Genomic DNA, 54,033 nt, shown 5'->3' with positions numbered 1-54,033 from the left:
CTGGTTGGGGCGCAGCTTTACCCGGGGCGCCGCCTCCAGCTGGCGCTCGATCGTCGTGGCGGACGGCGTCGTCGCCTGGGCGAAAGCCAGGGTCGGCATGGCAAAAGCCGCGATCAGCGCAACGGCAAGTGTACGTCGGGTCAGCATGTCCTGTTCTCCTTCGGCCAGTCGGATGGCCGCATTGGTCGTGTCACCAACATGGCAAAGACAGTCTGAAGCGCCGATGAACGGAGGGTTCAGTTTGGGGGAGAAATCAAGGCCTCATGACGCTGGCCGAGCGCTCCAGGAAAGGCAGCGGGTGCACGACCTCCTTCTTTTGCGCCACCGGCGCAAAGCCGAGTTTCTGGTAGAGCGGCAGGGCAGCCGGGTGATCCAGCGTGCAGGTCTGCACCGTCACCCGCTTCGGCCCATACGACCACGCGGCGGCAATCGCCGCACCCAGGAACCAGCGGCCGATGCCTTGCCCGGTCGCGTGCTCCATCATGCCGAAATAGGCGAGTTCCACTTCCTCCGGCAGATGCGGCTTGAGGTCGAAGAAGCCGGCCGGCGCGCCATCGAGGTAAAGCACCCTGATGTCGCGGTCCTCGCGGTGGATGCCGGCCGAAAGCTCCTCGTCGCTCAGCCTCAACACGTTCACCCAATGCCATTTTCGGCCCACCCGATCCATCAGGTAGCGGTAGAAATGCAGCGGAATGTCCTTGCTCTTCAGCAACGCGATCTGACGGTTGTACGGCACTGTCGGCGAATAGGCCGGCGGCGCATGCATTTCGAGAAACGTCACCGTCACCTCGATGTCTTCCAGCACTCCGTTTTCCATCACCGTCATTCCTTGCCCGTCACGATCGGCGTATCGTCAAGCCCGCCCCATTCCGTCCAAGAGCCGTCGTAAAGCCTGTTGTCGGTGTGGCCAAGAGTCTCCAGCGCCAGCGTGATCGCAGCCGCCGTGATCCCCGATCCGCAAGAGGTAACGATCGGCTTCGACAGGTCGATGCCGGCGCCTTCGATCACCTCGCGCAGACGCTCTTTTGACAAAAGCTCACCATTTTCCGAAAGCACCGGCGTCGGCACATTGCGCGCACCCGGCATGTGACCGGAGCGGATGCCCGCGCGCGGCTCCGGCTCCGAGCCAGCGAAACGACCTGGCGAACGCGCGTCGGCGATCTGGCTCTGCCTGGTCTCGACGATCTGGCGCATCTCGGCCAGGCCGACAACCCGGCTGGCGTCAAAGTCGACGTGAAACACGCAAGGCGCGATCTTGGTCGGTTCCGCCGTCACCGGCCGGCCGGCCGCCTTCCAGCGGTCGAAGCCGCCGCCCAGTATGTAGACCTGGAACATGCCCATGACGCGGAACATCCACCACCCGCGCGGCGCCGAGAAGTAGCCTGGACCGTCATAGACGACGATGGTGTCGTCGGCCGAAATGCCCATCGCGCCAACATATTGCGCGAAATGCTGCGGCGACCGCAGCGTATGCGGCAGTTTGGAATCCGGATCGGAGACTGCATCCTGATCGAGGAACAGCGCGCCCGGAATGTGCGCCGCTTCATACTCAGCACGCGCGTCGCGCTTTTGCGCCGGCAGATACCACGACGCATCGACGATGGTCAGGCCCGGCTCGCCAAGACGTTTCTGCAGCCAGTCCGCGTCGACGGTGAAAGGGCTGTCTTCGGCCATTCTTTTTCTCCTGCTCCGTCTTGGCGAAGCGTTATGGTTCAGGCCGCCGGCATCGGTCCGAAGCGTATGCGAAAGCGCCGGTTCTCGCGGCCCTTCTTCTCAATCTTGCCGATATGGATCTCGCCGACTTCGCCAGTGCTCTTCACATGGGTGCCGCCGCAAGGCTGGCTGTCGATTGCGGCATGCTCGCCAATGCAGACCAGGCGGATCTTGCCCGTGCCGACAGGCGGCCGCACATTCTTGGATTTCACCAGGCCGGGATTGGCCGCCAGTTCCTCGTCGGTGATCAACCTGACAAAGATCGGATGATCGGCCCGCACCAGTTCCATCATCCTGGCGGTAACGTCCTCCTTGGTAAAACCTGCATCCGGAGCGTCGAAATCGACACGGCTGTCGTCCTCGGAAACCGCGGCGCCGGTGATCGGGAACGGACAGACGACGGTGAGCAAATGGCAGGCTGCGTGCATGCGCATCAAGAGGTGCCGCCGCTCCCAGTCGATGGCGAGTTTCACTCGCTCACCAACGACCGGAACCGCCTGCTCCGGCGCCGGCACGTGGATGATCTCGTCCTTGGTCTCGCCGGTGATGGTGGCGGCAATGGCGATGCGGCTGCCGTCGGCGCGCTCAATGGCACCCGTGTCGCCCGGCTGCCCGCCTGACGTGGCGTAAAAGATCGTCCGGTCGAGGATGATGCCGCCGCGATCGTTGATGGCGACAACCAAGGCGTCAGCCGTCTTCAGATAGGCGTCGTCGCGAAACAGCGCTTCCGTCTTGTGCGCCATCAGGCGACCTTCTCGAACGGCACCGAAATTGTGCTGCGCTGTTCCATCCAGCCCGGCACCGGCAGTTTCTTCTCGCGCAAAAATTCCGGGTTGAACAGCTTCGACTGGTAGCGCGTTCCGTAATCGCAGAGAATGGTCACGATGGTGTGGCCGGGACCCAATTCCCTGGCCAGCCGGATCGCGCCGGCAATGTTGATGCCGGTCGAGCCGCCGACGCAAAGGCCCTCCTCCTGGATCAGGTCGAAAACGATCGGCAGCGCATCCTCATCCGGAATCTGGAAGGAAAAATCCGGCGTGAAGCCTTCGAGATTGGCGGTGATGCGCCCCTGCCCGATGCCTTCGGTGATCGAGCTGCCCTCGGATTTCAGATCACCGCTGGTGTAGAAGGAGTAGAGCGCGGCCCCCAGCGGATCGGCCAAGGCGACCTTCACATCCTTGCTTTTGGCTTTCAACCCGAATGCGACTCCGGCCAGCGTGCCGCCTGAGCCGACCGCCGACACGAAACCGTCGACCTTGCCGCCGGTCTGGTTCCAGATCTCTTGCGCCGTGGTGCGGATGTGGCCGTCGCGATTGGCGACGTTGTCGAACTGGTTGGCCCAGATCGCGCCGTTCGGCTCGGACCGCGCCATCTGCTCGGCCAGGCGCCCCGACAGCTTCACATAGTTGTTGGGGTTCTTGTAAGGCACCGCCGGCACCTCGATCAGCTCGGCGCCGAGCAGTTTGATCGTGTCCTTCTTTTCCTGGCTCTGCGTGTCGGGAATGACGATGACGGTGCGGTAGCCCAGTGCCTTGGCAACCAGCGTCAGGCCGATGCCGGTGTTGCCGGCTGTCCCTTCGACGATGACGCCACCCGGCTTCAGCAGCCCACGCTGTTCGGCATCGCGGATGATGAACAGGCCGGCCCGGTCCTTGACCGACTGGCCAGGATTCATGAATTCGGCCTTGCCCAGGATCTCGCAGCCGGTTTCTTCCGAGGCCTTGTTGAGGCGGATCAGGGGCGTGTTGCCGATCGCTTCGATCACAGAACGGGGCATGAAGATTCCTTGTGTAGCGTGCGGCGAGACCCTAGAAACCCGAAGCTTCGGTTTCAAGGCAAGAATCGACTGGCACAGTCGCATTTCGAGCACTGCAATTTTCTGAAACAGATGCTGCGTCCCGGAATCCATTTCAACCATGTGCCGAAAAGCGCTCTTTTCATTCGATTTCTTCACCGCTAGAGCACTAGCAACAAGTTTGCGGGACACAGCATGACACTCTACCGGGCCAACCCGAAGCACGGCGTCGCCTGGATCACGGGCGGCAGCAGCGGCATCGGCCGTTCGTTGGCCAAGGACCTTGCGTCGCAGGGCTTTGCCGTCGCGGTGACGGCGCTCGACGATGATCCGATCGATACGCTCATTGTCGAGACGGCGCAGATGCCGGGCCATGTCACGGCCTTTCCTTGCGACGTGACCGACGAGAAGCGCATGGCAAAGACAGTCGCCGCGATCGAGAAGGAACTCGGGCCAATCGTTCTGGCCGTGTTCAATGCCGGGAACTATATCGCCACCCCCGGTGAGGACCTCAAAATCCGCGACTTCCGCCAGTCTTTCGAAGTCAATTATTTCGGCATCATCAACGGCCTGGTGCCGGTCGTCGAACGCATGCGCATCCGCGCCCGCGGCCATGTCGTCCTCGTCGGCTCGGTCACTGCCTATTTCGGCTGGCCGACCACGGCCGCCTATGGCGGCACCAAGGCAGCGATCAACATCTTGGCCGAGTCGCTGAAATACGATTTCGACAAGATGAATGTCCGCATCCAGGTGATGAATCCCGGCTTCATCGACACGCCGCTGACCGAGAAGAATATGCTGCCGATGCCAGGCTTGATGCCGGTCAACCGCGCCTCGCGCCGCATGGCACGGGGCATCAAATCGGGCGGCTTCGAAGTCACCTTCCCGCGCCGGCTGAGCTGGGGCCTGAAGCTGCTCAGCCTGCTGCCGAGATCGTTCTGTCATTGGTTCATCAGCACCGCGACCCGCTGGCAGGGACGCCCGCTGAATTTCGATCGCAAGCCGCCGAGCGAATAGACTGTCCACAGGACGCCGTTGCCTGGTTGCGGTCGCGGCCATAGGTTGAGAATTGTTGCGTGGAGTCTGCGATGGGGCGACGGATCGTGCTTGCGCTGCTGGGTCTCGTCGTCATTCTCGCCCTCGCCTTCATGCTTGGCCCACGTGTCCCCGTCGATACCACGATCCGTTTCGATGCCTCGGTGATCGGCGACGACCCGCAGGCCTATGTGGCACGCGAAGAAGCTGCCCTGCCTGGTATCCGCGACGGGCTGGAGAAGGAGATCATCTGGGCCAATCCGATGGTTCACGCCAGAACGCCACTGTCGATCGTCTACATCCACGGCTTCTCGGCATCGAAGGGCGAGGTTCGGCCGCTGCCCGACGACGTAGCCGACCAGCTCGACGCCAATCTTTTCTACACTCGCCTCACCGGCCATGGGCAGGATGGCGCCGCGATGACGCAAGGCAGCGTCAACGCCTGGGTCAACGACTACGAGGAAGCGCTCGCCATCGGCCGGGCGATCGGCGACAAGGTGATCGTCATCTGCACCTCGACCGGCGGCTCGCTGGCGGTGTGGGCCGCGACGCAACCGGACGCTTCGGACGGCGTCGCCGCGATCGCGTTCATCTCGCCGAATTTTGGCGTCAAGGCTTCCGGCGCCGAAATCCTGACCATGCCATGGGGCCGACAGATCGCCAGGTTGGTCGCCGGCAAGGAACACAGCTTCGTGCCGCGCAACGCGCTGCATGAAAAATTCTGGACCTACCGCTACCCGATCGAAGCGACCCTGCCGATGCAGGCGCTGACCGAGCTTGCCTATGGCGCGCCGGTGGAGAAGGCGACCATCCCGGCTTTGTTCATCTTCTCGGATTCGGACAAGGTGGTGCGGCCCGACCGCACGCGTGAAATCGCCGGGCGCTGGGGTGGCGCACACGAACTGGTGCCGGTCGACGACACCGGCGATCAGGACAACCACGTCATCGCCGGCGACGCGCTGTCGCCATCGACGACGGCTTTCCTGGCGCAGCGAATTGTCGTCTGGGTCAAGGCAATCACGCAGTAGCGCTTCCGACACGTCGAACGCCCGCGAAACGAAAAGGGCGACCGAAGCATCGCTTCGGTCGCCCTCATTCAGTTGGTCTAACGCCGAGATCAGACGCTCGGCCGCAACTCGGTCTGCTTACGCAGCCCGCGCAGCCGGCCGCTTGCCGCCGAAACGGCGCTTGTTGTTGCCCTTGAATGGCTTGGCGCCTTCCGGCTTGCGCTCGCCGGCAAAGACAGGCTTGTCGCCGAAGCGCTTCTTGCCGTTGTTCTGGCCGCCGGGCCGCCTGCCGTCGCGACGGCCATTGCGATCGTTGCGGTCGTTGGCCGGCTCGAAGCGTTCGTTCTTTTCGGCGGGATTACGCTGCGGATCGGGGCTGCCGAGATGGTCGGCAACAACAGGCAGCTTGGTGCGGATGATGCGTTCGACCTGGCGCAGCTTGCTGCTCTCGGAGGGATCGCAAAGTGTGATGGCGATGCCGTCCATGCCGTTACGGCCGGTGCGGCCGATGCGGTGGACATAGCTTTCCGCCTCGTCCGGCAGGTCGAAATTCACCACATGGCTGATGCCGGGAACGTCGATGCCGCGCGCCGCGATGTCGGTCGCCACAAGAATGCGCACCGAGCCTTCGCGGAAATCGTTGAGCGCCTTCTGGCGGGCGTTCTGCGACTTGTTGCCATGGATGACGGCGGCCTTGAAGCCGTCGCGCTCCAGGTCCTTGGTCACCCTGTCGGCGCCATGCTTGGTGCGCGAAAAGATGATGACGGACTTCATCGCCTCGTCGGCAAGCATCGTCGACAGCACCTGGCGCTTCTGCTTGGTGCGGGCAAACACGACGCCCTGCACGATCTCGGCCGCCGCAGTGCTGTGCGGGGCCACTTCGACGCGGATCGGGTTCTTCAGCAGGCCTTTCGCCAGTTCGGCGATTTCGGCCGGCATGGTAGCCGAGAACAGCACCGTCTGACGGTCCGGCGCGGTCGCCCTGGCGATGCGCTTGACGTCGTTGATGAAGCCCATGTCGAGCATGCGGTCGCCTTCGTCGAGCACCAGCCATTTGGTGTCGGCAAGGACGAGGTCGCCCTCACGCACCAGGTCGGTCAGCCGGCCGGGCGTGGCGATCAGGATATCGACGCCGGGCGCAACCTTCTTCACCTGGCTGAAGCGCGAGACGCCGCCAAGCACGAGCGCGGTCGAGACATGCGCGCCCTTGGCGAGCAGCTTGATCATGTCTTCGATCTGCACGGCGAGTTCGCGCGTCGGCGCCAGGATCAGCGCACGGGCCGTCTTCGGCCGGCGCTTGGTGCCGAGTGCGATGATCTTCGACAGGATCGGCAGCGCGAACGCCGCGGTCTTGCCGGAGCCGGTCTGGGCGATGCCGAAAATGTCGCGGCCTTCGAGCTGCGGCGGGATCGCCTGGGTCTGGATCGGCTTCGGATCGGTGAAGCCGGCGGCGTGGGTGGCCTTAAGCAGCGCGCCCGTAATTCCAAGTGCTGCGAAACCGTTGAGTTCCGCTGTGTTTTCGTTGGTCAAAATAGTCTTCTTTCACGCGGCCGCTGGCCGCAAACATCGATGGCGGCAGGGCGCAACCTGCCGTCGAAAAAAATTGATATGAAACGACAAGGCGGGCGGACGTAAACGTCCACTCGGCTGCGCTGTCGTGCCCGCAGGCATCATGCCACGGGGCTTTTTCGCCACTTTGTGATGTACCGGAAAGAGGGCCGATATACCGGAAAGAGGGAAAACAGACGCAACCAGTCTCATTCGTCGAGAAGGCCGGATATTGCCCGGCCCAAGCGCCTATGTCGCCGCATATGGCCCAGTTCGCCCCGAAATGCAAGGGGCTTCATGTTGCAGTGCAGCAAAAAGCTGGCGAAAGCGGCGCTTGCGCTCCCTTGCGGGCATCATTACCACAAAACGCAAGCTTCCGTTTTGGGGACCGAGCGATGAAGGACGTGCTGAAGGAACTCGAGCGCCGCCGCGAGATCGCCCGCATGGGCGGCGGCAAGGCCCGCATCGACGCTCAGCACAAGAAGGGCAAGCTCACCGCGCGCGAACGCATTGACGTCTTCCTCGACGAGGGTTCGTTCGAGGAGTTCGACATGTATGTCGAGCACCGCTCGACCGACTTCGGCATGGAGAAGACCAAGTTCGCCGGCGACGGCGTCGTCACCGGCTGGGGCACCGTCAACGGCCGCCCGGTCTATGTCTTCGCCAAGGACTTTACCGTGTTTGGCGGCTCGCTGTCCGAGGCCCACGCGGAGAAGGTCATCAAGGTGCAGGAGATGGCGCTGCGCAACCGCGCGCCGATCATCTGGTCTCTACGATGCCGGTGGCGCCCGCATCCAGGAGGGCGTGGCGGCACTCGGCGGCTATGCCGAGATTTTTCAGCGCAACGTTCTGGCCTCCGGCGTCATCCCGCAGATCTCTGTCATCATGGGTCCGTGCGCCGGTGGCGACGTCTACTCCCCGGCAATGACCGACTTCATCTTCATGGTCCGCGACACGTCCTACATGTTCGTCACCGGACCGGATGTGGTGAAGACCGTCACCAACGAGACGGTCACTGCCGAGAGCCTCGGCGGCGCGTCCGTCCACACGACCAAATCCTCCATCGCCGACGGCGCCTACGACAATGACGTCGAGGCGCTGCTGCAGATGCGCCGCTTGGTCGATCTGCTGCCTGCCTCCAACACGGCTGATATCCCCGAGATCGAATGCTACCAGTCGGTCACCGATCACGATCTGTCGCTCGACGGACTGATCCCCGACAATGCCAACAAGCCCTATGACATCAAGGAGCTGATTCTGAAGACCGCCGACGAAGGCGACTTCTTCGAGATCCAGCAGAACTTCGCCAAGAACATCGTCACCGGCTTCGGCCGCGTCGAGGGTCGCACGGTCGGTTTCGTCGCCAACCAGCCGATGGTGCTCGCCGGCGTCCTCGATTCCGATGCCAGCCGCAAGGCAGCGCGTTTCGTGCGCTTCTGCGACTGTTTCTCGATTCCCCTCGTCACCTTTGTCGACGTCCCCGGCTTCCTGCCTGGCACCGCACAGGAATATGGCGGGCTGATTAAGCACGGCGCCAAGCTCCTGTTTGCCTATGCCGAAGCGACAGTACCGAAGATCACCGTCATCACCAGAAAGGCCTATGGCGGCGCCTATGACGTGATGGCGTCAAAACATCTGCGCGGCGACATGAACTACGCCTGGCCGACGGCCCAGATCGCGGTGATGGGCGCCAGGGGCGCGGTCGAGATCATCTACCGCAAGGACATTGGCGATGCGGAGAAGATCGCAGCGCATACAAAGGCTTACGAGGATCGCTTCCTGTCACCGTTCGTCGCCGCCGAGCGCGGCTATGTCGACGAGGTGATCATGCCGCATTCGACCCGCCGCCGCATTGCGCGGGCGCTCCGCATGCTGCGCAACAAGGACATGCAGAACCCCTGGAAGAAGCACGACAACATCCCGTTGTGAGGCGCTGATGTCGCGCCTAGTCCTCTATGCGGGAACGCGCTTCGGCAGGTTGGCCATCCTGCTTTTTGCTCTACCGCTTTTCTGCCCGGTGCTCGTCTGGCTGTTGCTCCTTGACCGAAATCCGCTCGCGGTCATCGCGGCGGGCATTGTTGCCATACCGGCCGCAATGCTGGCTTTTGTTCCGCTGATCGGAGCATTGTTCGCCGGTTTTCAGCCCAGCAAGGTGGAAGGCATCTCCCGAAGCGCGGCTCCGAAGTTGTGGGCTGTGTGGGAAAGCGTTGCTGGCAAACACCGCGCCAGCCGGACCACGATCGTGCTGAGCGACAACCTCAACGTCAGTATAGGGGAACAACGTCCGTTTCTCGGTTTGCTGGGCCGTCGGGCGATCTTGACGGTCGGTATTCCCTTGCTCGCAGTGACCGACGATAAGGCGTTTGCAGCGATCCTAGCTCACGAAGACGCGCATTTAAGAAACAAGGATACAAACGGCGGGCTCAATCTTGCCGAACTCGACAAAAGCTTTGACTTGATCTTCGACTACGCCCCTCCAGGAAGGACCGTTTCCGGCAGCCTTTTCTACTGGTTGCTGAGTCCGCTCTCTCACTCCCTGGAGCGCGAAGAGATTCGACTGTCGCGACGAGCGGAAATCGATGCCGACCGTCATGCGGCAATGTCAGGCGATTCTCAGGAAGCAGCGCGCGCCCTGCTCCTCATTGCCGCGGCCGATGCGTTCTTCAATGACCGGGTTTATACTCCGCTCAAGCGTGAGTTGCTTGGCACGATGGTCCCGCCTCGTCCGCCGCTCGACCGAGCTCTGATGGCGGCCAACGAACTATCGAGCCACCCCATCCTGCAAGAGTATGCTCAAAAGGCCTGGGATGCCCCCGATGACGAGAAGGCAGACCATCCGCCATGGTCGGAACGTCTGGCCGCGCTTGGATATAGCTCTGTTCCCACGATAGAGCCGGTCTTGCTTACTGCCCTGTCGAGCCTGCTGAGCAATGAAATTGTGGCAGAACGCGTCCATCATTTCGATGGCGAATGGACATCGAAAATCGCCGACCATCTAGATCGTTAGGTAGCTGTCCGGATTGTTGTGGGGGCGACGGATCACTCCTCTTCCGCCGCACCGAACCCTGCCCCCATGGTGGCGCGGGCAGCGCTTGCCCATGGCGTCGCATGGTTGTCTATGCGCATCTGGAAGATAAAATAGGTCGGCGAGCAGAAGCCGATCCCTTTCACTTTTGAAATACCGGGCGTGTCGGACGGCAGCGACTGGCACATATAATCCTCGCGGCAGAAATGATCAGCCGAGCAGGCCGGACGGTTGCCGCGATTGACCGCGCCGCCGAGGCACTGGTCGAAATTGTTGGTCGCCACGCAGGTATCGAACTTCTTGCCGCCGACCAGCCCACAGATCTCGTTCGGCATCGGCTTGCCGGCCTTGAAAGCTGAAAAGGCGCGGTCCTTGTCATCGCAGCCGCGATAGGCGATGCCGGCCGGCACGCCGATCTTCGGTGGCCGGCAGGTATAGGCGGTGCGCGAAATCCCCGTCGCGAAGGCCGCGAACTGGCCGGAGATCGTGTAACGGTCGTTGAAGGGCTGCGTCTCATTGCTGGCAATCGAGCCAGTCAGGCACGGATGGCCGGAGAACATCTCCTTGCTGTCCTTGGGCAGCAGGCATTGCGCCAGCTTGGTCCGCACACCCGAGGCCGTCGCCAGCGGTGTACAGACGGTGCCGCCGCCGCATTGCCAGCCCGCGCCAAAGTGCTTTGCGTCCTCCGGCATCAGGCATGGCATTGCCATCTCCGCCGGCGCGTAGTCGACCTCGCCCGCATCCTTCCATGCGGCCGGCGGGGCGAAGGACAGCGGACGAAAACGGTTCGGCTCCTTGCCTTCAATCGTCGCACGCAGCCAGGCTTCGCGCCGCGGAATATCGGCATGGAGATGCGGCGAGATGCCGACCTCGATACGGTTGAGCGGTGAGGTCGTCTTGTCGTCGCGGCCGATGAAATGAAAGCCCGCGGTAGAGCCTGCCTGATGGCAACCCTGGCAGGCGCCATTGTCCAGACGCTCGACCAGTGCCTCCGGCGTACGCACCAACTTCAATGTGGAATAGTCGAGCCCGGCGAAATCCGCCGGCTGGAACAACGGCGTGAATGGATGGTTGGCCTGCCTTGCGCTGCCGAAGGTCGACCAGGAGATAACCTTCTTCGCCAGGAATTCGTCCGGGATTTCGTAGACGCCGAGATCGACCGCCGCGACATTGGCGCTGATATAGGAGGCGAGCTTTGCCTTCAGCGCCGCGTCTTCGGCAAGCCGCGCCACATCGGGCGTGTTTTCCAGCGGCTTCTCTGTGATATCAGCGCCGTAGATGTCGAGAATCCGCATGAGATAGGCGGCCTGCCCGCCGAACTCGGTCTCCTGGCCGGAGGGAAAGCGCACCACCTGTGCATTGAGCTCGAGCTGCTTGAAATTGAGCGCGGCTTTTTCCAGTGGCCCGCCAGTCAGCCAGCCGGCATCGACGCTCTCGTCAAGCTGCGGCGTCCAGCGTCCGGCAACGCCGACGCAGCCGCCATCGGCATCGGGTGCCGCGCTGTAGACGGCATTGAAATTGAACGGCAGCCGCGAGGCCAGAACCTTGCCGTTCTTCTTGAAACTGTAGGCAAGGCGATAGATGAAACGCACCTCGCCACAACTCTTGTCGCCCCGCACCTCAGCGAAATCGCGTCGGTCGAGCCGGTTGACGACGCCGACCAGGCGAAAGCGCGCGGCATCGGTCTTCAGCCAGCGCATGTCCATGATGCGGCCGACATTGCCGTCGGTCACCTCATAGAGCGTCCGCCCACCGGCTTTCATCTGCGCCCGCAGCGCGGCAACGTCGGCTGCCACCGTGTCGACGATCGCATGATAGGCGGGCGCCTCGTTATAGAGGGCTTTCAGGTCGTCCTCGCCATCGACACCGAAAACGCCGGCGAAGCCAAAACCCTTGGCGTCGAGTGAGGCAAGCACAGCAGGATCGTCGACGATGGTCACCGGACCCTCAGCGCGGGCGGCGGGCACCATGACGACGGCAGCGAAGAGTGCGACAAGCAGCGCAAGCCAACGCATCATTTGGCAGGCCCGCTACGATTGTCGGCAAGTTCGCGCAGCACCGGCACCAGCGCCAGCGGCAGGTCCTCGGCGATCAGTCCAGGACCGAACCGGCTGCCGGCCTCTCCATGAGTCCACACAGCGGCGCAGGCAGCCTCGAAAGGCGGCATGCCTTGCGCCAGAAACCCGGCAACGATTCCCGACAGCACATCGCCCGAACCGGCGGTCGCAAGCCATGGCGCGCCGTTGCTGTTGATCGCTGCGAAACCATTCGGCGCCGCGATCACCGTATCGGCGCCCTTGTAAACGACGGTGGCGTTGGCACGCGCCGCCGCCGCGCGCGCCTTGGCCAGCTTGGACAGGCTTTTGTCTCCGGCGATGTCCGGGAACAAGCGGCCAAACTCGCCCTCATGCGGCGTCAGCACCAATGCCGGCGCCGACGGCCGGCGCGCCGCTTCGAACAACGCCTGGGGCTGATGCGCCAATGAAGTGATGGCATCGGCATCCAGAACGATCACGCTGTCCGTCATGGTCGCAATCAACTGCAGCGCGAAATCGCCCACCTTGGGTTTTGGTCCGAGCCCCGGCCCGAACACCAGCGCTTCGGGATGCCGCGCCGCGAGGAATTCCTGCACCTTCTCGAGCGAGCCGGCCTCGCGCAGCATGATCGAGGTCAGATGCGCGGCATTTTCCTGCAAGGCATTTGCTTGCGACAGAACCGTGACCGCCCCTGCCCCGCTTCGCGCCGCGGCCATCGCAGACAACCGCGCCGCACCGGTGGCGCCCGGCCCACCGGAAAAAACGCCGACATGGCCACGCTTGTATTTGTGTGCGTCGACGGCCGGTCTCGGGAAATGGCGCAGCCAAAGATCTGGCGTGTTTTCGAATGTCGCGATCGCGAGCTGGTCGACGATTGCATCGGGAATACCGATGTCGGTGAGCACGATCTCGCCGCATCGGTCACGACCCGGCAACAGCAGATGTCCAGGTTTTTTGCGCGCAAACGTCACCGTGGTCCGGGCGCGGAATGCATGGCCGAGAACACTCCCGCCGTCGCCGGAGATGCCTGAGGGCAAATCGACCGCGACGACGGGAAGGCTCAACTCGGTCGCAATATCGACCGCTCTGGCAGCATCGCCGGACAACGGCTTGGACAGCCCTGCCCCGTACAGCGCGTCGACCACGATCGAGCCCGTCTCGGCGGCAAACGCCGACAATGGCCGAACTTCAACCGGGCAGTCCAATGCAGCGAGCGCCGCATCGCTACCGGCCTTCGGCGACCCGGATGCCCACAACGACACATCGACACCACTGTCATCGAGGATGCGAGCCACTACATAGCCGTCGCCGCCATTGTTGCCGGGACCGCACAGCACGTGGACGCGGCTCGCCCGGGGGTAGCGGGCCAGGACCACGGCAGCGACCGCTTCGCCGGCGCGCCGCATCAGCCCGATGCCGTCGAGTGGTCCGGCGGCAATTGCCAGCCGGTCAGCCTCGGCCATTTCGGCCGGAGACAGAAGTTCGTTGCTCATGGATTGCCGATCCGCATTTTCGGCCAGGCTCGACCTTCTATTCCGGTCGAGCATTGTCCAGTTTTCGGTTCGAAGCAAACGCTGAAGCGATGGTATAGCTTGCGACAGATACTTCGGGACAATGGCGTCGCCGGTGCGCGACTGCCCGCAAAATACGCTATCTGCCCAATTATTGTGCGGACGGAAGGACCGGCGATGTGTAGGCTCTGAGTACCCGTGCCGCATCCGAAGCAGCGAATGACGCGAATGTGCACCCCGACGCGGCATGGCGTTGAAATCGCGTGATAGCGCCTTGTTTCAGCTGAAATTGGCACAGTTCGTGCTTGATGGAGGCGCAAGCGGGGCGCACAACCCGTCTTTTTGGCAGTGGAGGCCACTTTTTACATGAAAAAGATCGAAGCGATCATCAAGCCGTTCAAGCTAGACGAAGTGAAGGAAGCGCTTCAGGAGGCCGGCCTGCAAGGCATCACCGTGACCGAGGCCAAGGGCTTTGGCCGCCAGAAGGGCCACACCGAACTCTATCGCGGCGCTGAGTATGTCGTCGACTTTCTGCCCAAGGTGAAGATCGAAGTCGTGCTCGGCGACGACGCGGTCGAAGGTGCGATCGAGGCCATCCGCAAGGCGGCCCAGACCGGCCGTATCGGCGACGGCAAGATCTTCGTCTCCAACATCGAGGAAGTCGTGCGTATCCGCACTGGCGAAACGGGGATGGACGCCGTCTGAGGTTTCTGATTTCAGATATCTCGGTTTCTGATTTCAGATAACTCCTCGAACGTCATCAGACAGGGAAGAAATGACATGACGACAGCCAAAGACATCATGAAGCAGATCAAGGACAACGACGTGAAGTTCGTCGACCTGCGCTTCACCGATCCGAAGGGCAAGCTGCAGCACGTGACGATGGATGTCATCGAGGTCGAGGAAGACATGTTCGCCGACGGCGTCATGTTCGACGGTTCCTCGATCGCCGGCTGGAAGGCGATCAACGAGTCCGACATGGTGCTGATGCCCGATCCCGACACGGTGCATATGGACCCCTTCTTCGCCCAATCGACCATGGTCATCCTGTGCGACATCCTCGATCCGGTTTCGGGCGAATCCTACAACCGCGACCCGCGCGGCACCGCCAAGAAGGCCGAGGCCTACATGAAGGCGGAAGGCATCGGCGACACCATCTATGTCGGCCCGGAAGCCGAGTTCTTCGTGTTCGACGACGTCAAGTACAAGGCCGATCCCTACAACACCGGCTTCAAGCTCGACTCCACCGAACTGCCGTCCAACGACGACACCGACTATGAAACCGGCAACCTCGGCCACCGTCCGCGCATCAAGGGCGGCTATTTCCCGGTGCCGCCGATCGATTCGGCGCAGGACATGCGCTCGGAGATGCTGACCGTGCTCGCCGAAATGGGCGTGCGCGTCGAGAAGCATCACCACGAAGTCGCCGCTGCCCAGCACGAGCTCGGCATCAAGTTCGACACGCTAGTCCGCAACGCTGACAAGATGCTGATCTACAAATATGTCGTGCACCAGGTCGCCAATGCCTACGGAAAGACGGCCACCTTCATGCCGAAGCCGATCTTCGGCGACAACGGCTCGGGCATGCACGTCCACCAGTCGATCTGGAAGAACGGCAAGCCGACCTTCGCCGGCAACGAATATGCCGGCCTGTCGGAGAGCTGCCTGTTCTACATCGGCGGCATCATCAAGCACGCCAAGGCGATCAACGCCTTCACCAACCCGCTGACCAACTCCTACAAGCGCCTGGTGCCTGGCTATGAAGCGCCGGTTCTGCTCGCCTATTCGGCGCGCAACCGCTCCGCCTCCTGCCGCATCCCGTTCGGATCGTCGCCGAAGGCCAAGCGCGTCGAGGTCCGCTTCCCCGATCCGGGCGCGAACCCCTACCTCGCCTTCGCCGCCATGCTGATGGCCGGTCTCGACGGCATCAAGAACAAGATCCACCCGGGACAGCCGATGGACAAGGATCTCTACGACCTGCCGCCGAAAGAGCTGAAAAAGATCCCGACCGTTTGCGGCTCGCTGCGCGAAGCGCTGCAGAGCCTCGACAAGGACCGCGGCTTCCTGAAGGCCGGCGGCGTCTTCGACGACGACCAGATCGACAGCTACATCGAGCTCAAGATGGCCGAAGTGATGCGCTTCGAAATGACCCCGCACCCGGTAGAATACGACATGTACTATTCGGTCTGATCGGACCGTCTAGGCGACAAACAAAAACCCCGGCGGAAACGCCGGGGTTTTTGTTTGCTTGGATATTTGTCGTCCGGATGGCTTTTGCGCCGACTTCGCAGCGCAGACCCGGGAGGCCTGCGCCGCGAGATGAGACCTCAGGCTGCAGCCGAAACCTGGGCGCTCGCCGGCACGGAGGCGATCGTCTTCAGGATCTGCGAAGCGATCTGGTAGGGGTCGCCCTGCGAGTTCGGGCGGCGGTCTTCCAGATAGCCCTTGTAGTCGTTCTTGACGAAGGAATGCGGCACGCGGATCGAGGCGCCGCGATCGGCGATGCCGTAGCTGAACTTGTTCCACGGCGCGGTCTCATGCTTGCCGGTCAAGCGCTTGTCGTTGTCCGGCCCGTAGACGGCGATGTGATCCATCAGGTTCTTGTCGAAGGCCGCCATCAGCGCTTCGAAATAGGCCTTGCCACCGACTTCGCGCATATAGGCGGTCGAGAAGTTGGCGTGCATGCCCGAACCGTTCCAGTCGGTGTCGCCAAGCGGCTTGCAGTGGTACTCGATGTCGATGCCGTACTTCTCGGTCAGGCGCTGCATCAGGTAGCGGGCCATCCACATCTGGTCGGCGGCCTTCTTGGAGCCCTTGCCGAAAATCTGGAATTCCCACTGGCCCTTGGCCACTTCGGCGTTGATGCCTTCATGGTTGATGCCGGCGGCCAGGCACTGGTCGAGATGCTCTTCGACGATCTGGCGGGCGACGGAGCCGACATTCGAGTAGCCGACGCCGGTGTAGTACGGACCCTGCGGAGCGGGATAACCGCTCTCGGGGAAACCGAGCGGGCGGCCGTCCTTGTAGAAGAAATATTCCTGTTCGAAGCCGAACCATGCGCCCTCGTCGTCGAGGATGGTGGCGCGCTTGTTGGAGGCATGCGGGGTGACGCCATCCGGCATCATGACTTCGCACATGACCAGCACGCCATTGGTGCGGGCCGGATCCGGGTACACCGCAACCGGCTTCAGCACGCAGTCGGAGCTGTGGCCTTCGGCCTGCTGCGTCGAGGAACCGTCGAAGCCCCACAGCGGAAGCTGCTCAAGCGTCGGGAATTCGGCGAATTCCTTGATCTGCGTCTTTCCGCGAAGATTGGGGACCGGGGTGTATCCATCGAGCCAAATGTACTCGAGCTTGTATTTCGTCATTCTAGCCTCTCGTTGCTTGATCACCGAACTCCGGATGGCGTCGACAAAACGCCGACCCAACCAGCAGCCGACCTGCCGCTTGGTTAAAATGCAAATCGTGTGCCACTCTCGCTTCAAAGGGTGCGGCAAAAATGCCGTCGTACCCCGGCAAAAATGCCCAGCCGCCCAAGCAATGCGCTTGCAACGATCAGAAGCAAGTTACGCACAAATAATAGGCAAATACTGATCTTTTCGTAGGCATATTGCCTAACTCGATTGCAGGACCTATCTTGTCGGAAAGCTGAATCGACAAGCTTCGGCACAAGAAAGGAGCCCGACAATGGAAATCGTTTCTACCCGTCCGTCGGCCAAAATTCTGATGTTCCCGGTGGCAGCGCGCGCCGCTGCCTCAAATTTGAGCGGAAAGGCTAAGTTCGCGGCAGAGCTTGCCTCTTTGCGCAATGTCAGCACGGATTTCGGCAGCGGCTGGTATCACGAGGCAGCGATCGAGGAAGAAGCGGACCAGGCTCGTAAAAGCTGAGCCTTTCTTTGCTTCTGATGAATTGAAAAGCCCGGCGCGATCGCTCGCGCCGGGCTTTTTCTTGAGTGCTTGAACCGTCGCTACTGTTTGTCGTGCAGGTTGGTTCCCAGCGTATCCTTGACGAAGAGCATACCAATGATCAGCGACATCGCCGCGATCACCACGGGGTACCACAGACCATAGTAGATATCCCCCTTGTAGGCACTGAGCGCGAACACTGTTGCCGGCAGCAAGCCGCCGAACCAGCCATTGCCGATATGATAGGGCAATGACATGCCGGTGTAGCGGATGCGGGTCGGGAACATCTCGACCAGGATCGCGGCGATCGGGCCGTAGACCATGGTGACAAAGATCACCAGGATGAACAGGATGCCGATCGTCATCGGCCAGTTGACCGCCGCCGGGTCGGCGAACATGGCGAACGCGCCGCCGCCCGGTATGCTGTAGACGGTGACCTCGGGTGCCCCTGCCGCTTCGTCGGCGGTCAGCAGCTTGTCCTTGATCGCCTGCTCGGTCGGGACCGTTGTCTTCTCGCCAGCGCGGATGGTTGCCGCGTCAAGCTTCAGCTCGGGGTTGGCAGCGACAAAGGCATCGAGCTTCTGGTCCGTCACCTTGGCGGCAGCACGCTTCAGCGGATAGCCACCGTCCTGCAGAGACATGTTTACGGCCTTGATGAAGGCGGTTTCCTTGGCCTTGGCCTGATCGCCGGCGGCGATCGCATCGTAGGAGTCCACCGTCTCGTTGCCGATCTTGACCGACGCGGCGGTTCCCGGCGCTGCCGTTGACACCACGTCATAAGGCACCGAGTTCTTGGTCAGGAACGAGGTGGCGATATCGCAGGACGTGGTGAACTTCGCCGTACCGACGGGGTTGAACTGGAACCTGCAGTCGCCCGGTGCCGCGGTCACCGTGGCGCGGGTGTTCTGCTGCGCCGTGGCAAGCGCCGGGTTGGCTGCCCAAGTCAGCGCCTTGAACAGGGGGAAGGTGCAGACGATAGCCAGAGCCAGACCAGCCATGATGATTGGCTTGCGGCCGATCTTGTCGGAGAGCCAGCCGAACACCACGAAGAAGATCGAACCCACTGCCAGCGCGATGGCGATCATGATGTTGACCGACTGCGCATCGACCTTGAGCACATTGGTCAGGAAGAACAGCGCGTAGAACTGACCGTTGTACCAGACCACGGCCTGACCAGCGGTGAGGCCGAGCAGTGCCAGAATGGCGATCTTGGCATTCTTCCACTGACCGAAGGCTTCCGTGAGCGGCGCCTTGGAGCCCTTGCCCTCGTCCTTCATGCGCTGGAAGGCCGGTGATTCAGACAATGAAAGCCGGATCCAGATCGAGATGCCAAGCAGCACGAAAGATACGATGAACGGAATACGCCAGCCCCAGGCAGCATAGTTTTCCTTGGTCAGCGAAGCCTGCACGATCAGAATCACGACCAGCGACAGGAACAGGCCGAGCGTCGCCGTCGTCTGTATCCACGACGTGTAGTAGCCGCGACGATTGTCCGGCGCGTGCTCGGCGACATAGGTCGCCGCACCACCATATTCGCCGCCCAGCGCCAGGCCCTGCAGCATGCGCAGGATGATCAGGATCACGGGAGCCGCGATGCCCAAAGTCGCATAGCCAGGCAGCAAGCCGACCAGGAAGGTCGACAGGCCCATGATCGTCATGGTGACGAGGAAAGTATATTTGCGGCCGACGAGATCGCCGATACGGCCGAACAGCAGTGCGCCGAACGGGCGCACGAGGAAACCTGCGGCAAAGGCCAACAGCGCGAAGATATTGCGCGTCGCTTCCGGAATGGTTGGGCTGAAGAAAGTCGAACCGATGAACACGGCCAGTGAGCCGTACAGATAAAAATCATACCATTCGAAAACCGTGCCGAGCGAGGAAGCGAAGATGACTTTCTTCTCCTCCCGCGTCATGCCGCGGCTTGCTGTGCCGGCGGTCGATGCCATTGCCATTGATATGTCCTCCCGTGAGATCCGTCCCTCGATGCTGCGCGTCATCGTCCACGTTCTCCTCCGAACACGGACTCAGTGCAGCCATCGGCGCAAGAAATGACAGAAAGCGCCGCCCAGCGGCAGACCGACCTTGGGATTATGACTTTGGTCTAATGTGCGGTCCGAATTGGATGGGGAATTGCTGTCAGCCTTTGAGTGCTTCAAGAAGGCCGACGGCGGCCATCATGTCGCGCTTGCGGGCCGTGCGGCGCGCGACAGCCTCGGCATCCTGGCCCCACTGCTCGGCCTGCCAGTCCTCATCGACATGACCGGCAGCCCAGGCCGCGTCGCCATCGAGTTCGCCGAAATCCACGGCCAAAGCCAGCAGTGCCGAACCTGTCAGTGACGTCATGACATGGATGGCGGCCAGCCGCAGCGGATCGTTGCGCTGGCTGAGATGGACGCCGAGCACGGCGATGGTCTCGCGCGGCTGCTCGACATGGATGATGCCTTCGGCAAGGTTGAAGCGCGCGCCCAGCGCGCCGCGTGCCCAGTCGATAACCGGGTCCCAATGCTGGTTCTGCCGGTCGACCAGCCCTTGTGGCGCGTCAGCCCGGTAGCAGGTGAGATCGGATGACGCGAAGCGCAATATGTCCTCCAGCACCGCCTGCGGGTCGCTGGCGACGCCGTCGATGGCCGTGTTGACCAGACGCATGACCGGCATCGTCACCGGGTCGATGGTTTCGCCTTGCGCGGCAAACTCGTCGGCGACCAGGGCGGCCGCCCTTTCGGTCGGCAGCACCAGCAGCGCCTTGCCCGGCGTGCGGACCGGCTTGCCGTCGAGATGAACGGCAAAACCGCCTTCCACCGCTGCGACCGAGACCGCTTTGTAGAAGCGTTTCGGCAGATGCGTCTTCATCTGGATCTGGGCACGGCGCACCGGATCCGGGTCGGAAAGCTGCTTTCCCGCTTCGAGGTCATTGAGGATATCGCGCATGTCAGAGCCTGCTATGGACTGATGGAGGCTGCTTCCGCACCGGCCGATTGACGATGATCAGCCCTGCAGCGATGAAGCCAAGCGCCAGGAAAATACGAACAGTCAGCGGCTCGTTCAAGAGCACGGCGCCGCACAGCACACCGAACACCGGTGACAGGAAGGTGAAACTCGACAGGCCCGATGCCGGATAGCGCCGCAGCAACCAGAACCACAGCACATAGGTGAAGGCGACGACGTAGACGGCCTGGAAAAGCAGCGCCAATGTCGGCACGGCGGTAAAGTTGCGGATGGAGGGTCCGGCGAAAGGCAGCACCAGGACGCCGACGACGACAGCACCGGCCAATTGATAAAGCAGCAACTTCTCGGCGCTCGTCTCCGCCAATGTCGACCGCTTGATGACAATGCTGGTCATGGCCCACAGAATGCCGGCGCCAAGACTGAGCAGGTCACCGGTCAATGTCGCGCCATCCCCGGCGCTCATCTTGTCGGAGAACACGGCGACCAGTCCGGCAAAAGCCAAGAGAAGACCGACGAGCTTGCGCGTCGTTATGCGCTCTTCCAGCAGGAAATGCCCGCCAACCAGCACCCAGAATGGCATCGTGTTGACCAGAAGCGTGTTGCGGGCGACGGTCGTGTGTTCGAGCCCGACATAGAGACACAGGAACTCGACGCCAAACAGCGCGCCCACCACAACGCCTGCTGCAAGGGTTTTGTCTGGCTTGAACAGCGCAATGCCGCGCCACCAGCACCAGCCAACAACGCACAGGCCGCCGATGATCGATCGTGCGATCGACAGGAAAACGGGATCGTAGCCGGCATAGGAGATCTTGGCGGCGACGTAGTTCAGCCCCCAGGAAAACGTCAGCCCGACCATGATGGCAGCTGCCGCCATATCGACAGCGTCGCGGCGGTCGACCGTGTCGGCGGCGCCGCTCAACACTAGTCCTCCGCGCTGGCGTCGTCGAAACCGATCAGGTTCCAGCTCTGGCGCATGTGAGGCGGCATGGGCGCGGTGACATCGATGAAGCCCTTGTCTGGATGCGGGATGACGATGCGGCGCGCATGCAGGTGCAGGCGGTTCTGCATGCCGCCCGGAAAGTCCCAGTTGGTGTCGGCTTCGAAATATTTGGGATCGCCGATGATCGGGCAGCCGATATAAGCGGCATGGACACGAAGCTGGTGAGTGCGGCCGGTATAGGGTTCCATCTCCAGCCAGGTCATCGTCTGTGCAGCCTGCTCGACGACCCGGTAGTAGGAAACGGCGTGGTCGGCGCCCTTTTCGCCATGCTTGGCGACACGCACGCGGTCACCGTCGGGCGTCGGCTCCTTGATCAGCCAGGTCGAGATCTTGTCCTCGCGCTTCGGCGGCACGCCCTTGACCAGCGCCCAGTAGGTTTTCTTGGTCTCACGCGCCCGAAACGCTTCGGCGAGTTTCATGGCGGCAAGCCTGGTGCGGGCGACGACCAGCACGCCTGAGGTATCGCGGTCGAGCCGATGCACCAGGCGCGGTTTCTCGCCCTTCTGGTTGCGCCAGGCTTCCAGCATGTCGTCGACATTGCGGGTGACGCCGGAGCCGCCTTGCACGGCGAGACCCGCCGGCTTGTTGAACACGAAGACCTTGGGATCCTCATGGATCAGCATCTTTGCCAGGACGTCGGCGTCGCCCTGGTTGCGGATCGAATGGCCGGTGAGCGCGCTTTCGCCTTTCTTGTCCACCTCGAGCGGCGGCACGCGAACCATCTGGCCCGGTTCGACCCGGGTGTCGGCCTTTACCCGCCCGCCATCGACACGGATCTGGCCCGAACGCAGCAGCTTTTGCAGGTGGCCGAAACCGAGACCTGGAAAATGGGTCTTGAACCAGCGATCGAGCCGCATGCCCGCCTCGCCGGCCTCCACCGTGATCTGTTCAACGCCTGCCATGATTTTCGCTATCCGTTTCTAGCGCATGACCCCGAAAATCGGTTTCGATTTTCGGAAAGGATCATGCGCAAGATGAAAATTTCTACAGCGTCCTATCCGTGTCCAAAAGGACGCGCGGCGCGCTGTAGCCGCGGCAATAGCATTATGAAACGGTTCTTGCGAGCCAAAGCCCCAGAAACAGCGCGATAATTGCCCCAACAACGCTAGCCAGGGCGTATCCGAACGCCGGCAGCGCAGCACCACGCTCCCACAGCGTCGCGAAATCGAGCGAAAAGGCGGAGAAAGTGGTGAAGCCGCCAAGGATGCCGGTGGCCACGAACAGACGCAACTCGTTCGACCCGCCGCGCCGCATCAGGATGGCGATGAACAGCCCCATGGCAAAGGAGCCGACGATGTTGATCGCCATCGTCCCCCAGGGGAAATTCGGACCGACAAGACGCAGCGCGCCTATGTTTGTGAGGTGACGGATACCGGCACCGATCGCGCCACCCACTGTAACGAGGAGAAGATTGAGCATCCCGTTTACTGCCCTCAACAGGGCAGCTCGGTCAATCCGGCCGGACGGCACAAAGTGTTGAACGCGTCAGGAATCGCCTCTCACGCCCGTTGTCGAGAGAGAACATGCCACCCCTGCCCGGAACGACGTCGATGATGAGATCCGTGTGCTTCCACACCTCATATTGCGAGCCGCTGATATAGACCGGCGTCTCACCGATCTCGCCTAGCATGACGTCATTGTCGCCGAGGATGAAGTCGCCTCGCGGATAGCACATGGGCGAGGAGCCGTCGCAACAGCCGCCGGACTGGTGAAACAGCACCGGACCGTGGTCGGCGATGATTTCGGCCAGAAACGCTACGGCTTCGGGCGTCGCGGAAACCTTTCCCATGGACACCTTGTCGAGCATCAAAAATCCTCCCAGGGGGCCGGTACGGCGGCGCGGCCTGTTCGGCCGCACCGCCTGATAGTGCGCCTTTGGGCGATCAGAAGAAGCCAAGCTTCTTCGGGCTGTAGCTGACCAGCATGTTCTTGGTCTGCTGATAGTGGTCGAGCATCATCTTGTGGTTCTCGCGGCCGATGCCGGACTGCTTGTAACCGCCGAACGCCGCATGCGCGGGATAGGCGTGGTAGCAGTTGGTCCACACGCGGCCCGCCTGGATGGCGCGACCAAAGCGGTAGCAGCGGTTCGCGTCGCGGCTCCAGATGCCGGCCCCGAGGCCATAGAGCGTGTCATTGGCGATCGACAGCGCCTCGTCATCATCCTTGAAAGTGGTGACCGAAACCACCGGCCCAAAGATCTCCTCCTGGAAGACGCGCATCTTGTTGTGGCCCTTGAACACCGTCGGCTTGACGTAGTAGCCGCCTGCGAGGTCGCCCGGCAGATGGTTTTGCTCGCCACCGATCAGCACTTCGGCGCCTTCCTGACGGCCGATGTCGAAGTAGGACAGGATCTTCTCCAATTGCTCACTAGACGCCTGCGCCCCGATCATCGTTGCCGGATCCAGAGGATCGCCCTGCACGATCGCCTCGACCCGCTTCAGTGCCTTTTCCATGAACTTGTCGTAGATCTTCTCATGCACCAGCGCCCGGCTGGGGCAGGTGCAGACCTCGCCCTGGTTGAGCGCGAACATGACAAAGCCTTCGATCGCCTTGTCGAAGAAATCATCGTCCTCCGCGGTCACGTCCTGGAAAAAGATGTTGGGCGACTTGCCGCCGAGTTCGAGCGTGACCGGGATGAGGTTCTGGCTGGCATATTGCGAGATCAGGCGCCCGGTCGTGGTCTCGCCGGTGAAAGCGATCTTGGCGATGCGATTCGACGAGGCGAGCGGCTTGCCGGCTTCCAGGCCAAAACCGTTGACGATGTTGAGTACGCCATCCGGCAGGAGGTCACCGATCAGGTCCGCCCACAGCATGATGGTGGCAGGCGTCTGTTCGGCTGGCTTCAAGACGACGCAGTTGCCGGCCGCGAGCGCCGGAGCAAGTTTCCACACGGCCATCAGCAGCGGGAAATTCCAGGGGATGATCAGGCCTACGACGCCGAGCGGCTCATGGAAATGATAAGCTACAGTGTCGTGGTCGATCTCGGAAATGCCACCCTCCTGGGCGCGCACGGCCCCGGCGAAATAGCGGAAATGATCGATGGCGAGCGGCAGGTCGGCCGCGGTGGTCTCGCGGATCGGCTTGCCGTTGTCCCATGTTTCGGCGAGGGCCAGCAGGTCTAGATTGTCCTCCATGCGATCGGCGATCCGGTTGAGGATCAGCGCGCGGGCGGCGGCACTCGTCTTGCCCCAGGCATCCTTGGCCTTGTGCGCGGCGTCGAGCGCAGCCTCGATATCGCTGGCGTCGGAGCGAGCAATCTCGCCGAGCGGACGGCCGTTCACCGGCGAGATGTTCTCGAAATATTTTCCGGATTTCGGCGCCACCCAGTTGCCGCCGATGTAGTTGTCGTAGCGCTTGGCAAAGGGGACCTTGGCCGTGCGAGAAAATTCAACCTTGTTCATTGTCTTCCTCCCAGGAAACGACCGCGGGATGCGGTTCGTGATGAGGAAGAGTTGCGGGATGGCGCCGGACTTGTCAGCCCCGGCCAGACAGTCGCTAGCGCCGACTGTCGCAGTTCTGCGACAGCTTCGGGTCAGAAAACTCAATGCGTGCGGCGGATGCCTAGTCGCACGAGTTTTCGATGCAGCGTGGCGCGGGAAATACCGAGATTGTGCGCTGCGGCCGAGACGTTGCCTTCGGCGCGGGCGAGCGCGCGTTGGACCACGCCACGCTCTGCCTCGCCAAGCTCTTCGGCGGCTTTTGCGGAGTGGCCCAGGACATCAGCTGCCGGCAATCCCTTGGTCAGCGTCTGTTGCGTGATGCCGAGAGCCAGTCGCGCCGAGCGTGTCGCACCGACCACGAGATCATCGGCATCGACAGCTATCAGCGCGCCGGCGCTGCGCTCGCCCACCGGGGCCAGCGAAATGCGGGCGCCCGAAAAAGCCAGGCGAAAATTCTCCGCCTCGATGCGTCGTGCGGCATCGCCGACCGCCATGGCGATCAGGTTGACGAAGTCTTCGGTCAAATCCGACCTGCAGGACGACACATCGAGCGCAGCCGCCAGATTGCCCTCGTGATCGTAGATCGGCGCCGTCGTGCAACTGAGCAGCGTGTTGCGCGAGAAGAAGTGCTGGTCGCGGTGAATGGTAAGGGAGCGCTGGTCGGCAAGGCAGGTACCGATCCCGTTGGTGCCTTCGCTGTCCTCGCTCCACACCGTGCCTGTCCACAAGCCCCATTCGTCGAACGTATCGTCATCGGCGGAAGCACCCCGGCGCTCGACCGGAATCCCTTCGCGATCGGCAAGCATCACGCAGCAGCCGATGCCGCCTACTGCCAGATAGAGCCGATCGAGGCTCGCATCCGCGGCACGAAGCAGTGGCTCCATTCGTTGCCGAGCCTGCCTGAGCTCGCTCTCAGTCAGACGTCTCGGCGCCTTTCGCTCGGCCGGGTCCAGCCCGTGCAATGTAAGCGAACGCCTCCAGGAGGCGATCAACGCCGAGCGGGCGGCATCGCTGGTGGCGATTGCTGCCTGTACAATATCCGCATGATGGGCCGGCTGTGCGCTCACTCGTCCTCCCGGAGCACGATGCCGCCCCAACCTCCCAGCGACGCACTCCCATCACGTTCTACGGGATCGGGGGCCGATGTCGATATAAGACGATGGTGCAAGGGCAACCGAGATGCTGCCGTAGGGGCTATTTGCCTCTCACGGGCTGTCGCCTGTCGAAGGCTCAGACCGCCGCGACCTTTTTCGACTTGCTCGAACCGATCATCTTCCAGTTTTTATAGAACATGGCGTTGATCCGCTCGACGCTGACCGAAACGATGGCGAGAAGCGCTGAGATCAGACCGGGGAATGGCGACGGTCTGATGATGTCCACGAACACGCAGTAGCGGCGCCCGTCATACTCGTTGACCGAACGGTGCAGCAGCGTGTCGTCGAAAATGTACAGCGGATTGTCGTGCCAGTAGTTCTTGGCGTTGCCGCATTCGACGAACACCTCCGCCTTTACCGGGATGAGATTGTAGAGGATGCGCAGGCTGAGGCGCAGGGGTCCGAAATGCCAGGAGGTCGATTCCCGCCCGCTGAAAATCGATACGGCGATCGTCTTGATGTATTTGAAATCCTTGTTGAATTCAGCGACGTTGTCGATTTTGTGCTTGCCGTACCACTGATAGACATACATGCCGCGCCGGCCGGCACCGAAATTGGCGTCGATATCGGCAATGATTTCATCCTTGCGTGCCTTGAAGACCGACAGCACCTCGCTGACCTCGCGCTGATAGTCCTCTGGAAACTGGTCCAGCTTCCAGACACCCGGGTTTTTGTAGGACAGCAGATCGACCAGCAGATTGAAGGGCGAAAGCAGCCAGGTGAACAACCCGTTGCCGAGGAAGTAGCGGCGGAACAGCCCCCAATCCTTGTTGTCGTTGCGCAGCACGTCGATCAGGCCGAGCACGATGAACACCGCAGTTTCGATCGGAATGAAGTAGAAGCCAAGCGTGAGAAACGGCACCGCTATCACAAACTGGCGAAGCGATTTACGAAGAGTCTTTGTCATGTTTCGACGCGCAGAGCGCGGCCCTGTTCGAAAGTGGTTCGCCAATCCTGGCAGCGCCCCCCGGCCCAGTGACACGCTGTGGTAAGATTTTTGCCTTGCAGCGCCCAATCAAACTGGTGTGAGCGCCACGTGAGCGAGCAGCGACGCTTTGGGCAGGCCGCTAACCTCGATACGCAGTGCCTGGAAGGTGTCAGTGCACCGCCGGCAGGCCGAGTTCGTCCCATTTCGCCTGGGGCACGGGATCGCCGACAAGGAACGCGAAGCCGATGACGGTCTCGCCATCCTGCGCCAGCTCGCATTTGAATTTCAGGCCGTACCAGTTCTTGGCGCTGCGGAAGGCCGCGCCATCGGCGATGATCGTCGCGCCGGTGATCTTCTCCTCAGCCGTTGCATAAGGCACCACCTGCTCCGGCTGGAAATCCGGTCGCCATTGGTGAATCTGGTCCAACGCCTCGAGATTGCAGAGCTGCACCATGCGCTCATCGGAGGCAAACGTCGCCAGATCGGCGCGCGCCTGTCTGCTGCGCGGATCGGCCAGCGTCTTGGCCGACAGCATTTCTGTTGGATGGATCATGGCTGGAGGCGCCGCAGAAGCCGGTGCAGGTTCTCGAGCAAAAGCGGTGTTGGCGGGAGGCGCAGCCGTTGCAGCCGGCGCCTTGAGCACCTCCGGTGCGGCTTGCGGATTGGTTGCCGCTTCAAACTGCCTTGGTGTCAGGATGTCGACGGAAACGCGCTCTTCCCCTGGTCGTTTCGGACGCTTTGGCGCCGGCATCAAGGCCAGCATGGCGGCGAGTAGCATGTGCAGGATGACTGAGGTGGAAATGCCCCATGTCAATGTCTCGTCCCGAACGGCAAGGACCACTGGGGCGCGCAAGCCTACTTTTCCCGATCGGCGCGCAGCTTCGCCCAATAATCTAGCCGCTTCCTGATATCACGCTCGAAGCCGCGCTCGGGCGGATCGTAGAATGTCTGGCGGCCCATCTTTTCCGGAAAATAGTCCTGGCCGGAAAAGGCGTCGGGCTCGTCGTGGTCGTACCGATAGCCGGCACCGTAATCTTCCTCTTTCATCAGCTTGGTGGGCGCATTGAGGATGTGTTTCGGCGGCAGCAGCGAACCGAATTCCTTCGCTGCCCGTGTTGCTGACTTGAAGGCGGTGTAGACGGCGTTGGATTTGGGCGCTGTGGCCAGATAGACGGTGGCCTCGGCGAAGGCGAGTTCGCCCTCGGGCGAGCCCAGATAGTCGTAAGCGTCCTTGGCGGCGTTGGCGATGACCAGCGCTTGCGGATCGGCCAGGCCGATATCTTCCATCGCCATGCGCACCAGCCTACGGCCGAGATAGAGCGGATCCTCACCGGCGTCGAACATGCGGGCGAGATAATAGAGTGCGGCGTCGGGGTCGGAACCGCGCACCGATTTGTGCAGCGCCGAGATCAGATTGTAGTGGCCGTCCTGGCCCTTGTCATAGATCGGCGCGCGGCGCTGGACGATGCGCTGCAGGCCATCGGCGTCGAAGACCTCGCCGGGCTTGGCGGCGCGCCAGACTTCCTCTGCCAGCGTGAGCGATGCACGGCCGTCGCCGTCGCTCATGCGGACGAGCATCGCCCTCGCCTCGTCGTCGAGCGGTAGCGCCCTGCCCTCGGTCTCCTCTGCCCGCCCCAGCAGCTTGGCGATGCTCCCCTCGCCAAGCGAATGGAAGACCAGCACGCGGGCGCGGGACAAAAGTGCGGCGTTCAGCTCGAAGGACGGGTTCTCGGTCGTGGCGCCAACCAGCACGACGGTGCCATCTTCCATGACAGGGAGAAAGGAATCCTGCTGGGCGCGGTTGAAACGATGGATCTCATCGACGAACAGCAGCGTCTGGCGGCCATTGGAGCGCCGGAGCTTCGCTGCCTCGAACACCTTTTTCAGGTCGGCGACGCCGGAAAACACCGCGGAAATCTGTTCGAAAGCGAGACTGGTTTCGCCGGCAAGCAGCCGCGCGACGGTGGTTTTTCCAGTGCCTGGCGGTCCCCAGAAGATCATCGAGCCGAGCGAACCGGAGCCGATCAGCCGTGTCAGCGCGCCGTCGGGCCCTGTCAGATGCTCTTGACCGACCACCTCGCCGAGATTCTTCGGCCGCAGCCGGTCGGCCAGCGGCCGGCCGGGCGGCGCCTTTTCCGGTTCATCGACGCTGAACAGATCGGCCATGCACTTCTTTTGGTTGGAGCACGATCTCTTTCGCGAGGATCGAACTCAGTAACGCAACACCTGGCGCAGTATCTGCCCGCCACGCTCGACCGTAAAGCGCCACCAGCGCGTATCCTGCTTGACCGCCTGTTCCAGGATCGCGGCGGTGTCGATGGTTGTGCCGTTGACCTCGCGCACGATATCGCCCGGCTGGAAACCGAAGTCGGCGGCGGGCGAATCGCGGTTGATGTCGATCACGGTGACGCCCTTGAGATCCGTGCGCATTCCCAGACGCTGGGCCAGACGCGGCGACAATTCCGCAACCTTGGCGCCGGAAAACGGGCTGCGTCCGTGCAGTGTCACTTCCGAGGACTTTGCGCCTTCCGGCGCCCGCTCCAGCGCGATGTCCATCGTCGCCTGCTTGCCCTTGCTCAGAACTGCGAAGCTGGCGTTGGTGCCGATCGACAACGTCGCCATCCGGTAGTCCAGGGCTTCGATGCTCTCGAGCGGCTTGCCGTTGAGAGACAATACGACGTCGCCCGGCTTGAGGCCCGCCTTGGCTGCCGGCCCGGCTTCGTCGACGGAAGAAACCAGCGCTCCGGTCGGCGCCTCCATGGCGAGCGATTCGGCGATCTGCGGCGTGACCGCCTCGAATTCCGCTCCGATATAGGGCCGCTCGAAGAAATCGAGCCCGGCCTTGGCAGCATCGGCGAAGGCCCGCACCATGTTCGAAGGGATGGCAAAGCCGATGCCGATCGAACCGCCGCTCCGGCTGTAGATGGCGGTGTTGATGCCGACCAGTTGACCACCCATGTTGATCAGCGCGCCGCCGGAATTGCCGGGATTGATGGCGGCGTCGGTCTGGATGAAGAAGCCGGAATCGGAAACGCCGATATGGCTGCGGGCAAGTGCCGAAACGATGCCGCTGGTGGTGGTCTGGCCGACGCCGAAGGGATTGCCGATGGCCAGCACCAGGTCGCCGACCTCGAGCGCGTCGGAATCGCCGATGGCGATGACCGGAAAAGGCTTGTCGGATTCGATCTTGAGCACGGCGAGATCGAGCGTCTCGTCCTTGAGCAGCACCTTGCTGGCAAATTCGCGCCCATCCGCGGTGGCGACCTTGACCTGGTCGGCGTCCTTGACGACGTGGAAATTGGTGACCACGACGCCGGTCGGATCGACCAGCACGCCGGAACCGAGCGAGGACTGGGCGCGGGGCTGCGAGCGGCCAAAGAACTCCTCGAAGAACGGATCGCCGTCGAAAGGTGACGTCACCTTGGCCGTTTGCGAGGCGTAGACGTTGACCACGGCCGGCGCCGTCTGCTTGACCAGCGGCGCGAAGGACAACTGCACCTCCTCGCGGCCAAACGGCACGCGCTTGTCGGGACCGGAGGTAGCGTTCTCGCCTTCGACGCCATGCAGCAGGTCGGTCAGCACGTCGGACAGGCCCGGATCGGTCTTGGTGTCTTCGGCCAGTGCCTGCCTGGCCGCCGGCACGACAGCCAACGCCATGACAGCGCAGACCAGAACAAGGGACAACCGTTTGATATGCATTCCGAATCCTCCAAGTCGGGCGCCATCTGTCCCGACGATTGTGCAAAATAAAAGGCTAAGCCGCTGAAATCCGATTATTTTGGCCAAAAACCCTCGGTTTGGACCACGAACCAGCGTGAACGCCTGCTACTGCTTCCAGAAAACAAAAAGGGGCCCGCAGGCCCCTTTGAATTCACTTGGGATAGACGAAGCTTATGCAGCTGCGGCTTCCTCGTCGGTGCCTTCGGCCTCGATGCGAGCACGGTCGCCGGCGCCCTTGGCCGAGGTGTCGCGGTCGACGAACTCGATGACCGCCATGGCGGCATTGTCGCCGTGGCGGAAGCCGGCCTTCATGATGCGAAGATAGCCGCCGTTGCGGGTGGCGTAGCGCGGCGCGATGGTGTCGAACAGACGCTTGACGACGCCTTCATTGCCGATCTGGGCAATGACCTGGCGGCGGGCGTGCAGGTCGCCGCGCTTGCCGAGCGTCACCAGCTTCTCGACGATCGGACGCAGGTCCTTCGCCTTCGGCAGCGTGGTGACGATCTGCTCATGCTCGAGCAGCGACACGGCGAGGTTGGCAAACATCGACTTGCGATGGCTAATGCTTCGGGCGAAGCGACGGCCTTTGAAACCGTGGCGCATGGCTCTTTTCCTTCTTCAGTTGTTCAAGAGACCGCGGCCTCTGGTGGTTTTCCGCATGACCGTCGGATCGAGTGGCCCACGCCGCCGATCCTTGGAATTCATGCTCAATATTGATCTTCGTAGCGCTTGGCGAGGTCTTCGATGTTTTCCGGCGGCCAGTCCGGCACTTCCATGCCGAGGTGCAGGCCCATCGCCGCCAGGACTTCCTTGATCTCGTTCAGCGACTTGCGGCCGAAGTTCGGGGTGCGCAGCATCTCCGCTTCGGTCTTCTGGATCAGGTCGCCGATATAGACGATGTTGTCGTTCTTCAGGCAGTTGGCCGAACGCACTGAAAGCTCGAGCTCGTCGACCTTCTTCAGCAGCGCCGGATTGAAGGCAAGTTCGGTCACCTGCTCGGCGGCAACTTCCTTCTGCGGCTCGTCGAAATTGACGAACAGGCCAAGCTGGTCCTGCAGGATGCGGGCAGCGAACGCCACAGCGTCCTCACCCGAGATCGAACCGTCGGTGTCGATGGTCATGGTCAGCTTGTCGTAATCGAGAACCTGGCCCTCGCGGGTGTTCTCGACCTTGTAGGAGACCTTCTTGACCGGCGAATAGAGGCTGTCGACCGGGATGAGGCCGATCGGCGCGTCTTCGGCGCGGTTGCGGTCGGCCGGCACGTAGCCCTTGCCGGTGTCGACGGTGAATTCCATGCGGATTTCAGCGCCCTCGTCCAGCGTGCAGATGACGTGGTCGGGATTGAGGATCTCGACGTCGCCAACCGTCTGGATGTCGCCGGCGAGAACCGCACCTGGTCCCTGCTTGCGCACGACCATGCGCTTGGGGCCATCGCCTTCCATGCGGATGGCGATTTCCTTGATGTTCAAGACGATGTCGGTCACGTCCTCGCGCACACCGGCGATGGACGAGAATTCATGCAGAACGCCGTCGATCTGTACGGCGGTCACAGCCGCGCCACGCAGCGAAGACAGAAGCACGCGGCGCAGCGCGTTGCCGAGCGTGAGACCAAAGCCGCGCTCGAGCGGCTCGGCGACCAGCGTGGTCAGCGTCTTCTTCTTCGACGAGAACTCGATCTTGTTCGGCTTGATCAGTTCCTGCCAATTTTTCTGGATCATGATGCTTTCCTTCCGTTGACCCGCCACCATCCAATCGTGGCGGGCGACCTGGAATGCCGTGGAGGAGCGCCCGGGGCGCTCGCGCGGCGTTCGGTAATTCTTTAGACGCGGCGCTTCTTGCGCGGGCGGCAGCCATTGTGCGGGATCGGCGTCACATCACGGATCGAGGTGATGGTGAAGCCGGCCGCCTGCAGGGCGCGCAGTGCCGATTCACGGCCGGAGCCGGGTCCGCAAACCTCGACTTCGAGCATGCGCATGCCGTGTTCCTGGGCCTTCTTGGCGACGTCTTCGGCAGCCATCTGGGCAGCGAACGGGGTCGACTTGCGCGAACCCTTGAAGCCCTGGGCACCGGCCGACGACCAGGCAATGGAATTGCCCTGCGCGTCGGTGATGGTGATCATCGTATTGTTGAAGGTCGAATTGACGTGGGCAACGCCCGACGAGATGTTCTTGCGTTCGCGACGGCGAACACGAGCGGCTTCCTTGGCCATGATAGTCCTTTCAGTTGATCTCTACACCGCCGTAATGCCAGCGGCTCCACCATCGTAAGGGAGTAGGGAAATAGGGCAGTAAGGGAGTAGGGAAAAATGCGACCCGATTGGCGGGCATTCCCTACTGCCTTACTCCCCTACTCCCTTATTCCCTTAAATTACTTCTTCTTGCCGGCGATCGACTTGGCCGGGCCCTTGCGGGTGCGCGCATTGGTATGCGTGCGCTGGCCGCGAACCGGCAGCGAGCGGCGGTGACGCAGGCCGCGGTAGCAGCCGAGGTCCATGAGCCGCTTGATGTTCATCGACACTTCGCGACGCAGGTCGCCTTCGACCTGATAGTCGCGGTCGATCGTCTCGCGGATCTGCAGCACTTCCGCGTCGGTCAGCTGGTTGACGCGGCGCTCGGCCGGGATGCCGACCTTGTCGACGATCTCCTGGGCGAACTTCTTGCCAATGCCGTGAATGTACTGAAGCGCAATGACGACGCGCTTGTTGGTCGGAATGTTAACGCCGGCTATACGAGCCATGTTCTTCTCTTCTCCATGTGGGCCGGCCAACCTTCAAAAGAGGCAGGCCCGGCGCTGTTCATTTGCCCCGCGTCCGGTGGAGGCCGGCCCATGCGGGAGTTTCCAGTTCAAAGCAGCAGCCTTGCCCTTGCGGACAAGCAAGCCTCATGCCTGATAGGAAGACGGGCCGCCATACCCCAGCGAACCGCTCCAGTCAAGCGCAATCGTTTATTTTCCGTGTGTGACCGCCGTGAGCACCGTTTCGATCTGCTCCGTCACCGCGTCGATGTCGGCCATGCCGTCGACGCCTCTGAGTTTGCCCTTGGCGTAGTAGTAGCCGATCAGCGGCGAGGTTTTCTTGTAGTACTCCCGCAGGCGTTCTTCGAACACCACCGGATTGTCGTCCTTGCGCACCGGCTGGCCTGCGGCCTTCGCCTCTTCGGCACGCTTGACGATTCGACCGACGAGCGCCTTGTCGTCGACGACGAGTTCGATGACGGCGTCGAGAGCGAGCCTACGATCTGCGAGCATCGATTCAACCGCGTCGGCTTGCACCAGGGTTCGCGGGTATCCGTCGAGGATGAAGCCGTTTGCGCAATCGGCCTGGTCGATACGCTCGGCCACGATGGCATTGACGATGGCGTCGGAAACCAGTTCGCCGGCATCCATCACCGCCTTGGCGCGCTTGCCGACCTCCGTGCCGGCCTGGACGGCAGCACGCAGCATGTCCCCCGTGGAAAGCTGGGGTATGGCGTGTTTCTCTACCAGTCTTTGTGCTTGCGTCCCCTTGCCCGCCCCCGGCGGCCCAAGCAATATCAACCTCATCTGCCCTTCTTCCCCCCGCGCAGCTTCGACTTCTTGATCAGGCCCTCATACTGGTGCGCGATCAGGTGACCCTGGATCTGCGCCACCGTATCGAGCGTTACACTGACCACGATCAGAAGCGATGTGCCACCAAGGTAGAATGGTACGCCAGTCGCTGAAATCAGGAACTCGGGCAGCAGACACACCAGCACCAGATATGTGGCGCCGACGACGGTGATGCGGGTGAGAACATAGTCGATGTAATCGGCGGTGCGCTCGCCCGGACGGTAACCCGGGATAAAGCCGGAATGCTTCTTGAGCTGGTCGGCTGTGTCCTTCGGATTGAAGACGATCGCGGTGTAGAAGAAGGCGAAGAACGCGATCATCGCCGCATAGAAAGCCATGTAGAGCGGCTGGCCATGGCCGAGCGCCGCCAAAATGGTGCTGGCCCAGGCAGGCATGTTGGTCGTCTGCGAGAAGCCGGCGACCGTTGCCGGCAGCAACAGCAGCGACGAGGCGAAGATCGGCGGAATGACGCCTGCCGTGTTGAGCTTCAGCGGCAGGTGCGAGGTATCGCCCTGGAACATGCGGTTGCCGACCTGACGCTTCGGATACTGGATCAGCAGGCGGCGCTGGGCGCGTTCGAAGAACACGATCAGGGCGATGACGACGACGGCCAGAACGATGATCGCCAGGATGAGGCCCGTCGACAGCGCGCCGGTGCGGCCTAGCTCCAGCGTGCCGGAGATGGCGTGCGGCAGGCCGGCGACGATGCCGGAGAAGATGATCAGCGAAATACCGTTGCCGATGCCGCGCGCAGTGATCTGCTCGCCGAGCCACATCAGGAACATGGTGCCGCCGACCAGCGTGACGATGGTCGAGATGCGGAAGAACACGCCGGGATCGCTGACGATGCCGTTGCCGCCCTCAAGTCCGACCGAAATGCCATAGGCCTGGACCAGCGCCAGCAGCACGGTGCCGTAGCGCGTGTACTGGTTGATGATCTTGCGGCCTTGCTCGCCTTCCTTCTTCAGCGCTTCCAGCGACGGGATGACCGAGGTCATCAGCTGCATGATGATGGAGGCCGAGATGTAGGGCATGATGCCGAGGGCAAAGATCGCCATGCGCTGCACGGCGCCGCCGGCAAACATGTTGAACATGCCGAGCACGCCCTTGCTCTGCGAATTGAAGGCCTGGGCGAAGGCGTCAGGATTGATGCCGGGCAGCGGGATATAGGTGCCGAGGCGGTAGACGAGCAACGCGCCGATCGTGAACCAGATGCGCTTCTTCAGGTCCTCCGCCTTGGCGAAGGCCGAGAAATTCAGATTCGAGGCTAGTTGTTCAGCAGCCGAAGCCATGCCTGATTCTCCGCTTGGTCGCGCTCAATGGCCCGCAGCTCAGGCGGCGCGTGTCACCGAAGCTCACGAGATAAGCTCCGGACTGCAAACATGCAAGCGGCCGCGTTGACGCGGCCGCCACATTGGTTGGATCAAAGCGCGATCGAAGGCAAAAACGGGGGACCATCTTTGCCGATCGCGCTTCAAATTGCTGTTACTCGGCGGCTGCCTTTTCCGGCAGCTTGACCGAACCGCCGGCCTTTTCGATCTTCTCGATCGCAGCCTTGGAGGCGCCGGCAACGTCGAAGGTGAGCTTCGCCTTGATGTCACCGTCGGAGAGGATGCGCACGCCGTCCTTGACGCGGCGGATGACGCCGGCCGCAACCAGCGCTTCGGCGGTCACGGTCGCCTTGGCATCGAGCTTCTTGGCGTCGAGCGCAACCTGGATGCGAGCCAGCGACACGACGGTGAAGCTCTTCGCAAAGATGTTGTTGAAGCCGCGCTTCGGCAGGCGCCGGTAGAGCGGCATCTGGCCACCCTCGAAGCCGTTGATGGCAACGCCGGAGCGCGCCTTCTGGCCCTTGACGCCGCGACCGGCGGTCTTGCCCGAGCCGGAGCCAATGCCACGGCCGAGACGCTTCTTGGAATGCGTCGCGCCGTCCTTGTCACGCAGATCGTTGAGTTTCATCTGGGTTCTCCTGCGCTTTTGCTCAGCCCTCGTCCACGACGCGGACGAGATGCTGCGACGGCAGCGATCATGCCGCGCACGGAAGGAGTGTCCTCCAACGTGCGCTGCTTGTGCATCTTGTTGAGGCCGAGGCCGACCAGCGTTGCCCGCTGCTCCTTCGGCCGGCGGATCGGCGAACCGATCTGCTCAACGGTGACGGTCTTGGTTGCTTTCTTGGCCATGGTCAAAATCCCTGGTCAGATCGACTATTCTTCAGCCGCAACGGCGGTGCCGCGCCGGGCCTGAAGGGTCGAATACTTGATGCCGCGCGCAGCAGCCACATCCTTGGGATGCATCTGGCTCTTCAGCGCGTCGAAAGTGGCGCGAACCATGTTGTACGGGTTCGACGAACCCATCGACTTGGCAACCACGTCATGCATGCCGAGCGTCTCGAAGACGGCGCGCATCGGGCCGCCGGCGATGATGCCGGTACCTTGCTTGGCAGCGCGCAGCAGAACGCGTCCCGCGCCCCAGCGTCCTTCGACGTCGTGGTGCAGCGTGCGACCCGAGCGCAGCGGCACGAAGATCATGTCGCGCTTTGCCGATTCGGTCGCCTTGCGGATCGCCTCAGGCACTTCGCGCGCCTTGCCGTGACCAAAGCCGACGCGGCCCTTCTGGTCGCCGACGACGACGAGTGCTGCAAAACCGAAGCGACGGCCGCCCTTGACGACCTTGGCGACGCGGTTGATGTGGACGAGCTTGTCCACCATGCCGTCGTCGCGCTCTTCGCGATCACGGCCGCGGCCGCCATCCCTACGTTCCTGTGCCATATCCTGTTCCTTGTTTTTTTCCGGAAGCACGGTTGCTGATAAGATCCGGCACCTCTGTGGGTTACCGGGGGCGAAAGTTTTTAGAAGCTAAGACCGCCTTCACGGGCAGCTTCAGCCAGCGCCTTGACGCGGCCGTGGTAGATGTAGGCGCCACGGTCGAAGACGACTTCCTTGACGCCGGCCTTCGAAGCACGCTCGGCGATCAGCTTGCCGATCGCAGCCGCAGCCGCGGTGTCAGCGCCGGTCTTGAGCGAACCCTTGAGGTCCTTCTCGAGCGTCGAGGCGGCGGCGATGGTGTGGCCCTTGGCGTCGTCGATGACCTGCACGTAGATGTTCTTCGACGTGCGGTGAACGGACAAACGCGGGCGGTCGCCGGCGACCTTCTTGATCTGGCGGCGAACGCGCTGCGCGCGGCGCTGCGTGGATTCCTTGGTACCCATGATAGTCTTCCTTGCCTTCAAAAAACGGGGGCCGCCATATGCGGTAGGCGAAAGCGCCTCCCGCGACCGCTCCCCGCGGCGTTACAATTACTTCTTCTTGCCTTCCTTGCGGACGATCTTCTCGCCGGCATAGCGGACGCCCTTGCCCTTGTAGGGCTCGGGACCGCGATACTCGCGGATCTCGGCGGCGACCTGGCCGACCATCTGCTTGTCGATGCCGGTCACGGTGATCTCCGTCGGCTTCGGCACGGTGATGGTGATACCGGCCGGCGTCTCGTAGACGACGTCATGGCTGAAGCCAAGCGCCAGCTGCAGGTTCTTGCCCTGCATGGCGGCGCGATAGCCGACGCCGGTGATCTCAAGCTTCTTTTCAAAACCGTCCTTGACGCCTTGCAGGATGTTGACGATCTGCGTGCGCGACATGCCCCACTTGGAGCGGGCGGTCTTGGTCTGGTCGCGCGGCTGGACAGCGATCTCGCTGCCTTCCATCTTGACCAGCACTTCTTCGTTCACCACAAACTTCAGCTCGCCCTTGGGGCCCTTCGCCGTCACGGTCTGGCCGTTGACGGTCGCGGTCACGCCCTGGGGCAGCGAAACGGGTTTCTTTCCAATACGAGACATTTTGTTGTCCTCGTCACTTCTCTTGTTTCAGGTCTCTGTTTCGAGCGTGATCTTGCCCGAAAACCGGATTCCACTTTTCGGGATCACGCTGCCGAATTAGAAAATCTGGCAGAGGATTTCGCCGCCGACATTCTGTTCGCGTGCTTCGTGGTCGGCCATCACGCCCTTCGGTGTCGAAAGGATGGCGATGCCGAGGCCGTTGGCGACGTGCGGGATCGACTTGGCCGAAACGTAGACGCGACGGCCCGGCTTCGAGACACGGGCGATTTCGCGCACGACCGGCGCTCCGTCGAAATACTTCAGCTCGATCTCGATTTCGGACTTGCCGTTGTCGAAGTCGGTCTGGCTGTAGTCGCGGATATAGCCTTCAGCCTTCAGCACGTCGAGGACGCGGGTACGCAGGCGCGACGCCGGCGTCGAAACGCTCGACTTCTTGCGGCCATAGGCGTTGCGGATGCGGGTCAGCATATCGCCGAGAGGATCGCTCAATGACATGTTATGTCCTCCTTACCAGCTCGACTTGACCAGGCCCGGGATCTGGCCGTTATTGCCGAGATCACGGAGCGCGATGCGCGATACTTTGAGCTTGCGATAGTAGGCACGCGGACGTCCGGTGACTTCGCAGCGGTTACGGATGCGGATCTTGGCCGAGTTGCGCGGCATCGCCGCAAGCTTCAGCTGGGCGCGGAAGCGCTCCTCCATCGGCTTGGACTGATCCATGATGATCGCCTTGAGGGCCTTACGCCTTGCAGCGTACTGGTCCACAAGCTTGCGGCGCCTGTTGTTCTTCTCGACTGAGCTGGTCTTTGCCATTTCAGATTTTTCCTTTTCTCGCTGCCGTTACTGGCGGAAGGGGAAGTTGAAGGCCTTGAGCAATGCCCTGGCTTCGTCGTCCGTCTTCGCAGTCGTACAAACGATGACGTCCATGCCCCAGATCTGATCAACCTTGTCGTAGTTGATCTCCGGGAACACGATGTGTTCCTTAATGCCCATGGCATAGTTGCCACGGCCATCGAAGCTCTTCGGATTCAGTCCGCGGAAGTCGCGGACGCGCGGCAGCGCGATGTTCACGAGACGGTCGAGGAACTCGTACATGCGTTCCTTGCGCAGCGTGACCTTGGCGCCGATCGGCATCTTCTCGCGGACCTTGAAGCCGGCGATCGAGTTGCGGGCGCGGGTGACGACGGCCTTCTGGCCGGCGATCATCGCCAGGTCTTCCGCTGCGATCGAAGGCTTCTTCGAATCGCCAGTCGCTTCGCCAACGCCCATGTTCAGCACGATCTTGTCGATGCGCGGAACCTGCATCTCATTGTCGTAGCCGAACTGCTCCTGCAGCGCCTTGCGGATGGTCTCGTTGTAGACCTGCTTGAGACGCGGCGTGTTCTGGGCCTTGGACTGCTTGCTTTCAGCCTTGGGCTTCGTGGTTTGAGCCTTAGCCATTGATGACTTCTCCCGAGCGCTTGGCGACGCGCACCTTCTTGCCGTCCTTCTGGAAGATGAAACCGACGCGGGTCGGCTTGCCATCCTTGGGGTCGGCCAGCGCGATGTTCGACAGCTGGATCGGCGCTTCCTTGGTGATGATCCCGCCCTCTTGGGACTGGGACTGCTTCTGGTGACGACGGATCATGTTGACGCCGCGCACCAGCGCGGTGTCTTCCTTCGGCTGTACCGAGAGGACTTCGCCCGAACGGCCCTTGTCCTTGCCGGCCAGCACGACGACCTTGTCGCCTTTTCTAATCTTCTGCATTGGTCCGGCTCCTTACAGCACTTCAGGCGCGAGCGAGATGATCTTCATGTGGTTCTTGGCGCGGAGTTCGCGCGGAACCGGTCCGAAGATACGCGTGCCGATCGGCTCTTTCTTGTTGTCGACGAGAACGGCTGCGTTCTTGTCGAAACGGATCACGCTGCCGTCCGGGCGGCGGATGTCCTTGGCCGTGCGAACCACGACCGCCTTCATCACATCGCCCTTCTTCACGCGGCCGCGCGGGATGGCTTCCTTGATCGACACCACGATGATGTCGCCCACGGAAGCGTATTTCCGCTTCGAGCCGCCCAGCACCTTGATGCACATGACACGACGGGCGCCGGAATTATCCGCGACGTCGAGGTTTGTTTGCATCTGAATCATGACTGGCCGCCTTCTTCTCTTCTAGCGGGACGGGCTCGAAGCCCCTCCCCGGTCTGTCCAAAATTCGTTTGTTTACGCCTGATCCGAGGATACGACGATCCAGCGCTTGTCCTTGGAAATCGGCTTCGATTCCTGGATGAACACCTGATCGCCAACCTTGTGGGCGTTGTTCTCGTCGTGCGCCTTGTACTTCTTGGTCATGCGCACGGTCTTCTTCATCACGGGATGCGTGAAGCGCCGTTCGACCTTGACGACAACCGTCTTCTCGTTCTTGTCGCTGACGACGGTGCCCTGCAGAATGCGCTTTGGCATGGTTTTCGTCCTTAAGCCTTCTTGGCCGCGGACTTTTCCGCAGCGATGGTCTTGATACGCGCAATGTCCTTGCGGACCTGCCTCACGCGCGCGGTCTTCTCGAGCTGGCCGGTGGCCTTCTGGAAGCGCAGGTTGAACTGCTCCTTCTTCAGGCTGGCCAGGTCGTCGGTCAGCTGGTCCTGGGTCTTGGTCCGGATGTCTTCGGCTTTCATGATCAGCCCGTCCTTATTCTGCGATGCGCTGCACGAAGCGCGTCTTGACCGAGAGCTTGGCCGCGCCGAGACGCAACGCCTCACGGGCCGTTTCCTCGTTGACGCCGTCGATCTCGAACATGATGCGGCCCGGCTTGACGCGCGCCGCCCAGTAGTCGACCGCGCCCTTGCCCTTACCCATGCGGACTTCGGTCGGCTTCGAAGTGACCGGCACGTCCGGGAAAATACGGATCCAGACACGGCCGGCGCGCTTCATCTCGCGAGTGATCGCGCGGCGGGCCGCCTCGATCTCACGTGCGGTGACGCGGTTCGGCTCAAGCGCCTTCAGCCCGAAACCACCGAAATCCAGGTTGGTGCCGCCCTTGGCGGTACCATGGATGCGGCCCTTGAACTGCTTGCGGAACTTTGTGCGCTTTGGCTGCAGCATCGTTCTAACTCCAAATTCTCAAATGTCTTACGCGTTTTCGCGACGGCGGCCGCGTTCGCGCTCACCACCACCACCGCCATGCGCATGATCGCCTTCGGTGGCGCGGCGCTCCGAAGCCATTGGGTCATGCTCGAGGATCTCGCCCTTGAACACCCAGACCTTGACGCCGCAGATGCCGTACGCCGTATGCGCCTCGGCCGTGCCGTAGTCGACATCGGCGCGCAGCGTATGCAGCGGCACGCGGCCTTCGCGGTACCATTCCATGCGCGCAATCTCGGCGCCGCCGAGACGGCCGGCGCAGTTGATGCGGATGCCTTCGGCACCGAGGCGCATCGCCGACTGCACGGCGCGCTTCATGGCGCGACGGAACGCGATGCGGCGCTCGAGCTGCTGGGCGATCGACTGAGCGACCAGGGTCGCGTCGATCTCGGGCTTGCGCACTTCGACGATGTTGAGGTGCGTCTCGGACTTCGTCATCTCCATCAGCTTCTTGCGAAGCTTCTCGATGTCGGCGCCCTTCTTGCCGATGATCAGACCCGGGCGTGCCGCATGGATGGTGACGCGGCACTTCTTGTGCGGACGCTCGATTACGACCTTCGAAATCGCAGCCTGCTTGAGTTCCTTCTCAAGATACTTGCGGATCTTGATGTCCTCGTGCAACAGCTTCCCGTACTCGCCGGTGTTCGCGAACCAGCGCGAATCCCAGGTGCGGTTGATGCCGAGGCGCAGACCGATCGGATTGACTTTCTGGCCCATTATGCGGCCTCCCCTTTTTCTTCGACTTCACGAACGACGATCGTGAGGTGCGAGAACGGCTTCTCGATACGGCTGGCGCGACCACGGCCACGGGCATGGAACCGCTTCATGACGATCGACTTGCCGACATAGGCTTCCGCCACGATCAGCGCATCGACGTCGAGGTCGTGGTTGTTTTCCGCGTTGGCGATCGCCGATTCCAGCGTCTTCTTGACCGTGCCGGAAATCCGCTTGGCCGAGAATTCGAGGTCGGAAAGCGCTGTCGCGACCTTCTTGCCGCGGATCAGCGCGGCAACGAGGTTCAGCTTCTGCGGGCTGATACGGATCGTGCGCAATACGGCGCGCGCTTCGTTGTCAGCAAGCCTGCGCGGAGCTTTGGCCTTGCCCATGATTATTTCCTCTTCGCCTTCTTATCCGCGCCGTGACCGTAATAGGTCCGGGTCGGAGCGAATTCACCGAACTTGTGACCGACCATGTCCTCGTTCACCGAAACGGGAACATGCTTCTGGCCGTTGTAGACACCGAAGGTGAAGCCGACGAACTGCGGCAGGATGGTGGAGCGACGGCTCCACATCTTGATCACCTCATTGCGACCACCTTCACGAACCTTGTCCACCTTCTTGAGAAGGTAGCCGTCAATGAAGGGGCCTTTCCAAATCGAACGAGTCACTTGGCGTTACCTCTTCTTAGCTCTTGCGCTGATGGCGCGAGCGCAGGATGAACTTGTCGGTCGCCTTGTTGGACCGCGTCTTCTTGCCCTTGGTCGGCTTGCCCCAGGGCGAAACCGGATGGCGGCCACCCGAGGTGCGGCCTTCGCCGCCGCCGTGTGGATGGTCGACCGGGTTCATGGTCACGCCGCGATTGTGCGGGCGCTTGCCACGCCAGACGGTGCGACCGGCCTTGCCGTCATTGATGTTGCCGTGGTCCGGATTGGACACAGCGCCGACAGTGGCCATGCACGAACCGTGCACGACGCGCTGCTCACCAGAGTTGAGGCGCAGGATGGCCATGCCCTGGTCACGACCGACCAGCTGGCCATAGCCGCCGGCAGAACGGGCAACCTGGGCGCCCTTGCCCGGCTTCAGCTCGATGTTGTGGACGATCGTGCCGACCGGCATCGAGGCCAGCGGCATCGCATTGCCCGGCTTCACGTCGACCGATTCGCCGGCCACGATCTTGTCGCCGGGAGCCAGACGCTGCGGGGCGATGATGTAGGACAGCTCGCCATCGTCGTACTTGATCAGCGCGATGAAGGCGGTGCGGTTCGGATCGTACTCAATACGCTCGACCGTGCCGACGACGTCGAACTTGCGGCGCTTGAAGTCGATGATGCGGTACGAACGCTTGTGACCGCCGCCGATGAAGCGAGCCGTGATGCGACCGTAGTTGTTGCGGCCGCCCGACTTGGTCAGGCCTTCGGTCAGGCCCTTGACGGGCTTGCCCTTGTAGAGGCCCGAGCGGTCGACGATGACCAGCTGGCGGGTGCTCGGCGTTACTGGGTTGAATTTTTTCAGTGCCATGTTTCTGTCCTCGCGGCCTTGCTCAGAGACCCGTCGCGACGTCGATCGACTGGCCGTCGGCCAGCGTCACAATCGCCTTCTTGACGTCGCTCTGGCGGCCAACCGTGCCACGGAAGCGCTTGATCTTGCCCTTGCGGACAAGCGTGTTCACGGCCATCACCTTGACGCCGAACAGCGCTTCGACGGCGGCCTTGATTTCCGGCTTCGACGCCTTCTTGGCGACGTTGAAGACGACCTGGTTCTGCTCGGAGGCCATGGTCGACTTTTCGGTGATCGCCGGCGAGACGATCACGTCGTAGTGACGAAGGTCGGTCATTTGAAGCGCTCCTCGAGAGCCTCGACGGCGGCCTTCGAAAGGACCAGCGTGCCGCGGCGCAGAATGTCGTAGACGTTGATGCCCTGGATGGGCAGCACGTCGATGTTCGGGATGTTCGTCGCTGCCAGCTTGAAGTTCTTGTCAAGCTCGGCGCCGCCGATCACCAGGGCGTTGGTCAGGCCCAGCGTCGCGAAATTCGCGATCAGCGCCTTTGTCTTGGCCTCGGTCAGCTTCAACTCGTCGATGATGATGATCGACGCGCTCTTGGCCTTGGCCGAGAGAGCATGCTTGAGGCCGAGCGCACGAACCTTCTTCGGCAGGTCGTGCTCATGGCTGCGAACGACCGGGCCGTGAGCCTTGCCGCCGCCGCGGAACTGCGGAGCGCGTGCCGAATGGTGACGGGCGCGGCCCGTACCCTTCTGCTTGTACATCTTGGCGCCGGTGCGTGCGATCTCGGCGCGACCCTTGGCCTTGTGCGTGCCCTGCTGCTTCTTGGCGAGCTGCCAGCGCACGACGCGCTGCAGGATGTCCTCGCGCGGATCAAGGCCGAAAATCTCCTCGGAGAGTTTCACCTTGCCGGCGTCCTTGCCGCCAAGCGTTGTGATCTTGAGGTCCATTATTCCGCTCCCTCTGTGGCCGGGGCATCGTTCTTGGCGACACTTTCGGCAGCAACCGCACGGATCGCGGCAGGCTTCGGCGCATTGGCCGGCAGCGCAACCTTGGCCGCGTCGCGGACCAGGATCCAGGCGCCCTTCGAACCAGGAACCGCACCGCGGATCAGGATCAGGCCGCGATCGGCGTCGGTCGAAACGATCTCGACATTCTGCGTGGTGACGCGGGTGTCGCCCATGTGGCCAGCCATATGCTTGCCCTTGAACACCTTGCCCGGGTCCTGGCGCTGGCCAGTCGAACCGTGCGTACGGTGAGAAACCGAGTTACCGTGCGTCGCGCGGCCACCACCCATGTGGTGGCGCTTGATGACGCCCTGAAAACCCTTGCCGATCGTCGTGCCCGTCACATCGACCTTCTGGCCGGGAACGTAATGCTCGACGGTGATCTCGGCGCCAACATCGATCATGTTGTCGGCGGAGACACGGAACTCGGCAACCTTGGCCTTAGGCTCGACGGAAGCGGTCGCGAAATGGCCGCGCATCGCCTTCGACGTGTTCTTCACCTTGGCAAGGCCAACGCCGAGCTGGACGGCGGTATAGCCGTTCTTCTCCTGCGTGCGCTGCGCCACGACCTGGCAGTTCTCCATCTGGAGAACGGTGACGGGAACATGTTCCCCGGCATCGTTATAGATGCGGGTCATTCCCACCTTCTTTGCAATCACACCTGAACGCATCGGTTCAATTCCTTTAGAGTTCCGGGCCAGGGGCACCGCCCCTTCCTCGCTCGCTCTCGTTCCTTAGAGCTTGATCTCGACGTCGACACCGGCAGCCAGATCGAGCTTCATCAAAGCATCGACCGTCTGCGGGGTCGGATCGACGATGTCGAGCAGACGCTTGTGCGTGCGCATCTCGAACTGCTCGCGGCTCTTCTTGTCGACGTGAGGCGACCGGTTGACCGTGAACTTTTCGATCCGCGTCGGCAGCGGAATGGGGCCGCGGACGTTGGCACCGGTGCGCTTGGCCGTCGACACGATTTCCTTCGTCGAGGCGTCGAGCACGCGGTGATCAAACGCCTTCAGGCGGATGCGGATATTCTGTCCGTTCATGCGTCACTTCCTTGTTCTGGCGCGGCGCGGGCATATCCTGCGCCCGCGACAGATCGGTTTAAGTCCAAGTTACTCTTTGATGGTGACGACGATGCCGGCACCGACGGTGCGGCCGCCTTCACGGATGGCGAAGCGCAGCTTCTCTTCCATGGCGATCGGCACGATCAGCTCGACATCGACCGTGATGTTGTCGCCCGGCATCACCATTTCGGTGCCTTCCGGCAGCGACACGATGCCGGTCACGTCCGTCGTACGGAAATAGAACTGCGGACGGTAGTTGGTGAAGAACGGCGTGTGACGGCCACCTTCGTCCTTGGTCAGGATGTAGGCTTCGGCCACGAACTTCTTGTGCGGCTTGACCGTACCGGGCTTGGCCAGAACCTGGCCGCGCTCGACACCTTCACGATCGACACCGCGCAGCAGCGCACCGATGTTGTCGCCGGCCTGGCCCTGGTCGAGCAGCTTGCGGAACATCTCGACGCCCGTGCAGGTCGTCTTGGTCGTCGGACGGATGCCGATGATCTCCAGCTCCTCGCCGACCTTGACCACGCCGCGCTCGACGCGGCCGGTCACGACCGTGCCGCGGCCCGAGATCGAGAACACGTCTTCGATCGGCATCAGGAACGGCTTGTCGAGCGGGCGAACCGGCGTCGGGATGTAGGCATCGACCGCAGCCATCAGCTCGCGGATCGCGTCTTCGCCGATCTTCTTGTCCGAATCTTCAAGAGCCGCAAGTGCCGAACCCTTGACGATCGGAATGTCGTCGCCGGGGAACTCGTTCTTGGTCAGAAGCTCACGAACCTCGAGCTCGACCAGTTCGAGCAGCTCGGCGTCGTCGACCTGGTCGACCTTGTTCAGGAACACCACGATCGACGGCACGCCGACCTGACGGGCAAGCAGGATGTGCTCGCGGGTCTGCGGCATCGGGCCGTCGGCGGCCGACACGACCAGGATCGCGCCGTCCATCTGCGCGGCACCGGTGATCATGTTCTTCACATAGTCGGCGTGGCCGGGGCAGTCGACGTGGGCATAGTGGCGGGCAGCCGTCTCGTACTCGACGTGAGCCGTCGAAATGGTGATGCCGCGGGCCTTCTCTTCCGGCGCCGCATCGATCTGGTCGTAGCGCTTGTATTCGCCAAAATACTTGGTGATCGCCGCCGTCAGCGACGTCTTGCCATGATCGACGTGGCCAATCGTGCCAATGTTCACATGAGGCTTGTTACGCTCGAATTTACCTTTTGCCATGTGATGTCTCCATTCCTGCTCGCCCGTGCGGGCTTTGAATTTAGGTTACTGCTGCAACCCTCGAGGGTTACGCGTATTTCTTCTGAACTTCCGTCGCCACCGCCGTAGGCACCGGCTCGTAGTGATCGAACTGCATCGTGTAGGCCGCGCGGCCCTGGCTCATCGAGCGCAGGTTATCGACGTACTTGAACATGTTGGCGAGCGGCACCATCGCGTTGATAACCACCGCCACGCCACGCGCTTCCTGGCCCTGGATCTGGCCACGACGGCCGTTCAGATCGCCAATGACGCTGCCGACGTAATCTTCCGGCGTCACCACTTCGACCTTCATGATCGGCTCGAGCAACTGCACGCCAAGCTTGGGCGCCGCTTCACGGAAGCAGGCACGGCCGGCGATTTCGAAAGCCAGAACGCTGGAGTCCACGTCGTGGTAGGCGCCATCGATCAGCGTCGCCTTGACACCAATCATCGGGAAGCCGGCGAACGGACCCGACGACATGACGCTGTTGATGCCCTTTTCGACACCCGGGATGTATTCCTTCGGCACGGCGCCGCCGACGATCTTGGTTTCGAACTCGAATTCGCTGCTTTCCGGATTCGGCTCAAAGAGGATCTTGACGCGGGCGAACTGACCGGTACCGCCGGTCTGCTTCTTGTGCGTGTAGTCCTGCTCGTGCTTGCGGGTGATCGTCTCGCGATAGGCAACCTGCGGAGCGCCGACATTGGCCTCGACCTTGAACTCGCGGCGCATGCGGTCGACGATGATGTCGAGGTGAAGTTCGCCCATGCCGGAAATGATCGTCTGGCCGCTTTCCTCGTCGGTCTTGACGCGGAAGGACGGATCCTCGGCGGCCAGGCGGTGAAGGGCGAGGCCCATCTTTTCCTGGTCGTTCTTGGTCTTCGGCTCGATGGCAATCTGGATGACCGGATCGGGGAATTCCATGCGCTCGAGGATGACCGGATGCAGCGGATCACTGAGCGTGTCGCCCGTGGTCGTATCCTTGAGACCAGCCAGGGCAACGATGTCGCCGGCAAAAGCCTCTTCGACGTCGGCGCGCGAATTCGCATGCATCTGCAGCATGCGGCCGATGCGCTCTTTCTTGCCCTTCACGGTGTTGTCCACCGAGATGCCCTTGGTGAGCTTGCCCGAATAGATGCGGGCAAAGGTCAGCGAACCGACGAACGGGTCGTTCATAATCTTGAAGGCGAGCATCGACAGCGGCTCGTTGTCGTCGGCATGACGCTCGATCTCGACGTCGGTCTTGGCGTCGACGCCCTTGATGGCCGGAACATCGGCCGGCGACGGCAGGTATTCTACGACGGCGTCGAGCAGCGGCTGCACGCCCTTGTTCTTGAAGGCCGAGCCGCAGAACATCGGGTAGAATTTCACCGCGATGGTGCCCTTGCGGATCAGCGCGCGGATCTCGTCATTCGACGGCATCTTGCCTTCGAGATAATTCTCAAGCGCCGTCTCGTCCATTTCGACGGCGGCCTCGATCATCTTCTCGCGGTATTCTTCCGCACGTGCCTTAAGGTCCGCAGGGATCTCGACGACGTCCCAGGCAGCGCCCAGCGTCTCGTCGCGCCAGACCAGCGCGTTCATCTCGACGAGGTCGACAACGCCCTTGAATTCGGTCTCGGCACCGATCGGCAACTGCATGACGACGGCATGCGCGCCGAGGCGCGAACCGATCATCTCTACCGAGCGGTAGAAGTCGGCGCCGATCTTGTCCATCTTGTTGCAGAAGATCATGCGCGGAACGCGGTACTTGTCGGCCTGGCGCCAGACGGTCTCCGTCTGCGGCTCAACACCGGCATTGGCATCGAGCAGCGCAATGGCGCCGTCGAGCACGCGCAGCGAACGCTCGACTTCAATGGTGAAGTCGACGTGGCCGGGGGTGTCGATGATGTTGAAGCGGTACATCTTGCCGCTGCGACCCTTCCAGAAGGTCGTGGTCGCGGCCGACGTGATCGTGATGCCGCGTTCCTGCTCCTGCTCCATCCAATCCATGGTGGCAGCGCCGTCATGGACTTCGCCGATCTTGTGCGACTTGCCCGTGTAATAGAGGACGCGCTCGGTGGTCGTCGTCTTGCCGGCGTCGATATGCGCCATGATACCGAAATTGCGGTAGTCTTCGATTTTATATTCGCGGGCCATGGTAGGTGCCTCTTCAGTCTCGTTCGCGCTTTACCAGCGGTAGTGCGCGAAAGCGCGGTTGGCTTCCGCCATCTTGTGGGTGTCTTCACGCTTCTTGACGGCGGTGCCGCGGTTGTTGGCCGCGTCCATCAGCTCGCCGGAGAGGCGGTCGACCATCGTGGTCTCGTTGCGGTTGCGCGCAGCAGCGATCAGCCAGCGGATGGCCAATGCCTGACGGCGCTCGGGGCGCACGTCGACCGGAACCTGGTAGGTGGCGCCGCCGACGCGGCGCGAACGCACTTCCACATGCGGCGCGACATTGTCGAGCGCCTGATGGAAGACGGTGACCGGCTCCTGCTTGGTCTTGGACTGAACCTGGTCGAGCGCGCCGTAGACGATGGTCTCGGCAACCGACTTCTTGCCGTCATACATGACGGCGTTCATGAACTTGGTAACGATCAGATCGCCGAACTTCGGGTCCGGATTGATCTCACGCTTTTCTGCACTGTGACGACGGGACATGGCTTTTGTCTCTCAATCTCATAGCCCGACGCTGTCAAAAAAGCGCCGAAGCCGGAAAACCTTACTTCGGACGCTTGGCACCGTATTTCGAACGGCGCTGCTTGCGGTTCTTCACACCCTGCGTGTCGAGCACGCCGCGAATGATGTGATAGCGGACGCCCGGAAGATCCTTGACGCGGCCGCCACGGATCATCACCACGGAGTGTTCCTGAAGGTTGTGACCTTCGCCGGGGATGTAACCGATCACTTCAAAACCATTGGTCAGGCGGATCTTGGCCACCTTGCGCAGCGCCGAGTTCGGCTTCTTCGGCGTCGTTGTATAGACGCGCGTGCAGACGCCCCGCTTCTGCGGGTTCTGCTGCATGGCCGGGACCTTGTTGCGCTTCACCGGCGCAATGCGCGGCTTGCGGATCAGCTGGTTGACGGTAGGCATTAAACCCTCTTGTCTCTCAATTCCGTGTCTCGCCCGGTCAGGGCCGCTCAAAGCGTCATTTCCATACGCAAATTCGGGCCATAAACCGCGCCTCGCGGTCTTGCCCGAACAAATGGCAGAGGAAGCGGAAGCCGCTTCGTGCACGCCGGAAATGTCTTTTCGCTCGTAAAACGAACCCTGTTTGAGGCAAACTCCAAAGCGTGTCGCTTCGGAAGGGAAAGCCTCACATCGGTTCTGACTGGCCGGCTTCTACTCGTAACCCCGCGAACCGTCAACCCCGGAGCGCCAAATATTGCGCGCAAACCAAGGCTTGGCAGCCATGCGAAAAACGCATGTAATTTTCTTTCGCCATTTTGCAAGGACGAGGAAGAAAGTGCCAAGCCTTTAGCAAAGTGAATGGCTTTCGGCTGTCGCACGGCCATGCTTCATGCGAAAAGGCGGCATGAACAGCCCAAATCCCCTCGCCCACCCCAATCCCTTTGCCAAGAGGAATCAGCCCGTGAACGACAATGAGGAGCGCCCGGTCACCATCATCACCGGCCGGGTGTGGAAGCGGAAGGGCGGCAAGCCGGAAGGCGTCCACGTCATGCTGGTCGCGCCCGACGACGATTCGGCGGTGCGCCGGACACTCGAATCGCTTGCGGCCGAAGGCTATGTCGAGGTCGAGCTCGACCAGATCGGCGACATGGACGGCGTCCCCGACGAAGAGCCGCATCTGTCGGCCTTCCAGGGCGCGCTCGAAGGCGAAGTGTCGATCGTCACTTTCGACGTGGCGATTTGAGACGAGGCCGATCGGGAGGCACCATGGTCAAGTCAAAAGCGGCGCAACCTTCATCCCGCGCCTGGGCCGACAGGGCGGTCGCCGCAATCGAGGCTGACCAGCACCGTTCGGCCGACACCCATCTGTGGAAGCTCGATCTGCCGGCGCTTGCCGGCATCGACTTCTACCTCAAGGATGAGTCGACACATCCGACCGGCAGCCTGAAACACCGGCTGGCGCGCTCGCTCTTCCTTTATGCGCTGTGCAACGGCCATATCCGCGAAGGCGCGCCGGTGATCGAGGCCTCCTCCGGCTCGACGGCTGTGTCAGAGGCCTACTTCGCCCGCATGATCGGCGTGCCGTTCTATGCCGTGATGCCGCGCTCCACCTCGCCCGAAAAGATCGCCGCCATCGAGCACTATGGCGGCAATTGTCACTTCATCGACGATGGCCGGCGAATCTATACCGAATCCGCCGAACTGACCGTCCGGCTCTGCGGTCATTTCATGGACCAGTTCACCCATGCCGAGCGAGCGACCGACTGGCGCGGCAATAACAACATTGCCGAATCCATTTTCGGGCAGATGCGCGAGGAGCGTCACCCGATCCCGGCATGGATCGTGATGAGCGCCGGCACCGGCGGCACCACGGCCACGATCGGCCGCTATCTGCGTTACAAGCAGCATGCGACACGACTGTCGGTCGCCGATGTCGAGCGTTCCGCCTTCTTCGATGGTTTTGCCACCCATGACACTGATTGCCGCTGCGAGCAGCCGTCGCGGATCGAAGGCATTGGCCGGCCGCGCGTCGAGCCGTCTTTCGTGCCCGGCGTCATCGATCATATGCTGAGGATACCCGACGCGGTGTCGCTTCCAGCGATGCGTGTCTTGTCGCGCCACCTTGGACGCCGTGTCGGCGGCTCGACCGGCACCAACTTCATCGCCATGTGCTTTCACGCCGCGCGCATGATCGCGGCGGGCGAGACCGGTTCGCTGATAACGCTGATCTGCGATTCCGGCGAGCGCTACGCCAACACTTATTATTCCGACGAATGGCTGAAGGCGAACGGCCTGGACCCCTCGCCTTTCGAACCGGCGATCGAGGCGTTTCTCACGGGCAAAGGACTGGCACTGGAATTCCAGGAAAGCCGGGGCTGAAGCGTCTTGCCCACCGCTTGCCCGTCACAGACGTTCTGTTAAGAACCAGGCGCATTTTCCAATCCGCGGAGCCCCCATGTCCTTGAATAGCGATCCCATCAAGCTCGGCATTGTCGGAGTGGGAAAGATCGTCCGCGACCAACACCTGCCTGCCGTGGCGAAGGACCCGAACTATCGCCTCACCGCCGCCGCCAGCCGACATGGCAAGGTGGACGACATTCCGAACTTTCCAACCATCGAAGCGATGCTCGACGCGGTGCCGGAGCTTGAGGCCGTGTCGCTCTGCATGCCGCCGCAATTCCGCTACGACGCCGCGCGTACGGCGCTGGAGGCGAAGAAACATGTGTTTCTGGAAAAGCCGCCGGGCGCCACGGTCAGCGAGGTCGAAGACCTGAAGACGCTGGCGGCAGCCAATGGCGTCTCGCTGTTCGCCAGCTGGCATTCGCGTTACGCGCCGGCGGTGGAAGCCGCGCGCGCCTTCCTCGGCTCGACCAGGATCAGGTCGGCCGCCATCAACTGGAAGGAAGATGTGCGCCGCTGGCACCCGAACCAGGAGTGGATCTGGGCTCCGGGTGGCTTCGGCGTCTTCGATCCCGGCATCAATGCGCTGTCGATCGTGACCCACATTTTGCCAGCGATGTTCATCACCTCGGCGATCCTCGATTTCCCCGAGAACCGCGCTGCACCCGTCGCCGCCCACGTCACCTTCCGCACCTCGAACGGCTTGCCGGTGGCGATGGAACTCGACTGGTTGCAGACCGGCCCACAGAGCTGGGACATCCTCGCCGATACGGAAGCCGGACAGATGGTGCTTTCGGGCGGCGGCTCGAAGCTCGCCGTCGACGGCCGCATCGTTCATGACGAGCCGGAAGCCGAATACCCCATGCTCTACAAGCGCTTTGCCGAGATCGTGCGCGCCGGCGTCTCCGATGTCGATCTCGCGCCCCTTCAGCATGTCGCCGACGCCTTCATGCTCGGCAAGCGCAATATTGTGGAAGCGTTTTTCGACTGAACAGGAACTGTTCGGTCCGCTCGACCCTCAGTTTACGATCGCGATTGCAAAGCCGTCATAGCCCTTGGCGCCAACAGTCTGGATGGCGGTGCCGTCCAGACGCTTGTCGCTACCGATGAATGAGAACGCAGCGCGTGCGCCTTCGACGTTGGCGTCATGGCCATCCTCTTCGAGCACGGCGCCGTCGCGGATGACGTTGTCACAGACGATGACCGTTCCCGGCCTTGAAAGTCGCATCGCCCATGACAGATAGTTCGGGTTGTTCGGCTTGTCGGCGTCGATGAAGACGAGGTCAAACGGTCCGGCATTTTCGGCACCCAGCGCCACAAGCGATTGCAGCGCCGGCCCGAGCCGCAGGTCGACCCGCGCCGAAACCCCTGCCCGCTCGAAGTTCGAGCGCGCGACCTTTGCGTGGTGTGGATCGAGTTCGAGCGTCACGATCTTGCCGCCTGCCGGCAAGGCGCGCGCCATCCAGATCGTCGAATAGCCACCGAGCGTGCCGATTTCCAGAATCTTCTTCGCGCCCTGAATGCGCGCCAGCAGTGACAGCATCTTGCCTTGCGCCGGCGACACGTCGATCGCCGGCGGGCCTTGCTCGGTGTTGGCTGCCAAAACGGCATCGAGCGCCGGATCCGCTGCAAACAGGCTGTCGACGATGTAGTCGTCGACAGCCGCCCATGTCTTCCTGCTCATCGTTTTCTTCTCCGATCCAATGAGACCAAAATGCGAAAAGGGGCCGCTTGGGCCCCTTTTCCTTCTTCTCTTCGGACCGCGCCTACTGCGCGGCGGTAACCATGTCGGTCAGCATCGGCTCGGCGACCTCGACGCCCGACGCCTTGCGGCGCTCGTCGATGATCAACTCGTCGCGCGAGGTTGCGATGCGCCGGATCTGGCTCATCGTGCCGCCGGTACCGGCCGGGATCAGCCGGCCGACGATGACGTTTTCCTTCAGCCCCTGCAGCATGTCGGTCTTGCCGGCAACCGCCGCTTCGGTCAGCACCCTGGTCGTCTCCTGGAAGGAGGCGGCCGAGATGAAGGACGGCGTCTGCAGCGAGGCCTTGGTGATGCCCAAGAGCACCGGCTGGCCTTCGGCCGGCTTCTTGCCGTCCTCGACCAGGCGCTCGTTGACCTCTTCCAGTTCGATCACGTCGACGTGGTCGCCCGGAATGTAGGTCGAGTCGCCCTGCACGGTGATCTCGAC

The 54,033-nt window shown here is 62.1% G+C and carries 62 protein-coding genes and 2 pseudogenes (2 of these 64 only partly in view); 10 read left to right on the top strand and 54 right to left on the bottom strand.

Translation table 11 applies throughout. The annotated features are described in order from the left end of the window. From LHFGNBLO_RS23135 to LHFGNBLO_RS23115, 5 genes are all read right to left on the bottom strand, one after another. On the bottom strand, positions 1–147 hold the 5' end (the start) of the coding sequence (locus LHFGNBLO_RS23135) for an OmpA family protein (RefSeq protein WP_258601636.1). The gene continues 411 nt to the left of window position 1, outside the view; 147 of the gene's 558 nt are visible here — the first part of the coding sequence; its start codon is at positions 145–147; the stop codon falls past the left edge of the window. A gap of 106 nt (positions 148–253) precedes the next feature. Then, on the bottom strand, positions 254–817 hold the full coding sequence (locus tag LHFGNBLO_RS23130) for a GNAT family N-acetyltransferase (protein ID WP_258601635.1): 564 nt from the start codon (positions 815–817) through the stop codon (positions 254–256). A 5-nt stretch (positions 818–822) separates the two neighbouring features. Continuing rightward, positions 823–1,674, bottom strand: a complete 852-nt coding sequence (gene sseA, locus LHFGNBLO_RS23125; RefSeq protein WP_258601634.1) for a 3-mercaptopyruvate sulfurtransferase — start codon at positions 1,672–1,674, stop codon at positions 823–825. A 38-nt stretch (positions 1,675–1,712) separates the two neighbouring features. Further along, positions 1,713–2,456, bottom strand: a complete 744-nt coding sequence (locus LHFGNBLO_RS23120) for an alanyl-tRNA editing protein (protein WP_258601633.1) — start codon at positions 2,454–2,456, stop codon at positions 1,713–1,715. Beyond that, positions 2,456–3,490, bottom strand: a complete 1,035-nt coding sequence (locus tag LHFGNBLO_RS23115; RefSeq protein WP_258601632.1) for a cysteine synthase A — start codon at positions 3,488–3,490, stop codon at positions 2,456–2,458. Before LHFGNBLO_RS23115 ends, LHFGNBLO_RS23120 begins: the two co-directional genes overlap by 1 nt. Before the next feature lie 213 nt (positions 3,491–3,703). Here LHFGNBLO_RS23115 and LHFGNBLO_RS23110 point away from each other — a divergent pair, with 213 nt between their 5' ends. Beyond that, the gene (locus LHFGNBLO_RS23110; protein ID WP_258601631.1) at positions 3,704–4,525 is read left to right on the top strand and encodes an SDR family oxidoreductase; all 822 of its coding nucleotides are present in this window, start codon (positions 3,704–3,706) and stop codon (positions 4,523–4,525) included. Positions 4,526–4,596: 71 nt separating this feature from the next. Further along, positions 4,597–5,571 (top strand): alpha/beta hydrolase, encoded by a 975-nt coding sequence (locus LHFGNBLO_RS23105; RefSeq protein ID WP_258601630.1) that lies wholly within the window; start codon positions 4,597–4,599, stop codon positions 5,569–5,571. A 117-nt stretch (positions 5,572–5,688) separates the two neighbouring features. On the opposite strand, the gene LHFGNBLO_RS23100 is transcribed toward LHFGNBLO_RS23105, so the two are convergent. Next, positions 5,689–7,080, bottom strand: coding sequence for a DEAD/DEAH box helicase (locus tag LHFGNBLO_RS23100; protein ID WP_258601629.1), 1,392 nt, complete (start codon positions 7,078–7,080; stop codon positions 5,689–5,691). A 413-nt stretch (positions 7,081–7,493) separates the two neighbouring features. Between LHFGNBLO_RS23100 and LHFGNBLO_RS23095 the strand changes: the two are divergent. Then, positions 7,494–9,027: pseudogene (locus tag LHFGNBLO_RS23095) on the top strand (acyl-CoA carboxylase subunit beta). Between the two features lie 7 nt (positions 9,028–9,034). Next, entirely contained in the window at positions 9,035–10,105 is a 1,071-nt protein-coding gene (locus tag LHFGNBLO_RS23090; RefSeq protein WP_258601628.1) for a M48 family metallopeptidase, read from the top strand. Positions 10,106–10,137: 32 nt separating this feature from the next. Here LHFGNBLO_RS23090 and LHFGNBLO_RS23085 read toward each other — a convergent pair whose 3' ends face one another. Then, positions 10,138–12,141 carry a hypothetical protein gene (locus LHFGNBLO_RS23085; protein ID WP_258601627.1) on the bottom strand — a complete coding sequence of 668 codons (2,004 nt, stop codon included), beginning with the start codon at positions 12,139–12,141 and terminating at the stop codon, positions 10,138–10,140. After that, positions 12,138–13,652, bottom strand: a complete 1,515-nt coding sequence (locus LHFGNBLO_RS23080) for an NAD(P)H-hydrate dehydratase (protein ID WP_258601626.1) — start codon at positions 13,650–13,652, stop codon at positions 12,138–12,140. The genes LHFGNBLO_RS23085 and LHFGNBLO_RS23080 overlap by 4 nt, the downstream gene beginning before the upstream one ends. 384 nt (positions 13,653–14,036) lie before the next feature. Here LHFGNBLO_RS23080 and LHFGNBLO_RS23075 point away from each other — a divergent pair, with 384 nt between their 5' ends. Then, positions 14,037–14,375: a P-II family nitrogen regulator gene (locus LHFGNBLO_RS23075; protein ID WP_006205430.1), complete on the top strand. Its 339-nt coding sequence runs from the start codon at positions 14,037–14,039 to the stop codon at positions 14,373–14,375. Between the two features lie 75 nt (positions 14,376–14,450). After that, on the top strand, positions 14,451–15,860 hold the full coding sequence (glnA, locus tag LHFGNBLO_RS23070; RefSeq protein WP_258601625.1) for a type I glutamate--ammonia ligase: 1,410 nt from the start codon (positions 14,451–14,453) through the stop codon (positions 15,858–15,860). 137 nt (positions 15,861–15,997) lie between these two features. Here glnA and LHFGNBLO_RS23065 read toward each other — a convergent pair whose 3' ends face one another. Further along, the gene (locus LHFGNBLO_RS23065; RefSeq protein WP_258601624.1) at positions 15,998–17,038 is read right to left on the bottom strand and encodes a glutamine synthetase beta-grasp domain-containing protein; all 1,041 of its coding nucleotides are present in this window, start codon (positions 17,036–17,038) and stop codon (positions 15,998–16,000) included. A gap of 319 nt (positions 17,039–17,357) precedes the next feature. Between LHFGNBLO_RS23065 and LHFGNBLO_RS23060 the strand changes: the two genes are divergently transcribed. Further along, positions 17,358–17,558, top strand: a complete 201-nt coding sequence (locus LHFGNBLO_RS23060; RefSeq protein ID WP_258601623.1) for a DUF2735 domain-containing protein — start codon at positions 17,358–17,360, stop codon at positions 17,556–17,558. Positions 17,559–17,638: 80 nt separating this feature from the next. Here LHFGNBLO_RS23060 and LHFGNBLO_RS23055 read toward each other — a convergent pair whose 3' ends face one another. The 43 genes and pseudogenes from LHFGNBLO_RS23055 to rpsL all read right to left on the bottom strand — a co-directional run bounded on the left by LHFGNBLO_RS23055 (position 17,639) and on the right by rpsL (position 49,903). Next, entirely contained in the window at positions 17,639–19,528 is a 1,890-nt protein-coding gene (locus LHFGNBLO_RS23055) for an MFS transporter (protein ID WP_258609856.1), read from the bottom strand. Between the two features lie 184 nt (positions 19,529–19,712). Further along, positions 19,713–20,504, bottom strand: coding sequence for an ATP12 family chaperone protein (locus LHFGNBLO_RS23050; protein WP_258601622.1), 792 nt, complete (start codon positions 20,502–20,504; stop codon positions 19,713–19,715). Position 20,505: 1 nt separating this feature from the next. After that, the gene (locus LHFGNBLO_RS23045; protein WP_258609854.1) at positions 20,506–21,396 is read right to left on the bottom strand and encodes a DMT family transporter; all 891 of its coding nucleotides are present in this window, start codon (positions 21,394–21,396) and stop codon (positions 20,506–20,508) included. A gap of 47 nt (positions 21,397–21,443) precedes the next feature. Beyond that, positions 21,444–22,424 (bottom strand): RluA family pseudouridine synthase, encoded by a 981-nt coding sequence (locus tag LHFGNBLO_RS23040; protein ID WP_258601621.1) that lies wholly within the window; start codon positions 22,422–22,424, stop codon positions 21,444–21,446. A gap of 142 nt (positions 22,425–22,566) precedes the next feature. Beyond that, positions 22,567–22,941, bottom strand: a complete 375-nt coding sequence (crcB, locus tag LHFGNBLO_RS23035) for a fluoride efflux transporter CrcB (protein ID WP_258601620.1) — start codon at positions 22,939–22,941, stop codon at positions 22,567–22,569. Positions 22,942–22,972: 31 nt separating this feature from the next. After that, entirely contained in the window at positions 22,973–23,329 is a 357-nt protein-coding gene (locus tag LHFGNBLO_RS23030) for a DUF779 domain-containing protein (RefSeq protein ID WP_258601619.1), read from the bottom strand. Positions 23,330–23,405: 76 nt separating this feature from the next. Then, positions 23,406–24,923 carry an aldehyde dehydrogenase gene (adh, locus tag LHFGNBLO_RS23025; RefSeq protein ID WP_258601618.1) on the bottom strand — a complete coding sequence of 506 codons (1,518 nt, stop codon included), beginning with the start codon at positions 24,921–24,923 and terminating at the stop codon, positions 23,406–23,408. Between the two features lie 140 nt (positions 24,924–25,063). After that, complete coding sequence (locus LHFGNBLO_RS23020; RefSeq protein WP_258601617.1) at positions 25,064–26,029, bottom strand: GAF domain-containing protein; 966 nt, start codon at positions 26,027–26,029, stop codon at positions 25,064–25,066. Positions 26,030–26,192: 163 nt separating this feature from the next. After that, a complete protein-coding gene (locus LHFGNBLO_RS23015) occupies positions 26,193–27,023 on the bottom strand; it encodes an aspartyl/asparaginyl beta-hydroxylase domain-containing protein (RefSeq protein ID WP_258601616.1) in 831 nt (276 codons plus the stop codon). Between the two features lie 190 nt (positions 27,024–27,213). Further along, positions 27,214–27,897: a DUF930 domain-containing protein gene (locus tag LHFGNBLO_RS23010; RefSeq protein ID WP_258601615.1), complete on the bottom strand. Its 684-nt coding sequence runs from the start codon at positions 27,895–27,897 to the stop codon at positions 27,214–27,216. 2 nt (positions 27,898–27,899) lie between these two features. Then, positions 27,900–29,210, bottom strand: a complete 1,311-nt coding sequence (locus LHFGNBLO_RS23005; RefSeq protein ID WP_258601614.1) for a replication-associated recombination protein A — start codon at positions 29,208–29,210, stop codon at positions 27,900–27,902. Between the two features lie 45 nt (positions 29,211–29,255). Next, on the bottom strand, positions 29,256–30,743 hold the full coding sequence (locus LHFGNBLO_RS23000) for a DegQ family serine endoprotease (RefSeq protein WP_258601613.1): 1,488 nt from the start codon (positions 30,741–30,743) through the stop codon (positions 29,256–29,258). A 192-nt stretch (positions 30,744–30,935) separates the two neighbouring features. Next, positions 30,936–31,367 (bottom strand): 50S ribosomal protein L17, encoded by a 432-nt coding sequence (gene rplQ, locus LHFGNBLO_RS22995; RefSeq protein ID WP_023682598.1) that lies wholly within the window; start codon positions 31,365–31,367, stop codon positions 30,936–30,938. 104 nt (positions 31,368–31,471) lie between these two features. Further along, on the bottom strand, positions 31,472–32,482 hold the full coding sequence (locus tag LHFGNBLO_RS22990; protein ID WP_023799278.1) for a DNA-directed RNA polymerase subunit alpha: 1,011 nt from the start codon (positions 32,480–32,482) through the stop codon (positions 31,472–31,474). 101 nt (positions 32,483–32,583) lie between these two features. Continuing rightward, on the bottom strand, positions 32,584–32,973 hold the full coding sequence (gene rpsK, locus LHFGNBLO_RS22985) for a 30S ribosomal protein S11 (RefSeq protein ID WP_006205444.1): 390 nt from the start codon (positions 32,971–32,973) through the stop codon (positions 32,584–32,586). A 158-nt stretch (positions 32,974–33,131) separates the two neighbouring features. Next, positions 33,132–33,500 (bottom strand): 30S ribosomal protein S13, encoded by a 369-nt coding sequence (gene rpsM / locus LHFGNBLO_RS22980; protein ID WP_006205445.1) that lies wholly within the window; start codon positions 33,498–33,500, stop codon positions 33,132–33,134. A gap of 207 nt (positions 33,501–33,707) precedes the next feature. Then, the gene (locus LHFGNBLO_RS22975; RefSeq protein ID WP_258601612.1) at positions 33,708–34,304 is read right to left on the bottom strand and encodes an adenylate kinase; all 597 of its coding nucleotides are present in this window, start codon (positions 34,302–34,304) and stop codon (positions 33,708–33,710) included. Next, on the bottom strand, positions 34,301–35,641 hold the full coding sequence (gene secY / locus LHFGNBLO_RS22970; RefSeq protein WP_258601611.1) for a preprotein translocase subunit SecY: 1,341 nt from the start codon (positions 35,639–35,641) through the stop codon (positions 34,301–34,303). Before secY ends, LHFGNBLO_RS22975 begins: the two co-directional genes overlap by 4 nt. A gap of 193 nt (positions 35,642–35,834) precedes the next feature. Further along, complete coding sequence (rplO, locus tag LHFGNBLO_RS22965; RefSeq protein WP_258601610.1) at positions 35,835–36,308, bottom strand: 50S ribosomal protein L15; 474 nt, start codon at positions 36,306–36,308, stop codon at positions 35,835–35,837. A 22-nt stretch (positions 36,309–36,330) separates the two neighbouring features. Beyond that, positions 36,331–36,529, bottom strand: a pseudogene (gene rpmD, locus LHFGNBLO_RS22960) (50S ribosomal protein L30). 24 nt (positions 36,530–36,553) lie between these two features. After that, positions 36,554–37,117, bottom strand: a complete 564-nt coding sequence (rpsE, locus tag LHFGNBLO_RS22955) for a 30S ribosomal protein S5 (RefSeq protein WP_006333394.1) — start codon at positions 37,115–37,117, stop codon at positions 36,554–36,556. Between the two features lie 80 nt (positions 37,118–37,197). Next, complete coding sequence (gene rplR / locus LHFGNBLO_RS22950) at positions 37,198–37,557, bottom strand: 50S ribosomal protein L18 (protein WP_258601609.1); 360 nt, start codon at positions 37,555–37,557, stop codon at positions 37,198–37,200. Between the two features lie 87 nt (positions 37,558–37,644). Then, entirely contained in the window at positions 37,645–38,178 is a 534-nt protein-coding gene (gene rplF / locus LHFGNBLO_RS22945; protein ID WP_258601608.1) for a 50S ribosomal protein L6, read from the bottom strand. Positions 38,179–38,274: 96 nt separating this feature from the next. Further along, positions 38,275–38,673, bottom strand: a complete 399-nt coding sequence (gene rpsH, locus LHFGNBLO_RS22940; RefSeq protein WP_006205453.1) for a 30S ribosomal protein S8 — start codon at positions 38,671–38,673, stop codon at positions 38,275–38,277. Between the two features lie 12 nt (positions 38,674–38,685). Continuing rightward, positions 38,686–38,991, bottom strand: a complete 306-nt coding sequence (gene rpsN / locus LHFGNBLO_RS22935) for a 30S ribosomal protein S14 (protein ID WP_258601607.1) — start codon at positions 38,989–38,991, stop codon at positions 38,686–38,688. Between the two features lie 27 nt (positions 38,992–39,018). Continuing rightward, a complete protein-coding gene (gene rplE / locus LHFGNBLO_RS22930) occupies positions 39,019–39,618 on the bottom strand; it encodes a 50S ribosomal protein L5 (RefSeq protein ID WP_095089681.1) in 600 nt (199 codons plus the stop codon). Continuing rightward, the gene (gene rplX, locus LHFGNBLO_RS22925; RefSeq protein ID WP_013531428.1) at positions 39,611–39,925 is read right to left on the bottom strand and encodes a 50S ribosomal protein L24; all 315 of its coding nucleotides are present in this window, start codon (positions 39,923–39,925) and stop codon (positions 39,611–39,613) included. The genes rplE and rplX overlap by 8 nt, the downstream gene beginning before the upstream one ends. Before the next feature lie 12 nt (positions 39,926–39,937). Then, on the bottom strand, positions 39,938–40,306 hold the full coding sequence (gene rplN / locus LHFGNBLO_RS22920; RefSeq protein ID WP_006205457.1) for a 50S ribosomal protein L14: 369 nt from the start codon (positions 40,304–40,306) through the stop codon (positions 39,938–39,940). Between the two features lie 72 nt (positions 40,307–40,378). Further along, positions 40,379–40,618 (bottom strand): 30S ribosomal protein S17, encoded by a 240-nt coding sequence (gene rpsQ / locus LHFGNBLO_RS22915; RefSeq protein ID WP_010909280.1) that lies wholly within the window; start codon positions 40,616–40,618, stop codon positions 40,379–40,381. A gap of 11 nt (positions 40,619–40,629) precedes the next feature. Next, positions 40,630–40,830, bottom strand: coding sequence for a 50S ribosomal protein L29 (gene rpmC / locus LHFGNBLO_RS22910; RefSeq protein ID WP_006205459.1), 201 nt, complete (start codon positions 40,828–40,830; stop codon positions 40,630–40,632). 13 nt (positions 40,831–40,843) lie between these two features. Next, positions 40,844–41,257: a 50S ribosomal protein L16 gene (rplP, locus tag LHFGNBLO_RS22905; protein ID WP_013531427.1), complete on the bottom strand. Its 414-nt coding sequence runs from the start codon at positions 41,255–41,257 to the stop codon at positions 40,844–40,846. Between the two features lie 27 nt (positions 41,258–41,284). After that, positions 41,285–42,013 (bottom strand): 30S ribosomal protein S3, encoded by a 729-nt coding sequence (gene rpsC, locus LHFGNBLO_RS22900; protein ID WP_258601606.1) that lies wholly within the window; start codon positions 42,011–42,013, stop codon positions 41,285–41,287. After that, positions 42,013–42,402 carry a 50S ribosomal protein L22 gene (gene rplV, locus LHFGNBLO_RS22895; protein WP_006205462.1) on the bottom strand — a complete coding sequence of 130 codons (390 nt, stop codon included), beginning with the start codon at positions 42,400–42,402 and terminating at the stop codon, positions 42,013–42,015. Before rplV ends, rpsC begins: the two co-directional genes overlap by 1 nt. A 2-nt stretch (positions 42,403–42,404) precedes the next feature. Next, positions 42,405–42,683, bottom strand: coding sequence for a 30S ribosomal protein S19 (rpsS, locus tag LHFGNBLO_RS22890; RefSeq protein ID WP_006205463.1), 279 nt, complete (start codon positions 42,681–42,683; stop codon positions 42,405–42,407). A gap of 16 nt (positions 42,684–42,699) precedes the next feature. Then, entirely contained in the window at positions 42,700–43,533 is an 834-nt protein-coding gene (gene rplB, locus LHFGNBLO_RS22885; protein WP_195174889.1) for a 50S ribosomal protein L2, read from the bottom strand. A 22-nt stretch (positions 43,534–43,555) separates the two neighbouring features. Then, positions 43,556–43,849, bottom strand: coding sequence for a 50S ribosomal protein L23 (locus tag LHFGNBLO_RS22880; RefSeq protein ID WP_023757976.1), 294 nt, complete (start codon positions 43,847–43,849; stop codon positions 43,556–43,558). Continuing rightward, positions 43,846–44,466 (bottom strand): 50S ribosomal protein L4, encoded by a 621-nt coding sequence (rplD, locus tag LHFGNBLO_RS22875; RefSeq protein ID WP_258601605.1) that lies wholly within the window; start codon positions 44,464–44,466, stop codon positions 43,846–43,848. Before rplD ends, LHFGNBLO_RS22880 begins: the two co-directional genes overlap by 4 nt. Further along, a complete protein-coding gene (gene rplC, locus LHFGNBLO_RS22870) occupies positions 44,466–45,194 on the bottom strand; it encodes a 50S ribosomal protein L3 (RefSeq protein ID WP_258601604.1) in 729 nt (242 codons plus the stop codon). The genes rplD and rplC overlap by 1 nt, the downstream gene beginning before the upstream one ends. A 63-nt stretch (positions 45,195–45,257) precedes the next feature. Then, the gene (gene rpsJ, locus LHFGNBLO_RS22865; RefSeq protein ID WP_010909272.1) at positions 45,258–45,566 is read right to left on the bottom strand and encodes a 30S ribosomal protein S10; all 309 of its coding nucleotides are present in this window, start codon (positions 45,564–45,566) and stop codon (positions 45,258–45,260) included. A gap of 69 nt (positions 45,567–45,635) precedes the next feature. Further along, positions 45,636–46,811, bottom strand: coding sequence for an elongation factor Tu (gene tuf / locus LHFGNBLO_RS22860; RefSeq protein ID WP_095090666.1), 1,176 nt, complete (start codon positions 46,809–46,811; stop codon positions 45,636–45,638). Positions 46,812–46,878: 67 nt separating this feature from the next. Then, a complete protein-coding gene (fusA, locus tag LHFGNBLO_RS22855) occupies positions 46,879–48,969 on the bottom strand; it encodes an elongation factor G (RefSeq protein WP_258601603.1) in 2,091 nt (696 codons plus the stop codon). Between the two features lie 30 nt (positions 48,970–48,999). Further along, complete coding sequence (rpsG, locus tag LHFGNBLO_RS22850) at positions 49,000–49,470, bottom strand: 30S ribosomal protein S7 (protein ID WP_008875664.1); 471 nt, start codon at positions 49,468–49,470, stop codon at positions 49,000–49,002. 61 nt (positions 49,471–49,531) lie between these two features. After that, the gene (gene rpsL / locus LHFGNBLO_RS22845; RefSeq protein ID WP_006333356.1) at positions 49,532–49,903 is read right to left on the bottom strand and encodes a 30S ribosomal protein S12; all 372 of its coding nucleotides are present in this window, start codon (positions 49,901–49,903) and stop codon (positions 49,532–49,534) included. Positions 49,904–50,402: 499 nt separating this feature from the next. On the opposite strand from rpsL, the gene LHFGNBLO_RS22840 reads away from it, so the two are divergent. The 3 genes from LHFGNBLO_RS22840 (at position 50,403) to LHFGNBLO_RS22830 (ending at position 52,832) form a co-directional block, all read left to right on the top strand. Then, complete coding sequence (locus LHFGNBLO_RS22840; RefSeq protein ID WP_258601602.1) at positions 50,403–50,684, top strand: transcriptional regulator; 282 nt, start codon at positions 50,403–50,405, stop codon at positions 50,682–50,684. A 23-nt stretch (positions 50,685–50,707) separates the two neighbouring features. After that, positions 50,708–51,820, top strand: a complete 1,113-nt coding sequence (locus tag LHFGNBLO_RS22835) for a PLP-dependent cysteine synthase family protein (RefSeq protein WP_258601601.1) — start codon at positions 50,708–50,710, stop codon at positions 51,818–51,820. A 76-nt stretch (positions 51,821–51,896) separates the two neighbouring features. Further along, the gene (locus LHFGNBLO_RS22830) at positions 51,897–52,832 is read left to right on the top strand and encodes a Gfo/Idh/MocA family protein (protein ID WP_258601600.1); all 936 of its coding nucleotides are present in this window, start codon (positions 51,897–51,899) and stop codon (positions 52,830–52,832) included. Positions 52,833–52,859: 27 nt separating this feature from the next. On the opposite strand, the gene LHFGNBLO_RS22825 is transcribed toward LHFGNBLO_RS22830, so the two are convergent. Further along, on the bottom strand, positions 52,860–53,525 hold the full coding sequence (locus LHFGNBLO_RS22825) for an O-methyltransferase (protein ID WP_258601599.1): 666 nt from the start codon (positions 53,523–53,525) through the stop codon (positions 52,860–52,862). 82 nt (positions 53,526–53,607) lie between these two features. After that, a protein-coding gene (gene rpoC, locus LHFGNBLO_RS22820) for a DNA-directed RNA polymerase subunit beta' (RefSeq protein ID WP_258601598.1) crosses the window boundary here: on the bottom strand, positions 53,608–54,033 show its end. 3,771 nt of this gene lie beyond the right edge of the window; only the last 426 of its 4,197 coding nucleotides appear in the window; the start codon falls outside the window, past its right edge; its stop codon occupies positions 53,608–53,610.

The sequence above is a fragment of the Mesorhizobium sp. AR10 genome (assembly GCF_024746795.1).
Taxonomy (GTDB): domain Bacteria; phylum Pseudomonadota; class Alphaproteobacteria; order Rhizobiales; family Rhizobiaceae; genus Mesorhizobium.
The sequence above is the reverse complement of the archived record's forward strand: the minus strand, read 5'-3'. Positions and strand labels throughout refer to the sequence as shown.

What these genes read in the sequence shown, in the direction of transcription:
- rpsM (WP_006205445.1), bottom strand. Translation starts at nt 33,500, where the DNA reads ATGGCTCGTATAGCCGGCGTTAACATTCCGACCAACAAGCGCGTCGTC.
- rplE (WP_095089681.1), bottom strand. Translation starts at nt 39,618, where the DNA reads ATGGCTAAGGCTCAAACCACGAAGCCCAAGGCTGAAAGCAAGCAGTCC.
- rpsE (WP_006333394.1), bottom strand. Translation starts at nt 37,117, where the DNA reads ATGGCACAGGAACGTAGGGATGGCGGCCGCGGCCGTGATCGCGAAGAG.
- LHFGNBLO_RS22830 (WP_258601600.1), top strand. Translation starts at nt 51,897, where the DNA reads ATGTCCTTGAATAGCGATCCCATCAAGCTCGGCATTGTCGGAGTGGGA.
- tuf (WP_095090666.1), bottom strand. Translation starts at nt 46,811, where the DNA reads ATGGCAAAAGGTAAATTCGAGCGTAACAAGCCTCATGTGAACATTGGC.
- rplO (WP_258601610.1), bottom strand. Translation starts at nt 36,308, where the DNA reads ATGAAACTCAACGATCTGCGTGACAAGGACGGCGCGACGCATTCCAAG.
- LHFGNBLO_RS23130 (WP_258601635.1), bottom strand. Translation starts at nt 817, where the DNA reads ATGGAAAACGGAGTGCTGGAAGACATCGAGGTGACGGTGACGTTTCTC.
- rplX (WP_013531428.1), bottom strand. Translation starts at nt 39,925, where the DNA reads ATGCAGAAGATTAGAAAAGGCGACAAGGTCGTCGTGCTGGCCGGCAAG.
- LHFGNBLO_RS23110 (WP_258601631.1), top strand. Translation starts at nt 3,704, where the DNA reads ATGACACTCTACCGGGCCAACCCGAAGCACGGCGTCGCCTGGATCACG.
- LHFGNBLO_RS23055 (WP_258609856.1), bottom strand. Translation starts at nt 19,528, where the DNA reads ATGGCAATGGCATCGACCGCCGGCACAGCAAGCCGCGGCATGACGCGG.
- rplB (WP_195174889.1), bottom strand. Translation starts at nt 43,533, where the DNA reads ATGGCACTGAAAAAATTCAACCCAGTAACGCCGAGCACCCGCCAGCTG.
- adh (WP_258601618.1), bottom strand. Translation starts at nt 24,923, where the DNA reads ATGAACAAGGTTGAATTTTCTCGCACGGCCAAGGTCCCCTTTGCCAAG.
- LHFGNBLO_RS23050 (WP_258601622.1), bottom strand. Translation starts at nt 20,504, where the DNA reads ATGCGCGATATCCTCAATGACCTCGAAGCGGGAAAGCAGCTTTCCGAC.
- secY (WP_258601611.1), bottom strand. Translation starts at nt 35,641, where the DNA reads ATGGCTTCGGCTGCTGAACAACTAGCCTCGAATCTGAATTTCTCGGCC.
- rpmC (WP_006205459.1), bottom strand. Translation starts at nt 40,830, where the DNA reads ATGAAAGCCGAAGACATCCGGACCAAGACCCAGGACCAGCTGACCGAC.
- LHFGNBLO_RS23045 (WP_258609854.1), bottom strand. Translation starts at nt 21,396, where the DNA reads ATGGCGGCAGCTGCCATCATGGTCGGGCTGACGTTTTCCTGGGGGCTG.
- rpsQ (WP_010909280.1), bottom strand. Translation starts at nt 40,618, where the DNA reads ATGCCAAAGCGCATTCTGCAGGGCACCGTCGTCAGCGACAAGAACGAG.
- LHFGNBLO_RS23040 (WP_258601621.1), bottom strand. Translation starts at nt 22,424, where the DNA reads ATGGCAGGCGTTGAACAGATCACGGTGGAGGCCGGCGAGGCGGGCATG.
- LHFGNBLO_RS23105 (WP_258601630.1), top strand. Translation starts at nt 4,597, where the DNA reads ATGGGGCGACGGATCGTGCTTGCGCTGCTGGGTCTCGTCGTCATTCTC.
- rplQ (WP_023682598.1), bottom strand. Translation starts at nt 31,367, where the DNA reads ATGCGCCACGGTTTCAAAGGCCGTCGCTTCGCCCGAAGCATTAGCCAT.
- rplF (WP_258601608.1), bottom strand. Translation starts at nt 38,178, where the DNA reads ATGTCTCGTATTGGAAAGAAACCCGTTTCGCTGCCCCAGGGCGTGACC.
- rplV (WP_006205462.1), bottom strand. Translation starts at nt 42,402, where the DNA reads ATGGGCAAGGCCAAAGCTCCGCGCAGGCTTGCTGACAACGAAGCGCGC.
- LHFGNBLO_RS22975 (WP_258601612.1), bottom strand. Translation starts at nt 34,304, where the DNA reads ATGAGGTTGATATTGCTTGGGCCGCCGGGGGCGGGCAAGGGGACGCAA.
- LHFGNBLO_RS23065 (WP_258601624.1), bottom strand. Translation starts at nt 17,038, where the DNA reads ATGACGAAATACAAGCTCGAGTACATTTGGCTCGATGGATACACCCCG.
- rplP (WP_013531427.1), bottom strand. Translation starts at nt 41,257, where the DNA reads ATGCTGCAGCCAAAGCGCACAAAGTTCCGCAAGCAGTTCAAGGGCCGC.
- LHFGNBLO_RS23090 (WP_258601628.1), top strand. Translation starts at nt 9,035, where the DNA reads ATGTCGCGCCTAGTCCTCTATGCGGGAACGCGCTTCGGCAGGTTGGCC.
- rpsG (WP_008875664.1), bottom strand. Translation starts at nt 49,470, where the DNA reads ATGTCCCGTCGTCACAGTGCAGAAAAGCGTGAGATCAATCCGGACCCG.
- glnA (WP_258601625.1), top strand. Translation starts at nt 14,451, where the DNA reads ATGACGACAGCCAAAGACATCATGAAGCAGATCAAGGACAACGACGTG.
- rplR (WP_258601609.1), bottom strand. Translation starts at nt 37,557, where the DNA reads ATGGGTACCAAGGAATCCACGCAGCGCCGCGCGCAGCGCGTTCGCCGC.
- rpsN (WP_258601607.1), bottom strand. Translation starts at nt 38,991, where the DNA reads ATGGCAAAGACCAGCTCAGTCGAGAAGAACAACAGGCGCCGCAAGCTT.
- rpsJ (WP_010909272.1), bottom strand. Translation starts at nt 45,566, where the DNA reads ATGAACGGACAGAATATCCGCATCCGCCTGAAGGCGTTTGATCACCGC.
- LHFGNBLO_RS23085 (WP_258601627.1), bottom strand. Translation starts at nt 12,141, where the DNA reads ATGATGCGTTGGCTTGCGCTGCTTGTCGCACTCTTCGCTGCCGTCGTC.
- LHFGNBLO_RS23060 (WP_258601623.1), top strand. Translation starts at nt 17,358, where the DNA reads ATGGAAATCGTTTCTACCCGTCCGTCGGCCAAAATTCTGATGTTCCCG.
- LHFGNBLO_RS22880 (WP_023757976.1), bottom strand. Translation starts at nt 43,849, where the DNA reads ATGACCGACCTTCGTCACTACGACGTGATCGTCTCGCCGGCGATCACC.
- rpsL (WP_006333356.1), bottom strand. Translation starts at nt 49,903, where the DNA reads ATGCCTACCGTCAACCAGCTGATCCGCAAGCCGCGCATTGCGCCGGTG.
- LHFGNBLO_RS22825 (WP_258601599.1), bottom strand. Translation starts at nt 53,525, where the DNA reads ATGAGCAGGAAGACATGGGCGGCTGTCGACGACTACATCGTCGACAGC.
- LHFGNBLO_RS23000 (WP_258601613.1), bottom strand. Translation starts at nt 30,743, where the DNA reads ATGCATATCAAACGGTTGTCCCTTGTTCTGGTCTGCGCTGTCATGGCG.
- rpsC (WP_258601606.1), bottom strand. Translation starts at nt 42,013, where the DNA reads ATGGGCCAGAAAGTCAATCCGATCGGTCTGCGCCTCGGCATCAACCGC.
- LHFGNBLO_RS22835 (WP_258601601.1), top strand. Translation starts at nt 50,708, where the DNA reads ATGGTCAAGTCAAAAGCGGCGCAACCTTCATCCCGCGCCTGGGCCGAC.
- sseA (WP_258601634.1), bottom strand. Translation starts at nt 1,674, where the DNA reads ATGGCCGAAGACAGCCCTTTCACCGTCGACGCGGACTGGCTGCAGAAA.
- LHFGNBLO_RS23005 (WP_258601614.1), bottom strand. Translation starts at nt 29,210, where the DNA reads ATGGCCGATCTGTTCAGCGTCGATGAACCGGAAAAGGCGCCGCCCGGC.
- fusA (WP_258601603.1), bottom strand. Translation starts at nt 48,969, where the DNA reads ATGGCCCGCGAATATAAAATCGAAGACTACCGCAATTTCGGTATCATG.
- LHFGNBLO_RS23120 (WP_258601633.1), bottom strand. Translation starts at nt 2,456, where the DNA reads ATGGCGCACAAGACGGAAGCGCTGTTTCGCGACGACGCCTATCTGAAG.
- rpsH (WP_006205453.1), bottom strand. Translation starts at nt 38,673, where the DNA reads ATGTCATTGAGCGATCCTCTCGGCGATATGCTGACCCGCATCCGCAAC.
- LHFGNBLO_RS23115 (WP_258601632.1), bottom strand. Translation starts at nt 3,490, where the DNA reads ATGCCCCGTTCTGTGATCGAAGCGATCGGCAACACGCCCCTGATCCGC.
- rplD (WP_258601605.1), bottom strand. Translation starts at nt 44,466, where the DNA reads ATGGACCTCAAGATCACAACGCTTGGCGGCAAGGACGCCGGCAAGGTG.
- LHFGNBLO_RS22990 (WP_023799278.1), bottom strand. Translation starts at nt 32,482, where the DNA reads ATGATCCAGAAAAATTGGCAGGAACTGATCAAGCCGAACAAGATCGAG.
- LHFGNBLO_RS23075 (WP_006205430.1), top strand. Translation starts at nt 14,037, where the DNA reads ATGAAAAAGATCGAAGCGATCATCAAGCCGTTCAAGCTAGACGAAGTG.
- rplC (WP_258601604.1), bottom strand. Translation starts at nt 45,194, where the DNA reads ATGCGTTCAGGTGTGATTGCAAAGAAGGTGGGAATGACCCGCATCTAT.
- LHFGNBLO_RS23030 (WP_258601619.1), bottom strand. Translation starts at nt 23,329, where the DNA reads ATGCTCGACAAGGTGTCCATGGGAAAGGTTTCCGCGACGCCCGAAGCC.
- crcB (WP_258601620.1), bottom strand. Translation starts at nt 22,941, where the DNA reads ATGCTCAATCTTCTCCTCGTTACAGTGGGTGGCGCGATCGGTGCCGGT.
- rpsK (WP_006205444.1), bottom strand. Translation starts at nt 32,973, where the DNA reads ATGGCCAAGGAAGCCGCTCGTGTTCGCCGTCGCGAACGCAAGAACATC.
- LHFGNBLO_RS23080 (WP_258601626.1), bottom strand. Translation starts at nt 13,652, where the DNA reads ATGAGCAACGAACTTCTGTCTCCGGCCGAAATGGCCGAGGCTGACCGG.
- rplN (WP_006205457.1), bottom strand. Translation starts at nt 40,306, where the DNA reads ATGATTCAGATGCAAACAAACCTCGACGTCGCGGATAATTCCGGCGCC.
- LHFGNBLO_RS23015 (WP_258601616.1), bottom strand. Translation starts at nt 27,023, where the DNA reads ATGACAAAGACTCTTCGTAAATCGCTTCGCCAGTTTGTGATAGCGGTG.